We start from the raw sequence: 57,671 nt of genomic DNA, 5'->3' as shown, positions 1-57,671 counted from the left end.
AACAGAGCAGACGATCGAGTTTTTGCCCGGCGGCCCGTCCCACGTGGCCCGCAATGACCCCGCTGAGCAACGAGCCGATGAGATCGCTAGCATCCGCCGGCTCGACGAAATCGAGAAGCATATCGAAGAACGCCAACGCAGCCGGTTCGATCGGCTCCGCCAAGACGAAGCAGGCACAGCCTTGGCAGGCGACCCCAACGCTCCCAATGGGCAGCCAAACGGGCACCCCGAGCATCACCAACTCAAGAGTTTTTCCGAGCGGGTAACCGATGGGCTGACCGCCTTGGTCAGTGGCCAGCAAGCTGAACTCAGTGAACTCGAGCCGTTGACTGGTCGATCGAGCCGCCGACCCAATGAGCTGGTTCCCATCGGCAGCGGGCTGGCGACGCCGGCCACCCCCACGGTCGCCTCAGGGCCCGCCGCAGTCCCTTCGCCGCCGGTCGCTGCGGCTCCCCATGCCGCACCCGCTCAACCGGTCGATGCGGGCCAGGGATCGCGCGTCCTGTCGGCCGAGCCGGGCCCGAATGCCAAGACGGTAGCGGCAACGGCGCACCCAGAATTCCGCTCGAGTGAATCTCAGGTTGCCATCCTGTCCGCACCCCGGATGGTCGCCAGTGCTGACGTCTCGCCCTTGGCAGCTCGCGGCTTTGCCGGGCAACCCCTGCAGCCAGCCAAGCTGCGGACGATCACCGCGGCGCAGCTCGAAGGCGTTCAGCAGTCCGTTGCCGCCGCCACGCCTGAATCGCTACCCACGATTATGTCAAACTTGATGGCGAGGGGAGCATCGGCCCCAGAAATTCGCATCGTCGCGGACGCTGCCCAGCGGTTCTCGATGAGCGACCTCGCCCAGCGTGCTCGAGAGTATGAATCGCTCGCCCGCCGCCGCGATGGGGACACGCTCGTAGCGACGACGTCGCTGCCCCACGCCCCCACCTTCGCAGCGGCGCCGAGGATTCCCAGTCCACCGGCTGCTCAGCCAGCGGTCGCATCGCTCGCCAGCCCGCCGAATAACTCGTTCGTGTCCCGGGCAGGCAGCAATCCGACCGTGGTCGGCCCGGCGTCGATCCTGCCCACATCGCACACCGTCGGTGCGTCGCCAGCCAGCAGTATCGGGCCTCCCTCAGCCATGCCGGCTGACAACACGCCTGCAACCGCTGAGCAATCCGGTGTCCTCGTCGAGGTTTACTCAGCCGACCCGGATCGACCGCCCTTTGCTATCACGGACCAGGGCGGCCGCACCGTGGCTTACGTCACGCCGGCTCCAGGTGTCGAAATCCGAAACCACTTGGGAAGCCGAGTCCGCGTGCAGGGCGAGACCGGATTCTTGCAAGGCCTCGATACACCCCACGTGCTCGCCACCCAAGCTGAACGTTTGATGCGTTAAGCAGCGGGGGCGTAATAAGTGGTTCATCCGACGGAAGCGTGCGCAGAGCACAGCGGAAGTTTTTTTGAGGCATGGCTCTCGTATCCAATGATCGTTCAAAAATGCGTCCCTGACGAACAAACGCGCGCCAGGGACCGACAACACCATTGGCGTACCGCTTTTGCAGGGAAACGCTGGCGACCGAGATATCCCTTGCCAGGCCCGCACCTCTGCAGAGATCGGCTACGTTTCTCCCGGCAGTGCCAGTCTAAAATTGATAATCACATCCCACAAATAAATCCTTCGATACGGGAGCCATGCCTTGAAAACCTCGGGCGCACGCTTCCGCCGGATGTGCCCAAGAAGTGACGTATTGGACGAAGCAACGAGCTGTTCCATACCCAGAAGTATCCCGTCAGGGATGAATAGAAAATTGCCGGTGGTTTGAGCGCAAGCGAACACCACCGAATACGTTGCGAAACGCAATGGCCAACCCCGAATGGGGTAGAAGATCGTTCATGGCGGGGGCTGTAACCCACTTCGGGGGCGACGTTCCACGACCAACGAACAGCGGTGGGTGGCGCTACGGCTATTCTCTAATATCTCTTCCGGGATGCTTGGATTGAGAGGACTCGTCGCCTCATCCACGACAGAAAAGCTTTCGCTCAATTCGCCACTTATTGATCACGCGTTGCTATGCGGTATGTCATGCCGGGCAATCCGCAATGGAGGCGGGATGATCGCTTCCATTGCTGGTCCCCAACCATGGAAACCTGTCAAACCAGCCGACAGGCGGCCCCCGGTTTCGCGGGTGGCTGACAGGAAGAGAGGCTAACCCGCGCGGCGATGATGATATGCGTGGAGGTCGATCGGCTCCGTGGGAAAGCTTATCGTGAACGGCTCCTCAGCTGCGCTCGATGTGGTCGACATGACCTGGTTGAGCGGGCTGGCATTTCGCACAACCCACACTGCCGTGGTCAGCATCATGGCGTATGCAAACACCTCAATACTCTCTTCGGCGAAAACCCACCGCAATCGCTCGAATGACTCCGCCAGCACGAAACAGGCAGCGAAGGGGAAAGCTGGCCAGATGAACGCGGGCGATAACCATAGTTTTCTGTCCTCCGAGTAGGCGATCCAGGCGTAGCCAGCACGCGCGAAGCAGGCCAAGCCGGCAACCGCAACGACCAAGTGCTTCCATTCGCGTGGTGCTGAAAAGACCACGCCTGTCATCGCGTCCATGCTGACTCGGTCGCCTCGAGTCAGCGAATGGAGCGAGGGGACCTCTCGAGCGGCCCCGGCCGCGGCCACGCACACCAACGCAATGGCGATCGTTCGCCAACGCGAGGCCGTCGCTCGTGTTGCGGCGGCCAACCCGACCGCCACGGTTGCCAGCAATATCAGTAACTGGACCATCTCCAAGGCGCCGTTCTCGCCAGTGAGCCATAAGCGGAAACTGCCTCCGGTGCTGCACCAACTGATTCCCCAAAGTCCGCCACAGCAGGCGACTGTCATCAAGACGGAATCCTGCACCACCGACGGGTAGGGCCACCATGAAGATTCGCCGCGCTGCCCGCCGCGGGATGCTTCCCCACGACCGCTGCGGAGTGTTGGTTGCGGAGGTGAACCTTTGTATTGATTCACGTCCATCTTCAACCAAGGCTGCGTGTCACCGAGAGACGCGATTGGTATCTTCCTGCGTTTTTGATTCATGCGAAATCGTCTCCCCCATCCCATCGGCTGGTGAGGGATTCACGATCAACGGGCTGGAAATTTATCATAATCTTAACATCGGCATCGGCTGGGTATAGCCATCAGCGATAACCCGAATCCCCCGTTGCATCGTCGACAACGAATCGGGAAAAGCGTGACGACCGGTTCGCCGGCAGCATTTTTGTGAACACATGTCCCCCTGATTCGCTCTCCTGATTCACTGAGTTTTGCCTTTTCGGTGACGGTGGCCAGCACGGTTTTGCTCGTCGCACGTGGATTGACACTGACGGGCACTTCCGATAGTCTCCAACGACACAGACTTCAGGCAAACGTTGTTGGCCCGGGCCCTAGTTGGTCCGGGCTAATTTTTTTGCCTGGACCGCTGAAATCTAATATTTTTATCCTCCTCTCCATCTCTCGTCGCTATGAACCCGCAAGACATTTTGCGTTACGTCGATTCGCTCCATCGAGAGAGAAATATCGATTCTGAGCTGTTGTTCCAGGCCATTGAGTCGGCTCTCCAGAGCGCCGCCAAACGGCAGTACGGCGAAGAATCGGATGTCGTCGTCTCGATCAATCGCGAAAATGGGAAGATCACGGCAGCCTTGGAAGGCGAGCCCCTCGGTGACGACCAGATCGGCCGTATCGGTGCCCAAACCGCGAAACAAGTCATTATCCAACGTGTTCGGGAGGCCGAACGCGATGCGTTGATGATCGAATACCGGGACCAGATCGGTGAGATCGTCAGCGGCATCATCGGTCGAGCCGATGGTGGCGTGGCAACGGTGAACCTGGGAAACGTTGAAGCGATCTTGCCCCGGAGCGAGCAGATCCCAGGCGAAAGCTTGCACGCCAACGAACGCGTGCGTGCGATCGTCTACGAAGTCCGCCCCCAGGGTGGCAACCGCGTCCGGGTTGTGCTCAGCCGCACACGGCCTCAATTCGTCCAACGGCTCTTCGAGCAGGAAATCCCCGAACTCAACGACGAAGTCATCGCGATCAAGTCGATTTCTCGGGAGCCTGGCTACCGCAGCAAGGTCGCCGTCAGCAGCGACGATAGCCAAGTCGATCCGATTTCGGTCTGCGTGGGCTACCGCGGCAGCCGGATCAAGGCCGTCCGCGAAGAACTCGCTGGCGAGCACATCGATGTCGTGCGTTACGATAGTGACCCCGAGGTTCTGATCCCCAACGCGTTGCAGCCGGCCGAAGTCGACCAGGTATTGCTCTGTGATATGATCGGTCGAGCGATCGTGTTGGTCAAAGAGGATCAGCTCTCTCTCGCCATCGGCCGTCGCGGGCAAAACGTGCGGCTGGCCAGTAAGTTGTGCGGGTGGGATATTGAGATCATGACCGCCAACGAGCTCGAAGACCAAATCGAGCGGGCTGTCGGTGGTTTTGGCCAGATCCCAGGGATTACCGAAGAAATTGCTCAAACTCTCGTTGAACAAGGCTATCTCTCCTATGACGACCTGTCGGTGATCGAGCCGGATCAGTTCGCCGAAATGGCGGGATTGACCGAGGAGCAAGTCGACGAGATCGTCGAGGTAGCCGAAGCGCGGGCGGAGGAAGCGGAGAAGGCAGCGGCCGATGAGCGTCGCGTCCGCCGCGAAACCGAGAAGCTGGATCGCGAGCGAGCCGAGATGGAAGCTCACATGCCTGCTTCGGAGAAAGGCGATCCCGAAACCCCCAAAGCAGAAGAACCTGCGGCAGAAGAGCCTGCAGTTGGGGAAGCCGAGGCTGGGGAGCCCGTCTCGGAAGATTCGGAGCCCGAGCCAGTCACTTCGCAAGCCGAAGTGGAGGAAGGTGTTTCCGCCCCCAGCGAAGACGCGGATGTTTCGGCAACCACGGGTGATTCCGAGCCCGTCACTGAGCCGGCTACTGCGGTGGGGGAACCCGACGCGGAGAGCTCCGCGGAGAAAGATTCTGGAGGAAACGCGTAAGAGCGACGTGGAGACCGTTTTCAAATTTCCGCGTTGTGCGTTATCCTATCCACAACAAGTTCGCGGCGCGACCGTGCCCGCGACCAAATATTCCATTTTTTACCGCTATGAAATTCCCCGGCCCCGTGAAAGTTGCGATCTTCGATGACCCCAGTTGCTGGCTCTTTGAGACCAGTCGATGGGCGAAGATTCCCAACCGTTAGCGAGGTCGATGGAGGTCTTTTTATGCGATTTTGAACAAAACACCATGGAGCCGATCAGTCCTGTGACGGGCGGGCGGACTCCATCTATCGAACTTGACAGGATTCCCACCCAGTGCCAGTACGCATTTACGCGCTTGCCAAAGAACTCAGCCTTGACAGTAAAGATCTCGTTGATCTGGTGAAGAAAGCCGGTATCACCGGCAAAGGCTCTGCGCTCGCAAGTCTCACCGACGACGAAGCCGAACAGGTGCGCAGCAGCATCTCCAGTGCGTCCAAGGCGGCAGCGAAGGCTTCACCATCCGCTCCCGCAGCAAAAGAGTCGCCCGCTCAGCCGGTCGCTCCTGTTCGAGACTTGGACCGCGGCAACACGCGGCGCCCGGCAGCAATTCAGGTAGGCCGACCACAGTCGCGTCAAAGTGCGCCCGCAGAGAAAAGCACGCCGACTGAGAAGACTGCTCCCGCGGAAACGACCGCGCCCAACGACGGCGGTGCCTCCAAGCGGCCTGCCCCGGTCCTGCGAAAGCCTGTTCTCAAGCCCGCCGAAGCCACGCCACCGCCGGCTGAACCGGAGGAACCCGCGTCGCCTAAGCCGGAGGTCCGGCTGCGTGATGTGGTGCCGGCCAAGGAAGAGAAGACGCCCGCTAGCTCAGAATCCAAGCCGCCGCCAGCGGCACCGGCCGCGAAGAAGTCCGATGCGACTTCGGACGCCGATGGTCCGCCGGCACCCCCGGCGGGTGATATGGCTAGTCGCATCGCCGACCGAATGGCGAGCAAGTCCGGTGGCCGAGTCGTGCCCAATCGCCCCGGCGAACCCGTTCGCCGCGAGGGGCTCTCCGGCGGTGGCAAGATGCGATCGCTCGATCGCGCCTCAGCCCGGGGCCCCGGGGCTGGCAAACCCGGCGATGCTTCGAAGGCTAAAAAGCGTGAGCCGCGGATCAAGGTGAACTTGGCCCAGTTGCCCAACGCGCCGGCTCCTAAGGCACCTGTGGCATCAGCAGGCCCTGCGCAGAAACCCGATATCAAGTTGACTCGCGATGTTATCGAAGGTCACAAACAGGGCATGAAAGCCCCGCTGGCTCGTCTGGAAAAAGACGATGCTGAGCGGAAACGCACCAAGAAGGAGAAAGACTCCGGTGTGACGGGCGATTTCGCTGGTCGTAAGAAGATTATCGAGGAAGACGACAAGCCGCGCGGCAAGAAGGGGCTCGCTGGAATGGCCAGCGCCCGCGCCGAACGCGGACGCGGTGGTGGTGGCCGGCGTATGATTGGGGCTGGCGATGACCGACCCTACACTCGCCGCAACCGGCCTCGCATCCGACGCAAAGGCACCAACACGGCCGCGCCGCGAAAAGAACGCGTCCAGCTGGAACTGCCCTGCACCGTGCGTAGCTTCTGCGAGGCCTCCGGCGTCGCGATGTCTGACGTGATGAAAACGCTCATGGGCATGGGCATGATGATCAACATCAACTCCGAAATGGATCTCGAAACCGCCGAGTTGATCGCGACCGAGTTGAACCTCGATATCGAACTGAAGGCCAGCGAATCGCTCGAAGATGAGCTGATCACTGGGCTTGAGGAACAGCAGGACGACGAGGAATCACTCGTCCCACGTGCTCCCATCGTGACCTTCCTCGGCCACGTCGACCACGGGAAAACCAGTCTGTTGGATTCCTTGATTGGGATCGACGTTGTCAAGGGCGAAGCCGGTGGGATCACCCAGCACATCCGTGCCTATCATATCGAGAAGGGCGAACGGGGCGTTACCTTTGTTGACACCCCGGGCCACGAAGCCTTTACCGAGATGCGTGCTCGCGGTGCCAATGTGACCGACATCGCTGTCTTGGTTGTCGCTGCAGACGATGGCATCATGCCGCAGACCGAAGAGGCGATCAGCCACGCCAAAGCAGCCGAGGTGCCGATCGTGGTCGCGCTCAACAAGATTGACTTGGCCGGCGTCGATGCCAACCGCGTCATGACCCAACTCACCGAGCACGGGCTCACCCCGAGTGAATGGGGAGGGGACGTCGAAGTCGTCAAGACCAGTGCGACGTCCGGTGAAGGCATGGACGAGCTACTCGAAACTCTGATGACCGTTGCTGAATTGCACGAGTACAGTGCGAATCCAGATCGCTCCGCTCTCGGAGTTTGCCTCGAGTCCGAGCAACACGGCGACAAGGGTGTTGTCGCGAAGCTCGTCATTCAGAACGGCACGCTCCGTGTCGGAGATATCATCGTGTGTGGCCCGGCTCACGGTCGGGTGCGGTCCCTGCACAATACCCTGACGAACAAACCGATCACCGAAGCAGGGCCGAGCGAACCGGTCAGTCTGACTGGGTTGGATACACCTCCCGGCGCTGGTGATCGATTCCACGTACTCAAAGACATCGCTCAAGCTCGTGAGATTGCCGGTAGCCGAGAAGATGAATCGAGCCGTCAATCTCTCTCCGGGATTACGACCAAGGTCTCGTTCGACTCGTTCCAAGATTTGCTCGCTGGCGGTAACCTCGCCGGAGAGGACCGGGCCAAGTTGAATTTGATCATCCGTGCCGATGCCCGTGGGTCGCTCGAAGCGATCGACAAAGAGCTCAGCAAGTTTGACCATCCCGAGGTGGAAATCCGAGTCCTCCAGCGGGCAGTCGGTGGGATCACCCTCGCCGATGCGACGTTGGCTAGCGCCTCGGATGCTGTCATCCTCGGTTTCAACGTGATCCCAGACGACAAGGCTCGTCAACTCGCCGATCAGCGTAATATCGAGATTCGTCGTTACAGCGTTATTTACAAGCTGACCGACGATATCCGGATGATGATCGAAGGCCGGCTCAAGCCCGAGGAGCGTGTCGTCGAGCTCGGCCGTGCACTCGTCAAGCAGGTCTTCTCGATCAGCCGTGTCGGCACGATCGCAGGTAGTTACGTGATGCAAGGATCGATCCAGCGTGGATGCCGAATTCGAGTCAGTCGCGATCAACGCGTGATCGGAGACTACCAGCTCGACACCCTGCGACGAATTAAAGAGGACGTCAAAGAAGTCCCACGTGGGATGGAGTGCGGTATTCGCTTGGCAGGGTTCAACGACATCAAGCAAGACGATGTTTTGGAAGCCTACCGGATCGAACAAGTCGCTCGCAAATTGGAGTGAGACCAGCTCCAGGTAGCCTGGGCAACGGATGTTGATCGATAGGCGCGGTGGACGAATCAATCAGTTCTCCACACGCTCCTAATCGGATGGATTCTGTGCCTCGTCCACCATTAGAAACGTAAGATTTCAAAGACCATTCGTCGCCCGGTCTTTTTCTCCGCCGCCGCCCTTTTGTCCCCCTCTCAAAATTGTCAACTCGTCGCCAACTCAAAGCCGCTGAAGCGATTCGCGAAGTGGTCGCTACCGCAGTTCTGACCGATATTCGCGACCCGCGGGTCCGCGACGTGACGGTCATTTCGGTCGACGTGTCGCCGGACATGCGCGAGGCGAAGGTTTCGGTGAGCGTGATGGGCGACGATTCCCAAAAAGAACTCTCCATTCGCGGATTACAGAACTCAGCTGGGTTTTTACAGAGTAAGATTGCCAATCGGCTCGATACGCGGTACACCCCTCGCCTCACTTTTGAGCTCAACCGAGGTCAAGAGAATGCGCTGGCGGTCCACGAAATCTTAGCCCGGTTGCAGGCAGAGAAGGAAGGCAATCCGGTTGCCGGGACGACCGATGCCCCCCCGCCCGAGAGTCCGGATCAGACCTCGGACGAACTCTGAACCCCCACCCTGAACACTCCCTCACTCTATTCTCTATGTCCGCATCGAATCGCACAAAACTCATCTCCAAGCTGCACACTGCTCTGAAGAAGCACTACAGCGTGCCGCCGGCCAGCCCTTCACGCCCGCTGTTGGAGCATGCGTTGTATGCCTGTCTGCTCGAAGATTGCCCCAGCGAACTGGCCGACGAAGGGCTGGCGAAACTGGAGCAGGACTATTTTGACTGGAACGAAGTTCGCGTGACGACGGTCTCCGAATTGGCAGGCGTGCTCTCCAATCTGCCCGACCCGAACAAAGCCGCCTCCCGCTTGAAGGCGAATCTGCAGGGGATCTTTGAAGAATTCTATTCCTTTGATCTCGATCATCTTAAAAAAGAGAATCTTGGCAAAGCTGTCGCGAAGTTTGAGAAACTTCCGTCGATGACACCCTTTGTGCTCAGCTATATCATCCAACATGGCTTGGGCGGGCACTCGATCCCAATCGATTATTCCGCCATGGTGATCATGCACGTCAGCGGAATCGCCAACCAGAACGAAGCGTCCGATGGGCGCGTGCCAGGCCTCGAACGAGCGGTCCCCAAGAGCAAAGGAATCGAGTTCGCCAGTCTCTTGCATCAACCTGCAGTGGCACTGTTAGTCGACCCCGACGACCAGTCAGCACGCAAACTCCTTGAAGCGGTCTCGAAAGGTAGTTCCGCTGAACTGGACGAGTGGCTCGTCAGCAAGAAGGCTGCCAAGAAACGCGTGGCCAAACGCAAGGCTGAAGAACGCGAGACCGCTAAAGCCGAAGCCGAGGCGGAGGCCGAAGCCGAAGCGATTGCCGCCGCTCCCACAGGTAAGAAAAAACCTATCCGCTCGGCAGCCAAAGCGACTTCGACGACCAATAAACCCAAAGCGAAGAAGAAACCGACCGCCGCCAAGGCGAGCGATCCTGCGGCAGCCAAGACCCCCGCCGCGAAAGCGGATACTACTCAGTCAAGCGATAAGAAGACGGCGGCGGCCAAAGCTACCACTCCCAAACCATCGACGAAGAAGAAGGCCAGCAAAAAACCAACAGCGGCGAAGCCGGCCGCCAGCTCCGAATCGACGACTAAAAAGAAAACAGCCGCAAAAGAAAAGACCACCACTGCGAAGAGCGATGCGAAATCCAGCAGCGGTAAGAAAACCACCAATCGCAAACTCACCAAACAAAAACCACGCTAGACCGTCGCGTTTGGCAACGACGCCGAAGGAATTACCATCATGGCAGGTCACTCCAAATGGGCCAATATCCAACACCGCAAAGGGCGCGTCGACGCAGCCCGCGGGAAGCAATGGAGCAAGCTGAGTAAAGCGATTATCGTAGCCGCCAAAACCGGTGGCGGTGACCCAGCCGCCAACATCCGCTTGCGCAAAGCAATCGATGATGCCAAGGCGGTCTCGATGCCCAAAGACAATATCGAAAGAGCCATCAAGCGGGGCACCGGCGAACTCGGTGGCGATGCCGTCGAAGAGGTGCTCTACGAGGGCTACGGCCCCGGCGGCGTGGCAGTGATGTGCTTGGCACTAACAGACAACCGCAATCGCACCGCCCCCGAACTGCGAACGATGTTCGGCAAACATGGTGGTGAACTCGGCAAGACCGGATGTGTGTCCTACCTGTTCGAACGCAAAGGCCTGTTCCTGTTTGCACCGGGCACCGACGAGGATCGCGTCACCGAGATTGCTCTGGAGAATGGGGCTGAAGACGTCGAGGCTGATGCTGACGGGCAGATTCAAGTTACCTGCCCTCCCGAGAACTATGACGCCTTGTCCGATGCATTCGACGCAGCAGAATTGGAAGCCGATGTGAGCGAGGTGACTCAGATCGCATCCACCAATGTCGACCTCGACTCGTCGGCATCCGGCCAAGTCATGTCGCTGCTCGAAGCCCTCGACGATCACGACGACATTCAGACCGTCAGTGCGAATGCTAATTTCTCCGAGTGATTCCCCTGACCATCCAGTGACATCAGGGGCTGCCGCAGCTCTCTGATTCGTGACCAGTCTGACTCTCGAAAGCGATCCGGCTCAGTTCCCTTCTGCCGGGATATCTTGGGCGGTGACTTTTGCCAGTTCGGCTTCGTACTCAGCAATCGCTTGCTGATCCACGTCGTCAGTCACGGTCCGGTTTTTCTCGTCGCCACAACCGGCGATCGAAGCGAAGAAGAGAAAAGCGGTAAGGTAGGAGCAAAGTTTCATCGAATGGGGCTCGTTCAAAAAAGGTTATCGGTTGACCAACGAAAACAGGTTTAACCCGAGTCACTGGGTGTGTTGAGAGGCGAAAGGGCGCTCGCATCGATCAGAAATCACCGTCGATCGTTTCGCGACCAGATCGTGTGCCGAGCGCACCCCAAAGCCCGTAGGGGCTCGGGGCTCCAGGGTTGTTGTTGAGCCAAATGGAGTTTGCCGAGGAATTGCCCGACTCAATGGAATCCGTTACGAAGCGAACCGCACCATCCCCCATCAAGACGTGACAGCCGCCTGCGTGGCGACTGGACATGGTGGCAATCAGTGTGGTTCCCAGGGCGTTGTAAGGGCCGCAGACCTCGCGGTTGGGAGCAAGGATGGTCATGCATCCAGAGAACAGCGGTCCATGATCTGCCCAGCGATACCCACGTGCAAAAAGTTTGCGGGAAATCATGTGGTAGTCAGAATGCCAGAATTGCGGTCGCTCCGGGTCGACCAAAGGTTGGCAAACCGAAGGGTTGTTGCGGATCGCTGCTAGCGAGACGCCGGGGGCGCTGCTGTTGGCAGACGATTCCGTCGTGATCGTTCGTTTATCATTGTCTCCGACATCGGAAAGGATTTCGCCCATCGCGATCGTATTGGACAATCCATCAAGGCAATCGCGGAACTTGGTAGTATCGAGCGGTTTGAAAAAGCCGCGGTGGGCTGCGTTGGCTTGATTCGACGCGCCTGTGGTTGTCGCGGTTCGCTGGGCGTTCCAAGGGCCAAAGTAAACTCGCCATGACGAGTCACCGACGCATGCGGCGTAGTTCGTTCGGCCGAGTGCAGGAAGCCCAAACCCAGGGTCGCTCGGGCAGCGATAGGCGGTGACCTCGGTCGCCCAAGGGATGTATTGAATGTTATCTGGGGTCGGCCCCATCGGCGGCCAGGGCGGCGATTGCACCGCACCATCGGTTCGCGTCAGGTTGGGGTTGGATATTTGCTGCCAGAGTGCTTGCTGCTCGATATAAGGCAGCATGGGAACGAGCGTGCTCAACCGATATCGGTTTCCCAAGCTGGAAGCACGAAAATAGCTATCAGGAGTTCCCGGCTGGGTACCGGTGCCGTGGGTGGGTACCTGGTCGAATGCAGAGTGATAGTTGTGAATCGCAAGCCCGATTTGCTTGAAATTATTGCTGCAGCTCATCCGCCGCGCCGCTTCGCGGGCCGCCTGCACGGCCGGCAACAGCAAGCCCACGAGGACTCCGATAATAGCGATGACGACTAACAGCTCCACTAATGTGAAACCGCGGTGTTGCTTCGGATGGTTCATGGCAATTCTCCTCGAAAAGAAGGGCGGAGTGTTGTTCGCCCGGAATGACAAGCAAGGTCGCCTTGGAGGCGTGTAGCGGGATTCTAACACACTTTAGTGGCTAGGATCGTTATCGCTCTGGAAAAAGAGACAGGTTTTTCTCGCCTGTCAAGGGGCGTTGTTTGGGGGGGCTGGGAGTGCGTAATGAGGCGGCCGGCGAGGCCGCCCATTCGTCATCCGCCTCGTCTCTCAGGCTGCAAAACCGCGAGCTGATTGATTCGCTGTCGTCGCCGCAATGTTGATCCGGGTGCCGTAAGGCCCCGGGTAACGCCGCCCACCCGGTCGCTTGCGCGTCTCGGCTCAATGAATCGCCAGCCCGGGTAGGTACCGGCTAGCGCCGCCTACCCGGCCGCCGGCTCGGCTCAATACCTCGACAGCTCGGAAAGGTGAGGGGGGGCGTTGATGGAGGACGTCGAGTGCAGGCGGCGTGACGGGGTTGCTTGCTGCGCCGCTCTGCGTCGCGTTAGAATGTCGGAGGCCATTCAATTTCTCGCGAGGGAGCCAGATGCGATTGTCTGATTCGAATTTGATTTCGCTTGATACGAAACGCCCGTTCGCGGTGCGAGTTGTCACGGTTCTGGTAATGGCGGTTCTCATCTCGCTGTCGATGAACGGGGCTCATGGCTTTGCCGCCGATTTCTCCGAGGCGGAACAACACTTCTTTGCTGGACGATACGAGCAGGCGGAAGCAGCGGCTGCCGCGGAGGTCGATCGCGGCATCTGGAACGAACGCTGGCCCCGATTGCTGATCCAGTGCCAACTCACGACAGGCCAGTACGCCGCCGCGCTGCAGACCTACGACGCGGCGGTCGAGCGTTACCCGACCAGTCTCACGCTGCGAATGTTGGGCGTCGAGGCGATGCGGTACAACCAATTACCCGACCGTGCGGCCGATTCAAAAGCTCGGATCCTGCAGCTCGTTCAGACGATACCGGGCCGTTTCGCTAGCCGTGAGAACTTGGTCGCCGCCGGCCGCTATTTCGCCGACCGTGGTGAGGACGCAAGGCAAATTCTGGCCTTGTTCTACGACCGTGTCCGTGATGCGGACCCCACGTTCATGCCGGCGTACATCGCTACCGCGGAACTGGCTTTGGAAAAGGGGGACTACAAGGTTGCGGCCGAAACACTGCAACAGGCACAGCGGGTCGGGACATCCAATCCACGCGTCGCCTACCTGTTGGCGCGCGCTTGGGAACCGAGTGATTCCGAGAAAGCCACCCAGGCCATCGCGTCGGCCCTGCAACAAAACCCGAAGCACATACCTAGTCTGCTCTTGGTCGCCGACCATGCGATCGACCGTGAAAAGTATGACGAGTCGGAGTCGACTCTCCAGCAGGTATTGTCGATCAACCCGCACGAACCAGAAGCCTGGGCCCTCCGCGCGGTCCTCGCTCACCTGCGTGGTGAGAGCGACATCGAGGTCTTGATGCGCGCTGCTGCCTTGAGCACTTGGGAGAACAATCCGCAGGTCGATCACTTGATCGGCCGCAAGCTGTCACAGAAATACAGGTTTCAAGAGGGCGCGGACTATCAACGACAGTCGCTATCAATGGACGCAGGTTACTCCGCCGCTCGGTTCCAGTTGGCGCAGGACTTATTGCGACTGGGATACGATGACGTGGGCTGGCAAATCGCGCACGAGGTGGCAGACGAGGACGAATACAATGTCGTTGCTCACAACTTGATTCAGCTCCACGACCGACTCAAAAACTTCAGTGTGTTGGAGATGGGCGGGATTCACGTCCGCATGGATCCGCAAGAGGCTGAGGTTTACGGTGATGCGGTGCTCGAACTTTTAACCGAGGCGGAGGCGGTGTTGTGTGAGAAGTATGACATCCAACCCACTGCGCCGATTGTTGTTGAGATCTTTCCCGAGCAGAAGGACTTCGCAATCCGCACCTTTGGGTTGCCCGGCGGCGCGGGGTTCCTGGGCGTCTGTTTCGGTCGCGTGATCACCGCCAACAGTCCCGCCTCGCAAGGGCCGCGCCCGAGCAATTGGCGTAGCGTGCTGTGGCACGAATTTTGTCACGTGGTCACGCTTGAAAAAACCAAGAATCGAATGCCCCGCTGGCTCAGCGAGGGAATTTCCGTCTACGAAGAGCGGCAGCGAAACCCCGCTTGGGGCGAATCGATGACGCCCCAATATCGTCAAATGTTGCTCGACGAGAACCTGACCCGGGTTAGCAACTTGAGTGCCGCGTTCCTGAGCCCTCCCTCAGCGATTCATCTACAGTTCGCCTATTTTGAATCATCGCTCGTGGTCGAGTTCCTGATCGAAAATCACGGAATCGACGCGCTCCAACAAATCTTGAACGACCTCGGCGATGGCTTGGCAATCAACGATGCGCTCGCTCGCTCGGTTGGATCGATCGACAGACTCGATAGTCAATTCGCCGATTACGCACGCGGGCGTGCAGAGTCGTTCGCCCCAGAGGCGGATTGGTCCCAAGACGAGTTACCTGAACAGCGATCGGTGGAAGAACTGCAGGCGTGGGTCGACGAGCACCCAAATAATTATTGGGGGCTCCGAGGGATCGCCGAAGCTCTGGTGGCGGCGCGACAGTACGAAGCGGCCAAGGGCCCGTTGGAACGCTTGCAGGAGCTTGACGCCGTAACGGCCGAACGCGGTGGGCCGCTGGAGATGCTGGCCGCCGCCTACCGGGAGACAGATGAAACCGAGCAGGAGCGTCAGACGCTCGAGAAAATTGTCGAACTTTCCAGCGATGCTTTGCCGGCGCTGCGGCGTTTAATGGAGATGGCCGCCGAACAAGAAAACTGGAGTCAGCTCGCCAACTACGCTCAGCGAGTCCTGTCGATCAATCCGTTGATACCGGTCGGGCACGAGCAATTAGCGCGAGCGGCCGAGCGGCGTGATCGACCCGCCGAGAGCGTGCGGCCCCTGCTCGCCCTCTCCACCATGGACCCGATCGATCCCGCCGCAATCGACTTTCGCATCGCCCAAGCCATGGCAGCGACCGACCAAGTCGAGCAGGCGAAACACCACGTTTTGCGCGCTCTCGTCGAAGCCCCCCGCTACCGCGACGCTCATCGCTTGCTATTACAATTGTCCGAGGAGTCGGCTTCCCCACCCAGCGACGACAAACCCTCCAGCGGCACGGAAGAAGCTAGCGACGAGGAACAACCCGCTAGCGAGCGACCGCCTAGCGGCAGGGGTGAGGAAACGCCAGTTGGCGAAGACATGTCTAGCAACGAGGACGCAATTGGCGACGAGGAACTGTCCGGCGAGGAACAAGCGTCGGCACCGGAGTTGGGTGAGGTGAATCCATGATTGTTCGACTTTCACCACGGAACATGCTGCTCGGGCTGACTACCGTCATTGTCCTCTGTTCCGGTGTCGCCATGGCTCAGCGGGGCTGGTGGCGGGACGGTCCTTCGACGGATCGAAATGGCGTCCCCGATTGGGAAATCGACGAAGAATTTCCAAGCGACATGTTCACGTTCGTGCGCATTAAATACGACTCCTATGGCGGCCGTGGCCGACGTGGCGGCAGCTGGCGCACCGATCACCGTGACAGCGATCTGAACTTTTCACTTCGTCTGCAGCAATTGACCACCTTGAAAGTCAATCCGGAACCGATCGTTTTGGAGCTGACCGACGAAGAACTCTTCGATTACCCGTTCATCTATATCATCGAACCCGGATCGCTGGTCTTCAGCGAAGCGGAAGTGAACGCGCTGCGCCGCTATTGCCTCAATGGAGGTTTTCTGATGGTGGACGATTTCTGGGGCGATTCGCAATACGAGAATCTGCGGTGGGAGTTGCAGCGTGTCTTTCCGGATCGCACACCGAAAGAGGTACCGCTGTCGCACGAGATTTTTCATAACGTGTACGACCTCAAGGAAAAACCCCAAGTCCCTGCGATCAACTCTGCCCGCCGCGGCTACAACGGTAGTATCGGCACATTTGAGCGGACCCGGGACGGCAGCGACACGTCAACGCCCCATTACCGTGCAATCTATGACGATGCCGATCGCATCATGGTTTTTATCTGCCACAACACCGACCTTGGCGACGGATGGGAACGGGAAGGCGAAGACCAATGGTATTTTGAAGAGTTCTCCGTCAAGAAGGCATATCCAATGGGAATCAACATCGTGACCTACGCGATGACCCATTGAAAGCGGCAAACAGGTAAGACTGAGTTCGCATTGCCCCCGCTATCGACACGACGCCGACATTTCCCGTCCACTGATTATCAGCACCTCTTACGGAAAACACCTTGCCGATGCCTATGGAAACCATGTCCCTCGAGGAGGAAGCCCGCGTTGTCGAACAGATCCGTACCGGACGCGAGCAGATCAGCCGAGAGCTTTCGAAAGTCATTGTCGGTCAACAGGACGTCATTGAGCAGCTATTGATTTGTTTGTTCGCCGGTGGCCATTGTTTAATCACGGGAGCGCCAGGGCTCGCCAAAACATTATTAGTCAGCAGCGTTGCGAAGGTCTTTCATCTCAACTTCCAACGTATTCAGTTCACCCCCGATTTGATGCCTGCCGACATCACCGGCACGGAGATCCTCGAACAAACCGAAGACGGACGCCGCCAGCTGCAATTTGTCAAAGGCCCTATTTTTGCCAACGTGATTCTGGCTGACGAAATCAATCGCACGCCGCCGAAGACGCAAGCGGCGCTGCTCGAGGCGATGCAAGAACACCAGGTCACGGCGACCGGTCGACGACACAAATTGGAGGAACCGTTCTTCGTCTTGGCGACGCAGAACCCGATCGAAATGGAGGGAACCTATCCTTTACCGGAAGCTCAACTCGATCGATTCATGTTCAATGTGATCATCGACTACTTGCCCAAAGAAGACGAACTCGCCGTTGTGCTGCGAACCACCTCGTCGCGACCTGAACCGATTGAGCCGCTCTTCAGTGGCGAAGATGTTACGCGGTTTCACGAAGCGGTCCGCAAAGTCCCGATCGCCAACGAAGTGGGAGCCTACGCGGTTCGACTCGCCGCCTCGACACGACCTGGACGTGAGGGCACACCGGACTTCGTTGACAACTGGGTGAGCTGGGGGGCCGGCACGCGAGCCGCTCAAACTTTGGTGCTGGGGGCGAAGGCGAGAGCCCTGCTTAATGGAAACGCCCATGTCAGTATCGAAGACATTCGCGCTCTGGCCAGGCCGACGCTGCGGCATCGTGTGCTGCTGAGTTACAAGGCGGAGGCCGAGGGGGTCACCATCGAAAATGTGATCGACAAATTGATCTCGACCGTTCCTACCTCAGTCTCCTGAACGGATTGCCATGGCCAGTGTAGATCCAACGAGCAAGCGCCCCCACCGCGTCGACGATCGAGCTACCGATCAGCGGGTGTCCGCGTCGGCCCAGATCGATCCGTTGGCGGTGATGCGGATCAAGGATCTGCAGCTGCGTGCCAAGGCCGTCGTCGAAGGCTTCTACAATGGTCTGCACCGCAGTCCGTTTCACGGTTTTTCCGTTGAGTTCAGCGAATACCGCCCTTACACCATTGGCGACGATCTCCGCGGGCTCGACTGGAAGCTCTTCGCACGCAGTGATCGATACTACATCAAAAAGTTTGAGGATGAGACGAATCGTCGCTGCTATCTGGTCCTGGACCAAAGCCAATCGATGGGGTTTGGATCCGGGGATTATGCGAAGATTGAGTACGCGCGGACTTTGGTCGCGACGCTCGCCTACTATCTCACCCTGCAGCGCGACAGCGTTGGGTTGCTGACCTTCGATGAAGCGATCGGCGATTTCATCAGTGCCCGAAACCGCTCGGGACACCTGCGGCAGATCTTCGTCGCCCTCGCGAGAGACATCCGTGGTACTGGGACGAATCTAGAAGTTCCCCTGCGACAGATCGCTTCCTTAATCCAGCGTCGCGGCCTGGTAATTCTCGTTTCCGACCTGCTCGCTCCCCCGGATTCCCTGCGGACCAACCTCGCGTACCTGAGATCCCGGGGGCACGAGGTGATGATTCTGCGGGTCATCGATCCCGCCGAAAGGCAGTTGCAAATCGAGTCACCCAGCATGATTGTTGATATGGAATCGGGGAGAGAGATCTACATCGATCCGGAAGCGGCCCGTGGTGATTACATCGAGCGTTTCGAAGAGCATGAGCGGCAGATGCGAGGAATTTGTGATTCACTCGGTGTCGATTTCTTTCCTGTCGCGACTGACCAACCTGTCGAGCAGGTTCTGTTTCATTTGATCGATTCGCAACAACGCCGCAGTTCCCGTACGGCGCGTAGCGGGATGCTCGCCAGTGCCAAGCGATCCGGAGCCGCCACATGAGCTTGCTGGCACCACTCTATTTTGCCGGAGCACTCGCGATCGGGTTGCCGATTCTGTTCCACATGGTTCGCCGTCGGCCGCGTGGTGAAGTCAAATTCAGTTCGTTGATGTTCTTGCGGCCCACACCGCCGAAGTTGACGCGGCGGAGCAGGCTTGATAATTGGCTACTGCTCCTGATCCGCGCGCTAGCTTTGTTGCTCCTCGCGGCGGCGTTCACACGCCCCTTCTTACGCAGTTCGACGAAGTCGGATGCGGACCTGCCGAGCCGCCGGATGGTGATCGCCGTCGATACGAGCGCCAGCATGCGACGCGATGGACTCTGGGAGCAAGCTCAAGTAAAGATCGAGGAGGTGTTGTCAGACCTTCGCCCCGGTGACGAGATTGCGTTGGTTGCGTTCGACGATACGCCGAGAACTCTACTGCGTTTCGATCGATCCAATCGTTTGTCTCCTCCGCAAGTTAGGACGTCGGTCAAGTCGCTGCTCGCTGACTTGCAACCATCATGGGCGGCGACCGATTTGGGACGGGCACTCGGATTCGCAGCCGATTTGGCGGTCACCTACGAACCCCAGGTCAGTCCCGAGAGCTCGAGCACGTCACAGGATTCCCCCGCCGTCGCAGCGTCTTCGGCGAGCGGGCCGGCGCAGTTGATCTTCGTCACCGACATGCAGACGGGCAGCAAGATTGAAAGCCTCCAAGGCTATGCCTGGCCTAAGCAGCTGAGTCTTGACATTCGCCAGGTCAGTACGGATCGTAAAACCAACGCAGTCGCGCAGTTGCTCCCGCCGCGAAAGAATGCACCAGCAGAGAAGACTGGGGTTCGCGTGCGGGTTTCCAATTCAGCCGATGCGGATCAATCCGCGTTCCTCATCAGCTGGACCGACCGCGACGGTCAGCGCATCGAGGGTTCTGAGATGCCCATTCAGGTGCCCCCGGGGGAGTCACGCGTGATGCGGATGCAGTCACCGGCTCCGGACGCCACGGCGTTGACCCTCCACGGCGATGACCAGGACTTTGATAACTCGTGGTATGTCGTCAGCCCCCAACCTGAGTCGCTTCAACTGCTGCACCTTGGCGATGATGCTGCCGATCCACGCAGCAGCTTGCTCTACTACCTGCAGCGGGTGCCGCTGAGCACACGACAACGGTCAGTGGCGACGCAAACGATGCCGCCTGATGATTTGACACAGGCCCCTGACCCGAATCTCGTGCCCTTGGTTGTGGTGACGGCACCCTGTTCGCCCGATACCGCCGCGCTGCTGCATGAGTACATCACCGCGGGCGGACGGCTCCTGTGCGTGCTCGCTGGCGATCGCGAGATTCCAACGGCGATGGCATCCCTGCAGTCGCTCACCCGAGTGGATGATTTGCGAGTTACCGAAGCAGCCGTGGATGACTATGTGATGCTGTCGCGAATTGATTTTCGTCATCCCATCTTCGCCGCGATGTCGGATCCACAGTTTAACGATTTCACGAAGATTCGATTTTGGTCTCACCGGACGCTTTCCGGCATTCCCGGATCCTGGGATGTGCTGGCACGATTTGACGATGAAGACCCGGCATTGGTCGAGCAGACAATTGGCATGGGCCAGCTATGGGTGCTCGCAGCAGGTTGGCAACCCGAAGCGAGCCAGTTGGCATTGTCAACGAAGTTCATCCCGTTGATCTTCAGTTTGTTCGAATCCAACGCGAGATCTCTCCAGGACAGCAACCAACTGGCGGTTGGGGACAAACCGTCTTTGGAACCATCGCCGACTGCCCGCATCACCCTGCCAGACGGTGCGGAGCTCGCTTATCGGGAGGCCGCCGATCTGCAGACGTTTGCTTGGCCAGGAATCTATGCCGTCGCGGACGATGACTTGTCGCAAACCCTCGCAGTGAATTTGGATAACGCTGAGAGTCAGACGGCAACGATGGGAGCGGACGCACTGGAACGTTTCGGCGTCCGTTTGGGAGCGACGCTTTCAACTGCGGACGAGCTCAGCAATCAACGCCAGCTCCACGACCGCGAGCTCGAGAGCCGCCAGCGTTTGTGGCAGTGGCTGCTCGTAGCAGCCTTGGCATTACTCGGCCTCGAGACCTTCCTTGGAGGTTGGCTCAGCAGACCGCGACCAGCCGCACCGGAGGTATCGCCATCATGACGATTTGGCGTATCCGAAGCGTCCTCGATCCGGGCGTCACTCGCACTCCCACCACGCGGGTAGGAAATATCGTTTTGGCGTATCCGCTGCAACGACCCCTGCAACTTTTCACGATTGTTACGAGGTAGGAACGATGCACGATAAGCTGCTCAACCGAATCGCTCCCGTGACACGCCGAATGCGCGCCGTCCGCCGCTGGCAACTCTGGGCCCTGGTCGCCTTCGCTGCCGCCCTGATCGGCATGGTGATGTTGCAATCTGCCGAGACGTACCAGTGGAGCGGTCCTCAATTGGCGATTGGGTTGCTGATCGTTACGGTGGTCCTATTGATCATCGTGGCTGTGATTGCCGGTTCGAGCTTTCGCAACCCTCGCCAGGTGGCCTCGCAAATTGAACAGCGTTTTCCGAGTTTGGATCAACGATTGCTCACCGCTCTGAGCCAGCCGGATGCTGAGAGACGGCAACTGGGGTACCTGCAGCGACGGGTGATCAAAGAGGTCCATGACCATTCCCGTTCCCATCGCTGGATCGATGTCGTGCCCGCCCGGCGGCTGCAATGGAGCCGGATGTTAGGCATCGCGGCGACGGCGGTCTGGGCCGTTGTGCTCGGTTTGCTCATGTCATCGCATCCTGGGCCGCAATCACACGCGGTCGCTTCGCGACTCGATCCCGTTTGGAAAATCGTTGTCGAACCGGGGGACGCGGCAGTCGAACGCGGCAGCAGTTTCGTTATTTCAGCAAGATTCAGCGGTGTCGATGCCGGCGCCGTGCCCAGTGATGCTGATCTTGTCTGCACGGCGACCGATGGCAGTCAACGACGCATTTCCATGAAGCGGAATCTGGCTGACCCCGTGGTGAGCGGCTTCCTCGCATCGGTAAATGAAGATTTTAGCTACCAAGTCGTTGGCGAAGATTGGACGAGTGAATCGTTTACGATCGATGTGTTCGAGTTCCCGAAGCTGGTTCGCAGCGATGCGGATCTGGCATACCCCGAATACACCGGAATGAAGAACAAACGCGTCGAAGACACCGTCCGTGTTTCTGCGGTCGAGGGGACGAAAGTGAAATGGATCTGTTTCGTTAACAAGCCGGTCGCTGAGGGCGAACTCATCACCAAGGATGGTGAGCGGATTGTTCTTCGTCGTGATCCAGAGAATCGAGGGGCGCTGTCAGCGGAAATCGATCTGCAAGAAACTCAGCGATATACGGTGAGCTTGATCGATGAAGAAGGACGCAAGAACAAGTATCCCCCCGAGCTCGTTACCCGTGTGTTGGCGAACCAACCTCCCCGTTTGAAGCTAGCCGTCGCCAGAGACGTGATCGTTTCACCGCTGGAGGAATTGCCGCTCGCAGCGGAAGTACGAGACGATTATGGTGTTACCGCAGTCGGCTTAACCTACGTCTTTGCGGATCAATCAAGCGAAGACATCCCGTTAGAAAAGTCGATCGCCCGGGGTGAGACGAGACAAGTAGGTCATTTGATCGAGTTGGAAAAGCTCGGCGCCGAACCCGATCAACTTCTGTCCTATCATTTCTGGGCCGACGACGTCGGTCCCGGCGGCCAGCCTCGGCGTACCCACAGCGATCTGTACTTTGCCGAAGTACGCCCTTTCGAAGAGATCTACCGCGAAGGCGAGCCGCCACCAGGTGGACAATCTCAGCAGTCTCAGCAAGCCAACCAGGCTAGCCAGAATGCCGAGCAGGCCCAGGAGCTTGCCGATCTACAAAAGGAGATCATCAGTGCGACCTGGACGGTGATACGTCGCGAAACACGCGATCAGCCCACAGCGAATTTTGCTTCGGACACGCTGTTTTTGATGGAATCACAAGCCGAAGCAATCGAGATGCTCGAGCCGCTTGCCGAGGGAGTCGATGACCCGCAATCGCAGCAGTTTGTCGAAGCTGTCCGCACCCACATGCAGACGGCGATGGCGAAATTGACTGCCGCGGAAGCCGACAATCACGCCGATCCGCTCGACCTGGCACTCAGCGCTGAACAATCCGCCTACGGGGCTCTGTTGAAACTTCGCGCTCGCGAATTCGAGGTCGTCCAGTCTCAGCAGCAACAGCAGCAACAGAGCAGCTCCAGCTCCTCTGCTCAGCAGCGGCAGCAACAGCTCGATGAACTGGAACTCGACCAAGACGAGAACCGCTACGAAACGCAGCAGCAGGCACAGGAAACGCCGGCCCAGGAAGAACAGCGAGAAGTCCGTCAGGTGCTCAATCGGCTCCGTGAGCTGGCGCGCCGCCAAGAGGACCTCAACGAACAACTCGCGCAGTTGCAATCCGCTCTCGAGCAATCCGAGACGGAGGAGCAGCAGGAGGAGATCCAGCGGCAGCTCAAACGACTTCGCGATCAACAACAAGAGTTACTGCGCGAGACCGACGAACTCTCCGAGAGAATGCAGCAACCCGAGAACCAAGAGAGTATGCAGGAGGCGTCCGAGCAGCTCGAGCAGACCCGAGAGAATGTTCGCCGCGCCGCCGAGGCGCTGCAGCAAGACGACGCGGCGGAAGCACTGACTGCGGGGAAACGCGCCGAACGCGAGTTCGAGGAGATGCGGGACGATTTCCGCCAACGTGCCGCCGGCGAGTTCAACGATGCCGTTCGCCAGATGCGAAATGAAGCTCAAGAACTCAATCAACAACAAAAACAGATTGCTCAACAGTTGCAAGGAATCGAACAAGCTGATCAGCCAGGGCTGCGGGCGGGAAATTCGCGTCAGCAAGTGCTCGACACGCTCGAGGATCAACAGGAACGCCTTGGCGAACTGCTCGAACAAATGCAAGACACCGTTGAGCAAGCCGAGACTGCAGAACCCTTACTCGCTCAGAAACTCTACGACTCCTACCGCAAATCAAAACAGCGACAAATCGAAGAGCAATTGCAGAACACGTCGGAACTGTTTAACCGCGGGTTCGATCCGCAAGCTCGTGAGCTCGAACGCCAGGCCAGCGAAGGGGTCGACGAACTGCGTGAAGACCTCGAGGACGCGGCCGAGTCGGTGTTAGGCAGCGAGACAGAAGCATTGCAACGGGCCCTCGGTGAACTCGAACAGCTCTCGGAAAGTTTGGAGGAAGAAATCGAACACTCGGACCCAACGCGCCGCGGCCAGGAGTCTGGTGCAGCCAACAATAGTCCAGCCAACGATCAACCCGCTGGCGACGAGCCACCGCAGGAACCCGGCCCAACCGGTGAGTCGGCGGGCCAAGGTGCAGCCCAACCAACGGATCAATCGACGGGCCAACCAGGTGAACGCGGTGGCGAGACTTCCCAACAGGATCCCAGCACGCGACCGGGCCAGACGCCTGGCAGCGGTCAACCATCATCATCACCGGAGAGCCAAGGGCAAGGTCAGGGTCAGGGTCAAGGTCAAGGTCAAGGTCAAGGTCAAGGGCAAGCTCCCGGCGAGCAGCCGCCCTCGGGACCTAGTGACGCCGCGGAACCGGGTGAGGGGGAGGGTCGCCAAGGTGCAGCGCCTCGCGGGCAGAACGACGGCAGCGGAGAAGGGGGTGGGTTGAGCCAATATGCCGCCAACAACCCCGGTGGCTCGCCGCTTACCGGCGACGGGTTTCAGGAATGGTCCGACCGGCTTCGCGACGTGGAGGAAATGGTTGAGAATCAAGAACTTCGTAATCAGGCGGCAAGGATTCGCGATCGGGCACGGGACGTACGGATCGACTTCCGCCGCCGCGCCAAAGAGCCTCAGTGGGCCCTGATCGAAGAGATGATTGCCGAGCCATTGCGTGAATTGAAACGCGATGTCGCCGAAGAACTCATGCGGCGTTCGGCCGAGAAGCATGAGCCCGTGCCAATCGACCGAGATCCGGTACCCGCCGAGTTTAGCGAAGCGGTCCGTCAGTACTACGAAAGTCTGGGGAGCGGACGTTGATAGAGAACGTAATCCTGATGCTGTCTCCTTCTCTCCTCGCTGTGACGGGTGACCGGGAACCCGGTGAATTGCTGTGGGGCGCTCCGAGCTGGATCGTTCCCGCCGCCGTGATCGTGGCCGTGCTCGCAATTTTGGTGGTATGGAACTATTCCCACCGTGTCACGGTTGGGTCCGTGCGTTTGCTCGCGGGCGTATTGAAAATGGCGGCCATCCTCCTCCTCGCGGTCTGTTTGCTTCAGCCACTCCGTAGCGGCACGCGCCCACGAGCCCATGCCAATGTGCTGCCGGTGTTGATTGACAACAGCCAAAGTATGCGGCTCAAGCCGGCCGGGAGCGATCAGGCACGCGGCGATCGAATCGCGGAGTTGTTCGGCGATGATGAGTCGTGGTGGGTCCGGCTGGCTCAAACCTTCGACGTCCGCAACTACTCATTCGATGCCCGACTCGAAGCCATTGATGATCCCGTTGAGTTGCCTCTCGACGGCTATGTCTCCTCCTTAACCGGCAGCCTTCAGAACCTCGCCGAGAGATTTGTTGAGCGGCCGGTTGGTGGCGTGCTGCTGTTTACTGATGGAAACATGACCGACGCGCCTCCTGCCGACTTCGATTGGAGCCAACTTGGATTTCCGATCTACGCAGTTCTCCCGGAACAGGAGGAGGAGGTTCGTGATCTACGAATCGCAGGCGTCAGTACGACGCAGACTGATTTTGAATCGGCTCCACTGACCGTGCGTGTTGCCGTGGACGCGGTCGCGATGGGGAAAACCGAGGCGGTCGTGCAAATCCGAGATGCAACGAATAACCAGGTCATCGAGGAGAAGTCCATCGCAGTCGATGCCAGTGGCAAGGCAAAAGAGGTTCGCTTTCAGTTTCGCCCCGACTCCAGTGGCGTCCAGTTCTATTCGGTCAACGTGTTTCGCGAATCCGATCGCCAAGCGATGGAGCAGATCAATCGATCGGGCCAGCGACCTGGCGACGCTAGTGGAGAGCAGGGCCGTCAGCGAGGGACTGAGTCGGTACCGAGCGATGCCACAGACTTGTCGAACGATTCCGACGAAGCGACTTTGGTAAACAATCGACGCCTCGTCGCTGTCAATCGAGCCATTGGCCCCTATCGGGTGCTCTACGTGGCAGGCCGTCCCAACTGGGAATTCAAATTCATTCGTCGCGCCTTGCAGGAGGACGCCGAGGTCCAACTCGTCGGGTTGCTACGAATCGCCAACAAGGAACCCAAGTTCAGCTTTCGCGATCGCGGCGTCAATGAAACCAACCCTCTATTTGCAGGCCTCGGAGCTGATGCCGAAGACGCGGCGGCCCAGTACGATGAGCCCGTGATTCTCCGCTTGGGGGTCAAGGAATCGGAGGAGCTGAGCGACGGGTTCCCTGAGTCGGCAGAGGAATTGTTCGGGTACCATGGCGTGATCCTGGACGATATTGATCCCGAGTTTTTCTCGCCCGATCAGCTGCTGTTGCTACGTCAGTTCGTGGCGACTCGCGGCGGTGGATTGTTAATGCTCGGTGGCCAAGAGATGTTTGCTGACAAGCGATTCGCCGATACGCCGCTTGGTGAGTTGGCTCCCTTTTATTCAGCCGCCGGGGCGACCCGAGGGCGCTCGGGCGCCTTTCAGCTCGAATTCACGCGTGAGGGAATGCTGCAGCCCTGGATACGGCTTCGCGACAATGAAGCTGCCGAACGCAACCGGATCGCAGAGATGCCGTCTTTTACAACGCTCAACTCGATCGGTGACGCCAAACCAGGGGCTTCGACCCTCGCGACGGTCCAGACCGACGACGGACAAACGTCGCCGGCACTGGTCGCCCACCGTTTTGGCAAAGGGCGTTCAGCCGCGATTCCCCTGGGTGATCTTTGGCGGTGGTCGATGCATCGCAACGACAGAAATCGCGATGATCCCGCTCAGGCCTGGCGGCAGATCACCCACTGGCTGGTCAATGAGGTTCCCAAGCGCGTCGAGGTCCGAGTCGAGAGCGGCCAAGATCCCAGCCAACCGGTGACCATCATCGCCTCCGCCCGCGATGAGAGCTATCTACCGCTGGACAACGCGAACGTGGAATTGGAGATCACCCCGATCGGTGGCAAGCCGTTTCCGGTCGTGGCGCGGCCGGACGATCGTAACGCTGGAGAGTACCAAGCCACCTATTGGTCGCGCCAGCCAGGTGGTTACCGCGTCACGGCCAAGGTGACCGCCGGTGATGGCAGCCCAGTCGGCACGGCCACGGCAGGCTGGTCGGCCCAGTCCGATGCGGCGGAGTTCCGCGACCTGCAGCTTAACCGAAAATTGCTCGAGACGATGACTAAGCAGTCCGGTGGCGAGATCGTTCGAGAGGATCGCTTGGAGCAATTCGCCAACGACCTTCCCGATAAAAAGGTGCCCGTGACTGAGGCATGGGTCTACCCAATCTGGCACCACCCGTGGGTGATGATGACGGCGATGTTGTTTCTTTGTTGCGAATGGGGACTCCGACGATGGAAAGGATTGGCATGATGTTCAAGCGGAAACTTCCCGTACTGACCGCGATCTGTCTCTTCGCATTGAGCCAGCCAAGTCAAGCGAACGAAAACGAGCCAACCGACCAGACGTCACGAAGCGAAGTGGTGATCGTTGTCGGCGCACCAGGAACCCCCGAGTATGGGGAGCAATTCGCTGACTGGGCGGACGCCTGGAGCGACGTCTCCGAGCAAGCTGCTGCTGCGGCAACGGTGATCGGTCGATCAGAGACCGACGAGTCGAGCGACCGAGATCGGCTCCAAAAGAGGGTCGCGACCTTCGCCGATTCAAAGCAAGAGGTCCCAAACACGCTCTGGTTGGTGCTGATCGGGCATGGCACATTCTCCCAAGACACGGCCAAGTTCAATCTTCGCGGCCCAGATGTTTCCGCTGCCGAACTCGCCCAATGGCTCGACGGTATCCTAAGTCCTGTCGTGATCGTCAACTGCGCTTCGTCGAGCGGGCCGTTTATCAATCGGCTCTCGGGGCCGAACCGCGTCATCGTTACGGCGACCAAGAGTGGCACTGAGCAGAACTACACTCGCTTTGGCAAATTCATGGCGCAGGCGATTTCGTCGCCGGAGTCGGACTTGGACCACGACGACGAAGTCTCCGTCCACGAAGCGTTTCTGAGAGCCAGTGCGGAAGTCCGGCAGTTCTACGAGGACGAAGGCCGCATCAGTACTGAACACGCTTTAATTGACGATAATGCCGACGCCCGCGGCACCCCCGCCGCCATGTTCCGCGGCACGCGGCCGATCGCCGAGGCCAAAGACGGTGCCCAACTGGACGGTCGGGCAGCGTCCCGTTTTACCCTCACCCCTGCCGCAAAACGACTTCCGTTCACCCCAGCTGAGTTGACGCAGAGAAACGAGCTCGAAACCCGTCTCGAAGAACTGCGAGCGAAAAGATCCTCTCTCGACGAAGCCGCGTTCGACGCTGAACTGGAACCGCTACTCGTCAAGCTGGCAAAAATCTACCGAGCCGCTGAGAAACGCCAGCAAGAAACGGAATGACGAAGAGTGAGCACCCCAGTACGTTTGACAAGTTAAGGTCATTGCCTGCAAACTTGTTCCCCCGTGTGCTCGTCACATGGGAAGCTACGTTTTGAAATTAGAGAATCGAGGCATCGACACGCGTTCCCCTGTCAGCTTGTCTGACAGGAGGCTAAGCCGGCAAGCTTTGCTGTCTGGGGGCAAGCCCGCATGGGAGCGGGGTGAACACCTCATCCTTCTAACCACGAAACAGTGATTCCTGGCAGACAACTGACAGGGAATTTTGCGATCACGTGACTTCAAGGAACTTGGATACGGTAGTGGCATGCTTCACGCGGTTGCCCAATGGGGCGCCGCGGCATGCTCAGTTCGGTCACGACAGAAAAACAGGCCGCAAGACTTTTGTCTTGCGACCTGTTCGCTGTCGACAACGGTCCGCCAGAATTACTGGTCGCTATTGCGTTGGCGATTTTGGCGTTGTTGGCGGTCTCTTGCGTTCATCCTGCGCTCGACGCCATAACGCTTATCCAGGTCGGCTCTCCACTGACGATCAGCCATGTCAGGCCAGTTGTCTTCATCGAAGCCCTGTTGCCCGTCAAGCTGTTCCTGAGTGACGTCCAACACCAATGTGTAGTCGTCCTCATCGATGTCATCGTCGCCCACCTCATCGGGATCCACCTGCACTTTCAGTGCAGCGAATGGTACGGCGAAAAGCTTGTTGCCGACACCGAGGAAGCCGCCGTAGGTAACAGCAACGTAGCTGACTCTGCCCGTGCGGGAATTCATCACGATGTCTTGGATCTCGCCGACGCTTTCGCCTTGCGAGTTCTGAATGTTGTAGCCAATCAGTTGGCTTACACGGATGTTTGCGCCACGCGTGACTTCGTCGAGTCTGCCAGCGTCGGCATCGCCTCTTTGGCGGTTATTTCGGTCACGTGTTGTGGAGTCCTGCGCGGACACGGTTCCGATGGTCAAGCACGCGATCGCTACCGTTGCCACGGCGGATTGGAATGTACGGTTCATTTTAGGTCTCCAATTGGGGGAGGGAGAGAAGGAAAGATCGAGTCGCAACGCTGCAGTTCAGCAGTTGCAAGAGCTCTCGAAGGACGACACTTGCTTCTCAGCTTCGTCCTTAGCGATGCCGTATCGCTCCTGAACTTTACCGACGAGCTCTTCACGCTTGCCATCAACGACGTCGAGGTCATCGTTGGTGAGCTTGCCCCACTGTTGTTGGGCTTGACCTTTTGCTTGTTTCCAGTTGCCTTGGATTTTGTCCCAATTCATTTCATATTCCTTGTAGTTGAGTTAATTAGGCTTCCACGTCGAAAGCACACCTCGACGCAGATGCAATTGGCGGGCCAAAGTTCATCGCCAATCAGTGAGTGCGACTAGATTCTCCTCAGGGCTGTCGCCAAAGGATCCCCATAGAATGCCCGTAGTTTCCTTGCCGAGGACCCGCAGTTTCACGGGCAAAGGCAGGTTCTCGAGCCAGCGATACGGTGTGTGCTAGGATGGAAACCGCGAGATTTTCTTGTTCGCCACACTCGGCTCAATGGTCGGCGTTGAGCCAGCCGATCAAGATTCGCTCAATCCACCGGGAGCCGCGGTCATTCCGTTGCCAGGTTGTTTCCTCGCCCGTCATACGTGGTGGCATGTAGTGCAACTTCGAGGTTGCGAGACAGTCACCGTCGCGTTCCCTGTGCTTTTCACGCCACTGCCATGACGATCACTCGCAACCTCACCTTGTTCCTGATTTTGTTTCCCGTCTTGGCAGCCTAGATGCCGACGCACGCGCGCCCCGAAAATTTCACGACTGCGGTGCCTGGCGGTTCCGCGGCGGCGTCGATGTTTGGTGGGAACCCCGTGTTTGCGGGGCGGCTTCCCGCACCAACGAAGTTCATCAATGCGGCCAAGGATGGTGTGACGCTTGAGTCTCTGGCAGATTGACGCGATGAGCTGTGGGGGGCAACATCCAGGCGACGTCTTGATCCAACTTGGCCACAACGACCGAAACAGGTGTGGCGAGGATGTCCGTCGCAGTCGAAACTCAATTGCTCTTGGCGGGCCGATAGTTGTGGGCCCAAGACAGGAATGATTTCACCTGTCGGGTTTGCACCCAGACGCGTCCGGTCCCAGCGAACTGGCACACGAGCCCCTCGCCACCAAAGAAGAATGACTTGATCTTGCCCGCCGTGCGGAGACCAGGTAGCACCGTGACACGGTATTGCAGCGATTCTTCGAAGGCGACGACATAGCCAGTATCGACGATGAACCCGTCCGTCACATCGATGGGGACAATGGCGCCGTAGGAATTGAAGAAGATATCGCCGGTCCCGCTTGCTTTGAGCAGGACGAGTCCCTCACCACTGAAGAAACCCTTGGCACCCTGCCATTTCCCTGAAACCTCGACACCCTCACTATTGAACATGTAGGCACCGCGTTGCAGGTACAGCGAATTGCCTTCGAGCCGGTGGTAGGCGACGTCGCCGGCGGCTCCCCCAGCGAACATGACTTCGCCGGGACCGTCTTGGGCGGTGAACGTGTTGATGATCAGGCTTTCGCCACCAAGCAATCGGCCAAAGGTTTTCCCAATCCCGCCTTTGAATCCCGCCTCCAAGTGCATCGAGGGGGTCATCGAAACCATCGCCGACGGCTCGGCATAGAGTTTACGCCCCTGGGGAATCTCTACCTTCACGATCGAAAAATCGGGACGTTGGCTGATCTCGTATTGCAGGTGATTGGTCGTGCCCCGCAAAATTTGCGAGGCTTCGCCGCGGGACGCCTGCTCACGGTTGGGCTGGTGTGGAGCACCCCCAGGCTGCCCGCCAGGCGATCCAACGCTTGCGAAGTTGTTGTCGGTAGCGGCTCCTTGCGCGGGCGGAACCCCGGCCGCGAGTGGCTCCACCGCAGAGACTGGCGTCGCGGTCGAAGTGGTTTCGGTGATCGGGGCCGCAGTTTCCGCTGGAGGAACTGCCGCCGCGTCATCGGGGGTTGTGTGAGGTTGATTCTGGGCGGGGGGGCCGTTTGCAGCGAGAGGGTCTTGGCTCGGTAGCGTAGCCGTCGAATCGGCGGTTGGCGATGCCTTGATTGACATCACTTGGCCACAGCCTTTGCACTTCGCTTTCTTGCCAGCAAATTTGTCGTCCAAACGGTAGCGTTTTTGGCAATGAGGACATGCGATACTGATCATGGTGCGTTATCTCGCTTTCAGTTTGGGGCCGAGCAACTTGCCGAAACTGGGAGGATTGTGACTCTGGCAATACAGTCTTCCTTGCCCGCTAAATTTGCAAACCAAACCCTCACCGCCGAGGATGCTGCCCACCAAACTCGTGCCCGCTTTGCCAACGCGAAACTGCAACGTGTCGTCGAAAGCAACGATATGGCCTGTGTCGACGACGTACTCTCCGTCGACATCGACCTGATAAATCGAACCAAAACTATTGAGGAACAAGTCGCCACTGCCGCTGCACTTGACCCAGAACATTCCCTCGCCGCTGAACAACGCCTTGCCGAATCCCTGCCAGGTCGCATCGATCTCGATGCCGACCGCAGACGCTAACCAGCTCGACCCTTGCACGATCAACGTGTTGCCCAAGAGCGGGTAGTGCATCACATCACCGAGTAACCCGGGACCGATCATCAGGGTTTGATCCGAGGCGGTCGCGGTGAAGTGATTGAGGAAAAAGTTCTCGCCTGCGAACATGCGTTTGAGCCCCTTGGCGAGACCACCGCTACCGCCTTTGTTGCGAGAGGTGGTTTCCACATTGAAGCCGCTGGTCATGGCGATCATCGCGCCGACTTCACAGGTGACCGATTCACCGGCCTGCATGGTCAATTTTGCGACGGACATCGCCGGTTGGGCGAGCAGTTGATGTTGCATGATGGATTAGTAGAGGTGCGAATTGGTCCACGCCGCTAAACCGTCAAACGATCGCGACTGCATGTAGATGCGACCGGGGCCGGACACGCGTGTGACCAACCCCTCGCCGCTGAAGAAGCTCGAGAACAAACCGCCAGCCATGGCGACACGGATTCCGATGGTCGGTTCGTAAGCGACTAGGTGTCCGGTATCAACGATGTATTCGCTGTCAATTTCGCGCTGAAAGATACCGCCGTAGGCTCCGAACCAGATTCGTCCTTTCCCGCTGACCTTGAGCCGGAACAAGCCTTCGCGGGCGATGAACATTCGCAACCCCGCCCATCCCAGCCCCAGCTTCACGCCGGACTCACAGGCGATGAAAGCCCCGGGTTGCAGGAACATGGTATTGCCGTTGAGTTCCAGGCACTGGATGTCTCCGGGGAAAGCTTGCGTGAGGACAATGTCCCCGCCGCTGGGCGTCGAGAACCGATTGACGAACATCGATTCGCCACCAAAGAGGCGTTTGAGAATGCCGTTGACGAAGCCCCCGCTCCACTGCGTCTTCATCTCGATCGACGAACTCATGCTGGCCATCGCGTCGGCCTCGGCGACGATTTCTTCACCGGGCTCCAAGTGAACGCGGATATTCGCAAAGGAGGGACGATCGTGAATTTCAGCTTGCATCAGTCACCCGGCGGTTGGTTGGCGGGAAGGTCGGAAAGTTGCGTTTGCACAGCAGCCCAATCCACATCGATGGGACGGTAATCGCGTGGTGGCAACTTTTGAATCAATGCCTCCACTTGGGCTATTCTAGACGCGTCGTCAGGGTGAGTGCTGATCCAGGCAAAAATTTCTGGCAGATCCCCCTGCTCCTTATTGATGGCAGCAAAGAGCTGCGTCATCGCGGCGGGATCGATGTCGGCGGCTTGCAGCATCCGCACGCCCTCACGATCCGCCTCGTTCTCGTGTTGCCGTGAGTACTGGTTCGCCGAGGCGGTTTGAAAAAGGTCCACGCCCGCACCCATCAGTCCGCTGACATCGCCGATCAGCAGCGACATCCCAGCCCAAATTCCGAGGGACTGACCGGCCCGCTGCAGCCCGTGCCGCAGGGTGACGTGGGCCATCTCGTGGGCGAGTACCGCGGCCACCTGCTCAGCCGATGTCGCGCTGCGGATCAGGCCCGTGTAGACAACGATATTTCCGCCGGGCAGCGCGAACGCGTTGACCATCGGCGAATCGACCACGTGCACTTTGAATTGAAAACCTTCGACAGCAGCCTGCGGTTCCAAGCGATCGACGATCGACTGCATCGCGTCCACGATGACCGGGTCCTCGACCTGCGGTCCCTCCAATGTCATTGACTGCATCGCCGCGTCACCGATCTTTGCGTCGACGCTCGTCGGGAGTGCCAAAACCGCGGCTTTGGCCCCGCTGCGGACGGCGAAGTATCCGGCGACGACGACCACCAAGGTGGCCGCTACGAATGCGACTGCGTAAAACAAGCTGCGGCGAGACTCACTGCGGCGTTGCCTGTTTCCCATTGCTAACTGTTCGTCGAGCATTCCAGCGGCCGCGAGAGACAGGTCGCGGCGAAACTGGGCATCCTCGCTGTAGATCGTCAAGCTGCGATCCGGGTTGCGGCAAAACAGCATCCGTCCATGGTAGCCCCCCATCTCGACCTGGCATTCGCGATACGGGATCACGAAAAATTCGCCATCGGGGCAACGAATCGCGATCCCTGCGGGCATGAGTTCCACCTCACCACCAGCCCTTCCGTCGGCGAGCGTGTCGCTGAATACGCCGCCTGAATAGGTAGACTGCATCGAGTTCATTTTTGAGAAGCCAACGGGGTGGGGCGACCTGTCGCGAGGGGGCGATAATTTAACGCAAGCGGCTCATGTCGTGTTGCGATTGCACTATAATTGATTCTGGGTGCGGCATGTCGCCCACCCCATCATCACTCGTGAAAGGATGACCAAATGCAGATTCAGACTCACACCGACAACCATATCCAAGGTGGCGAAGCACTTTATGCTCACGTGCAGGAATCGGTCGAACACGCTCTCGAGCGGTACGAACGACGGATCACACGTGTCGAAGTCTTCCTGGCCGAAGAGCATGCTCACGACAAGCACGTGGGCCACAATGAGGATTTTGACAAGCGGTGTGTGATGGAGGCTCGCTTGCGAGGTCTCAAGCCAATTTCCGTGCGGCACCACAGCACGACGGTTCGAGACGCATTTGAAGGTGCGGCCGACAAACTGCGGCACCTGGTCGAGAAGACGATCGGCCGTTTGGAGCAACGGCACGCCAACGGCTCGGTCGAGATCGAACCGATTGTCTGAACGATGAATGGTTCGATCTAAGTTGTTAGATCGCTGAAACGAGACTCCCGGATGACGGACCATCCGGGAGCCTCCGGCATGACCCCCAGAGAAGGTTGCTCGATGAGTTGGGCTGGTGCTTTCGATCCCTCTTCCGCAGTTCTGAGTTCTCCTCCGGCGACAGCGCTCGACGTGGATGTCGCGGCCACCGACGCCAACCGTACCGGTTGGTTGTGGCGGACGAGTCGGGCGATGGTCGTAGCGGCTCGGAACCTATGGTGTCTGAGCTGGCTCGTGGTCCTGCTCGCGGTGGTCACCGCGATCCCGCTGTTGCAGATCCTCGTGCTGGGTTACCTGCTACTGGTCGCTGGCCGATTGGCAAACGGTGAGACCTTTCGGCACAGTCTGCCGGGTTTGGCAGCGGCGGGCAAAATTGGTGTGATCGCGGCCTCGCTTGGGATCGCGTCCTTGCCTATCCGATTGCTCGTCCACTGGGAGTCGGTGGTTGCCATCATCGAACCGAATTCGCAGACGGCGACGCTGCTGCGTCTCGTCACGATCCTGGTTTCGGTGCTGACAACGGTCTATCTCTGGTGGGCGTGGGTGCGGGGCGGGCAACTCCGCCACTTTGTTTGGCCCGAGCCGATTCGGTTTTTTCGAAACGCCTGGCGTCCTTCGCTCTGGACGGATGCCGCGGACTCCTTTTGGCGGTTCCTGGTTTCACTGCGATTGCCGATGCTGTTTTGGCTGGGACTTCGCGGCGCGGTGGGCACATTGATTTGGCTATTGCCCGCCATGTTGATCATGATCGTCACTCGCGATGGTCAGCGTGCCGCCGCGGGACTGGTGGGAGTAGCCGCCTTGATCCTGCTGGGTTTGGTGCTGATGACTTTGCCAATGCTGCAGGCTCATTTTGCAGCTGAGAACTGCCTGCGGGCGATCTTTCAGTGGCGGCGTGTGCGACGGGATTTGGCTTACGCCCCCTGGAGTTATGCCGCGGCGATGCTGCTCACCCTGGTGGTGCTTCCACTTCCGCTATACCTGCTCAAAGTGGAAGCAACCCCGCAAGAGATCACGTGGCTGCCTTGCGTGGTTTTCGTTGCATTCATGCTGCCTGCTCGAATCGCAACGGGATTGGCCCTGAGGCGATGTCGGCGCCTGCGCGTCGAGGCGAGTGAAAGTGGGCAGCCCAGCCGCAGTCGATTGCGGGAAAACTGGGATTTCCTTTCCCGCTGGGGCGTTCGCTTGCTCGTCGTTCCAGCGATCGTGTTGGTCTACCTTGTCGTACTCGGGGCGAGCCAATACACGAGTTGGGACGGTGTCGACACCTGGGTTCGCCAGCACGCACTGCTCGTCCCGGTACCCTTCGTGGGGCTATAGCAGTGGCTGTGTGTGGACTGCGTTTGCAAGACGATCGCCCCGGGCTATGTTGTTGCACGCCGTCATTGGCATGGCAGCATGGCTGGCGGGAACTTCACCGCACCGACTCTTATCCACCCATAGGTACCATCGCATGAACGAGCCCAGCTTTCGTGTCGACTTGACCAAGGAACAGTTCGTCTTCTCGGCGGCACACTTCATCACCTTCGCCGGTGATATTTGCGAGCGGATTCACGGTCACAACTATGCCGTCCGCGTGAGCGTGGAAGGGCCACTCGACGAGAACCGCTACGTGGTCGATTTCATTGCCCTGCGTGACGCCGTGTTGGCTGAGACGCAGGCACTCGACCACCACGTGCTGCTGCCCCGCGATCACAGCGAAATTCTCGTCTCGGAAGACGACAAAGAAACCACGGTGCGATTCCGTGACCGCCGTTGGGTGTTCCCCAACGAAGACGCCGTGATCCTGCCCGTTGTCAACACGACCGCCGAGGAGATTGCCCGCGTCATCGCTGAGCGGGTGCGCAAGCAGACGCATGATAAGTTTGGCGACGTGTTGACGACGATCGAGGTTGGCGTTGATGAAAACTGTGGCCAGTGGGGCGTGTGCCGATTGCCGTGGTGAGACACACCGTCGGTAACGCCGCCCACCCGACCGCTCAGCAACGCACGATCAATGAGTGGCGAATCTAGCGAGAGCTTTTCTGGCGTGTCCGGTGGTGTTCGCTTGCGCTCAAACCACCGGCTATTTTCTATGATCCCTGACGGAATACTTCTGGGTATCGAGCAGCTCGTTGCTTCGTCCAATACGACACTGATTACTCCCCCATTCCCGACGCGTTTCGACTCAATAAAACGACAGCCCAGTCAGCCAACGTATCACGCGAAAAATGTCATCTGCGGTGCCTAACCGATCCACAGAGCGGCGCGGGCCAACTGCAGCCAGGCTTCGCCGGTGGGGTGGCTCATGTCAAAACCTTTGGTCGGGACATATGCCTTGCGGGAATCGACGATCCGAACGGGCACAGAGGCTTTGCGGACGAGTTCTTCGAGCCGGCGTTTATTGGCGTATTGCAGCACGATGAAGCGGTCATTGTGTGCGATCGACTGGATCCCCCAAGCCGCAGCATCGAGCCGCAGTTCACAGAGCTGAGTCATTCGCATCGCCGCATCGGGTAGCGGTCCGAACCGGTCCATCAGTTCCTCACGCAACTGTGTGATTTCCTGAGCATGATTGATCCGGGTCATGCGTCGATACAAATCGATCTTGTGCCGTAGGTCGGGCACGTATTCATCGGGCAGGTAGGCTTCGATGGGCAAGTCGATATCGACGTCGGCGGATAGTTTCGGCGGCAGCTTCTTGGCTTGGCGAACCGCGTCCTCGAGCAGTTGGCAATACAATTCGTAGCCGACCGCAGCGATGTGGCCGCTCTGTTGACTGCCGAGCAGATTGCCGGCGCCGCGAATTTCCAAATCGCGCATCGAGATAGCGAACCCCGCCCCCATTTGCGAATACTCCTCGATCGCCCGCAGTCGCTTGCTCGCTTCGGGCGTGAGATGTCTTGTCGGCGAGACGAGCAAATAGCAGTACGCCTGGTGCTTGTAACGCCCCACTCGGCCGCGGAGTTGGTGCAGGTCACTGAGTCCGTATCGGTTGCCCTCGTCAATGAACATCGTGTTGGCATTGGGAATGTCCAACCCGCTTTCGATGATCGTTGTCGCCAATAGCATGTCGAACCGGTGGTCGATGAAGTCGATCATGATCTGTTCGAGCTCACCCTCGCCCATTTGACCATGACCAATCCCGATCCGGATCTCCGGAACGACTTCATTGATCTTGGCCGCGAGTTCATGCATGTCGCCGATCCGATTATGGACAAAGTACATCTGCCCACCCCGGTTGAGTTCCCGAACGATCGCCGATCGCATCTGTTTGGGGTCCCAGCGGGTGACTTTGGTCTCGACGGGAATGCGTTCGGCAGGCGGTGTTTCCAAGTTGCTGATATCGCGAGCACCGACCAATGCCATATGGAGCGTGCGGGGGATCGGCGTGGCCGACAGCGTGACGACATCGACATTGGTGTGACGCGTCTTGAGCCGCTCCTTGACAGCAACGCCGAATCGTTGCTCTTCGTCGATCACGACCAAGCCAAGGTTGTGAAAGTCCACGTCTTTGCTGGCGACACGGTGCGTGCCGATGACGATATCAACCTTGCCTCTGCGAATGTCTTTGACGGTCTGACGCTGATCGGCGGCTGTGCAGAACCGCGAAAGTTTGCGTATCTCGACGGGGAACTCCGCCATCCGATCACAGAACGAATGGAAATGTTGCTCAGCGAGTACTGTCGTGGGCACCAACACCGCGACCTGGTATCCCGACGTAACCGCTTTGAAGGCCGCCCGCATTGCGACCTCCGTTTTACCGAATCCGACATCGCCACAGATCAGTCGGTCCATCGGCTGATGCGACTCCATGTCCGCTTTGATTGCGTCGATCGCGGTGAGTTGGTCGGGTGTCTCCAGGTAGGGGAAACTCGCGTCGAACTGACGCTGCCATTCGTTGTCGGGATCGAACGAGATGCCGCGCCGGGTGGCTCGCCGGGCTTGCAGTTCGAGCAGTTCCTCCGCCATGTCGGTGACGGCCGATTCAGCAGCTCGGCGTTGATTGCTCCATGAGATACCACCGATTTTGGCCAACCGAGGGCGGTTTTTGGTGCCACCGACGTAGCGTTGGATCAGCTGGATCCGGGTTGCTGGCACATGGATCTTCGTGCCACCGTCAAACTCGATCGTGAGGTGTTCTTGATGTTGACCGTTTTTCTCGATCGAGTTCAGGCCTCGGTACAAGCCGATGCCGTGGGAGAGATGGATGACGAGGTCGCCCGGCGTCAGCTGCAGGAAGCTATCGATGGGTTTGCCACGCACCCGCGAACTGACTCGGCGGACCGGGCTACGATGAAACAGCTCTGCCCCCGTCAACACCAGGACTTCGGCGTCGCTCAGCCGGAACCCACCACTGAGCGGGGCTACAGTCATGTGCAGCCGTCCGGACTTCGCTGCATCGGTATCGGCGAGCAGTTCCGTCAGACGCTGGCCGTCGGCAGGAGTGTCCCCCACCACGATCACCTCATGCCCCGCAGCAACGCTATCAACGCGTGACTTGGTTTCGTCGAGCGAGGCCGCAAAGCTGTCGGCTGCTGCGGTGTGCAGGTCGATATGATCGGCGCCGGAGCCCTCGGCGATCTGGCTGCCGGTGACGACGCGGTGGCCGCGAAGCTCGGTGAGCAATTCCGCCATGGTGACAAAGCGGTCGGTGCGGGCGACCCGGGCCAGCAACGCGCTGCTGGTCGCTTGACATTCGGCTGGATCGACCACCAGCACGACCGTGTCACTGGGCAGGTAATCCACCACGGTCGCTTCGGCGCCCACGGAGTCATCGGGCACGGAAAAGTCGGGGCCGCTGACCGCCGCTTCGGACTCCTCCGGTACGGCGTCCTCGTCGAACTCGGTTCCAGTGAGGTTCTCGAGAATCTCACCGCTGGTTACACCATCGGCACCGATCGCAGCGAGTTCAACGCTATCGAGCGTCTCGCTGCTGCGTTGGGTGGCGGCATCGAAGCGGCGGATGGATTCGATTTCGTCACCAAACCATTCGATCCGAATGGGCGTGGTCTGATCGGGTGAATGAATGTCGAGCAAACCACCGCGGCTGGCAAATTCACCGGGAAGGTGCACCGCCGTGGTCGCTGCGAAGCCGGCTTCGGCCAGCCACCGGCGGATCTCGGCCGGGTCGACCTCGTCTCCCACGCTGAGTTTTCGCGTTGCTCGAGTGAGTCGATCGACCGACGGCACCCGCTGGATCGCCGCGCCGATGTAGGCAGTGACAACGAGTGGTTCGGGAGAGTCATCGTCGCGCGCTCTGAGCGATTGCAGAACCTGCAGTCGGGCGGCGTAGTCAGCGTCTCGGATAGACGATCCCGTTCCGTCGCCGGCGGAAAGCGGAAGTGCGACGACGTCTTCAACCCCGAACGCCCGCACGTCCCCAGCGACAATGTCCGCATCGACCGCTTGGGGCAGCAGTACCAGGACATGCGGCGTGTGCCGCGTCAGTGTGGCGGCCAGCAACCCACGGATGCCCCCCCAAACGCCTGAGAAAGCCAGGGGCGTTCGCCGCGCCGTAGGACCGAGCCCGCTCCCGATCTGGGCCGCCGCGTCAAGGACTGCGGGCACATCGTCGAGAGAACGCAGCTGATTTTTGGCCGCCTTGAGAGACCCCTTTTTGCCTTTCGGGGCGGGTTTCGACGGTTTTTTCGCGGCAGGAGGCACGTCAGGCTGTTTGGAGTAGGGAGCGGCGGTGGCGGTAAGCTAGCTGAAAACGTATCCTGATCGGCAAAATTCGGCTAGTTCAGCTTTTTAACCAATAGGAATGATATGAGTATCGGAATCGGGATTGTCGGCGTGGGCATGATCTCCAACTTTCACGCCAAAGCGATCGCCGATTCGGCTGGCGGGAGACTCGTCGGTTGCTACAACCGCAATCTCGAACGAGCTCAACAGTTTGCAGCCGACCAGGACTGCATAGCCTATGCCACGCTCGACGAGATGTTGGCCAACCCCGACATCGGCGCCGTGGCAATCTGCACACCCAGTGGAGCACATTTGGAACCGGCCGTCGCCGCAGCGAAGGCGGGCAAGCACGTGATCGTCGAAAAACCACTCGAAGTGACCCCCGAACGGTGTGACGAGATCATCGCCGCGTGTGAGCAAGCCAACGTGAAATTGGCAGTTACCTTTCAAAGCCGCTTCCACCGTTCGTCGCAACTGATGAAGTCGGCCGTCGATGCCGGTCGGTTCGGAAAGGTCACCCTGGGGGATACCTATGTTAAATGGTTCCGCAGCCAAGAGTACTACGATAGCGGCGCGTGGCGGGGGACCTGGGATCTTGACGGTGGTGGGGCATTGATGAACCAAGCCATCCACAGCGTGGACTTGCTGTTGTGGTTGATGGGCCCGGTCAAACGCGTCTCGGCGATGATGGGAACCATGACCCATGAGCGGATCGAAGTCGAAGACATTGTCGTGGCCAATCTCCAGTTCCAAAACGGAGCCTTGGGGGTCATCGAAGCCACCACGACCGCCTTCCCCGGGGCGCTCAAGCGAGTCGAGATCGCCGGCAGTAAGGGGAGTGCTGTCCTCGAGGAGGAGGACATCACCCAGTGGACGTTCGCCGACGAGACGGCTGAGGACGAGACGATTCGCGAATCGATGGCCGGTCAAACTCAGACGGGCGGCGGTGCTGCCGATCCGGCCGCCATCGGGCATCACGGCCACACCGAGGTTTTTAACGATTTTCTCGAGTCGATCGAGCAGGATCGCCAGCCCCTGATCGATGGTACCGAGGGCCGCCGGAGCGTCGAGTTGATCTGCGCGATCTACGAAAGTGCTCGCTCAGGGGAAACGGTGAACCTGTAGCGGGCGTTTGCCCTGTCATCCTTGACGCACTGATGCTCAACCGCCACTCTCGTCGCTGCCGCAACTTGCGATTGACCGGGCCGGTTGGAACGCTTCTTCCTTTTTATGTCACCGTCGATGTCTACCACCTCCTACTCCCGTCCGCATCTCGAGCCCATTGGTTGGATGGGGCGGATGCGGACTTGGTCGATGATTTTCAACACGGCGTTTTCGGAGCGTCTGGCCTATCGCGGCGATTTTGCGTTGGGCACCTTGATGCGTTTCCTGCCGATCATCACCCAGATCTTCCTGTGGTGGGCGATCTTCGATTCGATCAAGCACAACGGGGTCGTCAACCCGGGCGATAGCACGGGAGACGCCAGCGAACCGGTGCGGATTGGCGGCTATGGATTTCGAGAAATGGTCGCCTATTATCTGATGACCATGATCGCCCGGGCGTTTTCGAGCATGCCGAACCTGGCGTCGGGGATCGCCCTGCAGATCCGCGAAGGTGAGATCAAGCGATACTTGATCCAACCCATCGATCTGATCGGTTTCCTGTTGATCAACCGCATCGCACACAAAGTCGCATACTACGCGGTCGCAGTCGCCCCTTTTGCGCTCGTGTTCTATCTCTGCCGTGACTACTTCGTCGATGGCTTTCCACCGCTGCACCAGTTCCTTGCCTTTCTCGCTTCGCTCGTGATGGGGTTCCTCATCGGTTTCTTTCTTGAGGCGTCGATCGGGATGATTGGCTTTTGGTTTCTCGAGGTCTCATCGCTGCTGTTTCTGTACATGCTCTTCAGCTTCTTTCTCTCCGGGCACATGTTCCCCTTAACGCTCCTGCCGGATTGGATCGAACCCTTTGTGAGTTTCCTGCCGCTGAAGTATCTGGCGTACTTCCCGGCGGCCGTTTTCTTGGGGAAAATCCCAGCGGACGAACTGCCGATGGAGATGGCGATCCAAGCCGCTTGGTTGGTTTTCTTCATGGTGGTCTGTCGCGTCGCCTACGCTCGAGGCGTGGCGCGGTACAGCGGGTATGGGGGCTAATCGATGCTTGCCGAAGTGAATCGCTATCGACGTGTGTTTCTGACGTTCGCCCAAAACAGCTTGGTGCGGGACATGACGTTTCGCACCAACTTTGTCCTCCAGTGTTTAAGTTCACTCGGATGGACATTGATGAACGTTGGTTTCTATTTGATCATTTTTGAACACACGACATCGATCGGTGCCGATACCGGATGGGACCGTGAGAAGTTCTTTTTGTTCCTAGCGACGACATGGTTTATCAACTCCCTCGTGCAAGCGTTCTTCATGCCCAATGCCGAGGAGTTCAGTGAACTGATTCGAACCGGCGGCCTCGATTTCGCCTTGCTCAAGCCGATCGATACGCAATTTTTGATCTCATTTCGCCGCGTCAATTGGAGTTCGCTGGCCAACTTTGCGGCGGGATTGGTGATCGCTGCAGTCTCACTCTGGAAGCTCGCCCATCGCGAGGTGGACCCGTACGTACCGACAGCGACTTCGGTCGTGCTGTACATCGTGTTCTGCGGCTGTGGCGTCGCGATCATGTACAGCCTGATGATCTGTTTGTCGGCAACGAGTATTTGGCTGGGCCGAAACCAGACGCTCTACAATTTTTGGTTTTACATCACCAACTTCAGCCGTTATCCGATGGAGATCTACAACCGTGGCTGGGGCAAGCCGCTGTACGGTTTCTTCACGTTTGTGATACCGGTGCTGCTCGTCGTCAATGTTCCGGCGCGACTGCTCGCCCAGCCGATCTCACCACGCAGCCCTCAGGAGTGGTGGCTGGTAGCGTGGATGGCTGTGGCCACGGTACTGAGCGTCCTGACCAGTCGTTGGGTATTCCGCACGGCACTTCGAAGCTATCGTAGTGCCAGCTCTTAGTTTCCATTCTCCGCTCTGCACTCGAAAATGTCGCCACGCTTTCTGCTGCCACTGCTGCTCGCCCTCACCGCCGGATGCTCTCCCCTTTCTCGCAGCAGTTCGCCGGGGCCGGAAGACCCCGATGCCCCCAAAGAGTTCACGACAACCGACTCCGGATTGAAGTACCGGATTTTGCGGCGAGGCAGCGGTGACAAGCCGAGCCCACAGAGCTTTGTCACCGTCGACTACGTCGGCTGGCTCGACGACGGTGTGGAATTTGACAGTTCGTACAACCGCAGGGAGTCGACGAGTTTCAATTTGCAGAACGTCGTGCCTGGATGGACCGAGGGGCTGCAATTGGTCAGCGAGGGCGGGATGATCGAGTTGGAGGTACCGTCGGATCTCGGGTACGGACCAATGGGGATGCCCGGCGCGATCCCCCCCAACGCGACGCTGCACTTCAAGGTCGAACTCCACGACGCACGATAACACAGTAGTGGACGAGGCGACGAGTCCATGATTACCCACAACTATCCCGTCAGGGATGAAGGAAAATAGACGTAGGAAAGCGCAGCGCCACCTGCGGTTGTTCCTCGTCCGCTATGAACGCGTCCGCGTCATTATTTCCGTCCGAAGTCGGCCGGGATTTCGCCCCATCTCTTTGTTTCCCATTTCAGGATGGGATTGCGGACCCGGTGTTCAGAGAGCCATTTCTCCGCGCGGCGAACGAGATTGAATAGTCGTTGGTTGTCGGCTGTCGGCGGCAGTTTCGTTTTACAGACGCCCTCGCGGACCCAGCGACGTCCGATTTCGGAATCGGAATAGATGGCCGTTTCGTACTGGTTACCATGGTCGAGCAACGCGAGTGCGTGCACGATGGCCAGGAACTCGCCGATGTTGACGGTGCCTTCCGGGTACGGCCCCATATGAAAGAGGTCGGTGCCTGATTCGATCTCAACGCCCTGGTACTCCAACTTGCCCGGGTTCCCCTGGCAGGCCGCGTCCACCGCCCAAGCGGTCATGTCGACGCCGAGAGCGGCGAGATCCTCGCGGTCAATCTTGGGCGTTGGCGTTTTCTTCGAGCCGCTACCGCCCTTGCCCCAGTACGAATCCGGGCCGTCAGCGAACGCTTGCTCCGCCGCCGCTCGGGTGGAGAAGGACTTGTACTTGGCGTTGGAAAAACCCGAGATTTCCTGCCGGCATCGCTCCCACGTTGGATAGATGCCAGGGTGGAATCCTTCCCAGACGACGTAGGATTTTGGTTTTTTCGCTGACATGGAACCTTTTGGAAGCCCTACTTCACGGTTCCGGTGGCGACGCACTGCGCCGATTTTTCACCTGGGAGGTCGGTCACGATCTCGATTTTTTGAGCGATGCGATCGGGCGAATCACCGGCGGTGAACTTCATCTGCACGAAATGGAGTTTCTTCTTTCCTTCCGGCGTTTCGAATGAGAACCGCGGATCGGCACAGCGGACTTCGCTGATGGCAAATGGCTCATCGGCCCGTACGAGCAATCGTTTGCTCATCGATTGGCCTGAGGATGTCGTCCCCAAACTGACGGCGGCCGGTGATACGCTGACGGTGGGCCGAACGCGTCCGGCCACGGACATTTCGATCGTCGGGAACTGCGAATCGTTGCTCACGAGTGTCAATTGTTCGTGGATGTCCCCTTCGACCATCGATTCTTTCATTCGCACCTGCATCTCGTACTCAACTCGTCCTGGCTGGACGCTCGGCGAACTGAGTTTGACTGCCAAGTCGCTGCAGTGACTGCGAACGTCTTGAATTCGCCATCCTGGATTGCCGCGATGAGAGATGGTGATGGTCCGCGTTTTAGTTTCGCCTGATTTGGCTTCGCCAAAGTCGATCTCGGCGGGATCAAAGGTAATATCCGTACGGATGTTACCCTTCACCTGCAGTTGCACTTCGGCATAAAACGGCTGGTCGAAGACCACGGTGATCGTGGCCGCTTTGGATCCAATGAACGTGCTCGTGTTGAATTTGGCGACGATCGAAGCGGTTTCATGCGTGTCGAGCGTGTCCTTGCTAGCCGTTGGGGTGGTGCAGCCACAACTGCTCCGCACGGCGGCGACGTGGACGGTTTCCTCGTAGAGATTCTGGAATTCGAAATAATGTTCGGCGGTCGTCCCGCGGCCCACCGTTCGGAAGTCGTGCTCGGTTTCGGAAAACATCTTCTTTGCCCAGTTCTCTTCCGCCGACACGCTCTTGGGCGATAACAGACCGCTAGCGAAGACTAGAGTCGAGCACACGAGGCTGCCGAGGAGCAATCGTCCGAAAGGGAGAAAATTCATGCTTTGAGTTCCCAGCTCTGATTTGTCTTGAAAGAAATGTTGGATGCTTTGCTGAAAGCGAGAATCCACTCCGCATAACCGTCAACGGACCGACTTGTATACCTTGTCGGCCAGCGAGTCGAATTTTTCCAGTAATTCTGCTAACCGCTCCATCGGTAGCCCGACAATATTGCTTTCGCTATCGTTCTCGACAACGTGGATCCAATCGTTCCCGTCCTGGTAGCCGAATCCTCCGGCCTTGCCTTCCCAGCGACCACCGGCGAGATACTGCTCGATCGTTTCCTCGCTGAGCGAATCCATTTTCAACCGCGAGCGGACGACATCGAGGTAGCACCGATCGGTGCCTGTCGACCACAAGCAGACGCCGGTATAGACGTCATGTTCGCTGCCCGAGAGCAGCCGCAGCATGTCCTCAGCGTGTTGGCGATCGGTCGGTTTACCGAGAATTTTTCCTTGGCAGTCCGCCAGAGTATCGGCCGCGAGCAGGAAGCATCCTTTACGGCGTCGAGCGACCTCGACGGCTTTCTGAAAAGCCAGACGCGCGACCATTTCGGAGGCGGTTTCAGGGAAATCGACCGGGCATTCAGCGAAATCTGCCGCAGGACAGACCTCGAATTCGTAGCCTGCCTGACGCAGCAGTTCGGCCCGGCGCGGTGACCCGCTCGCCAGAACAAACGGCTCCCCGGTAGGGATCTTGGCCCGTGGAAGGTCTTTCATGAGGGGTAAGGGATCACTCATTTTCGGCGAAGGCAGGCTGTTGAGCGGAAGTCTCGAACGCTCGCGGGTCGACTGGGCGGCCAGCTCGATGCTCGCGATCGGTGGGCAGCTGTGGGCCTGGGATCTCCGGGCCGGTGTGGCTGATTTGATTCTTCTCGTTGACAAAAATCAACTTGGGTTGGTGCGAGCGGGTCTCCGGCTCAGGCACCAACGTGTATGCGGCCAAAATCACGTGATCACCGGGACGGATCAGGTGAGCGGCCGCGCCATTGGCGCAGATGTCACTCGATCCCGGTAAGCCCTCGATCGCATACGTCTCCAGCCGCGAGCCACGGGTCACATTCCAAACATGCAAAGACTCGTAGGCCACGATTCCCGCGGCCGTCAATAATTCAGGTGGCACCGTCAGGCTGCCCTCATAGTTGACGTCGGCCGCAGTCACGGTCGCCCGGTGGATCTTGGCAGCGAGCAGTTTTCGATATCGTGGGAGGTCGTCCAAGACGCTTAGCTCTTCAGAAAGGGTTCTAGTTTTTCGAGCGTTTCGGGGTTGCCGATCTCCAATTTCCCGAATCCGTAGGTCGCACCTTCGGCAACGGCTGTCTGTTGGTGTTCGTCGTAGTTGGTAACCAACATCATCGGCACATTGCAGAGCTCAGGATCCGATTTGATCTTTTTAATGATCTCGAGCCCATCGGTGTAGTCACGATCGAGTTTGCGGTTGACCGTCACGAGATCGACGTGACGTTTGCGAAGTAATTCCACCGTGTCTTCAGCGCCATGCGTTTGCAGCACGGTCGCGTCGAAGTGAGACGAAACCATTTTTCGGATCGAGTTAAAGTCAGGGCCGCAATTGCCGCAATCGACAAGCGTTTTCACCATTGCAAGTGCCTAGTGGCGTCAGAGGAATCATTTCAGTAAGGAGCGATATAATTTACCATCCACCCTCGAAAAAGTCACGGCGTCCGGAAGCGACAGTGAGAAAACGGGGCGTTCTGCGGGGCCTGTCGATTGCCGGCCGTGTCGATCCTGATCTGGACCCCGTTCTGGACCCCGTCCCCGGCTGCATCGGTCGATAGCGTCTGGCGGGACTTCATCGCGGCGGATCGCCCCCGGTGGCGTACGAAGTGGAATGTCGTTCTCATTGCCTGGCGAGATCCGAGAAAGTATGCCCGACTGAGATCGCCCAGCACGCCAGCGATACGAGAGCGTTGGGCTTCAGGAGGTGTGTCAGGGCTCTCGCTTTTTGAGTTTCCCGTGGCTTGGGCTGTCGCGAATGTGGCGAGTTGAGTGATGCCGAAAGAAAACCCCCTACCCGCTTGTCTGCCATGAGTTCCCGTGCTCACGATCCGCCTGATCTTTCCCGGGGAGGCGTTCCTCACGACGTGGAGGTCTGGCATGCGCCAGCCGCCTTGGACGAACCGGGGCCGACAGAGCAGTTTTGCGAGCGGTTGTTGTTGCCTGATGAAAGAGTCCGGGCCGATCGGTTTCGCGTCGCTTCGGCTCGTCATCAACACGTTGTGGGACGCGGGATGGCTCGGGTGTTGCTCTCGGCGGGACTCTGCCAAACCCACGAGATCGGGTTTCGCGTGCTCGATCATGGCAAACCCGTCGTGGCGACACCGCCGACGGCGTGCCGGTCATTCAACATCGCCCACACACGGGGGCTGGTACTGTGTGCTCTCGGGGCTCCCCAGGCCATTGGGGCACCTCAGCCCTGGCTTGGTGTGGATGTTGAGTGGATCGACCGCCGCACCGATCCGGAATTAGCACGCCGATATTTCGCTCCTGAAGAAATTCGCCAGCTCGATGCGGCGGGTAGCGAAGACGAGCATCGGGAATTGTTTCTGCGGCTGTGGACACTCAAAGAGGCGTTTATCAAAGCGATCGGGACGGGCATGTACACGCCCCTGGACCAGTTCGCTTTTGAAAACGCTGCCACCGACCAGCCGCACCTTGTCGTGCGTGACCCCGAACTGATGCGAGGAAGGAGATGGCGTTTTGAGACCTTTTCGCCGCGAGCTGGATTCGTCGCCGCCATCGCCGTCGGCGCAGCTGCCGACGGACAGGCTGCCGACGGACAGGTTACCGGCGGACTGACTGCTGGCGGACTGATTGCTGGCGGCCGAGACGCTCAGCGGCCAAACAACGAGCGGCCGCCATTCAAACTCTCTGATTTTCAAACCTACGTTCGCTGAGCGAGCAGCCATGGTCGGACCTCGGCGGCCAAGAAGAACGAGCCGCAGATCACCACGACCCCGTCTTGCCCCGCCTCGTCGATTGCGGCTTGGCAGGCCGCCACTGGGTCTTCGCAGGTCGTGACTGCCGCCGCGCCTGCTGCACCGCCTGCGCGTGTTTTGCCCGCCATTTCCGCGAGTTGGTCGACAGGGACGAAGCGGGGGTTGCCGTGGTAGCGGGTGAGAACGATCCCGTCGAGGCACGGCCCGAGCAGTTCCAGCATCGCGGATGCGTCTTTGTCGACACTCGTGCCAAACACTCCCACGATTCTTCGGCCGGTGAATCGGGACTCCAGCGTCTCGGCGAGCGCCGTGATCGAATCCGCATTATGAGCGGCGTCGAGAACAACCGTGGGGCCGGCCGGCGAAGTGAACCGCTCGAGTCTCGCTTCGATCTGCACACCCGCGAGCGCCCGCAGGACCTCCGGCGAGGTCGCAGCGCCGAGTCGTTGCAGTCCTTGCAAGGCGACGGCGGCGTTGCCGATCTGATGACGACCTTCGATCTGCAAGCTGACGCGAGCGGTTGCGGGTGTTTCGCCATCTGCGGTCGCGCTGACCCAATCGAACGAACTGCCCCACGGGCACGGCCCCGCTATCTGAGCCGATGCGTTCTCGACAATATTTTCTGCGTGGAAATCTCGGCCCAGTTCCAATAGTGGGGCACCGACCTCGTTGGCCGCTTGGCGAATCGTCTCGCGGGCGGGCGATTTCGTCACGCCGCTGACGGCCGGGACACCTGGTTTGAGAATGCCAGCCTTCTCGCGGGCGATTAACTCGAGCGTGTCACCGAGGACGTGCTGGTGATCCAGCCCGATGCTGGTCAGCAGGGTCACATCGCTCTGGAAAACATTGGTGCTGTCGAGTCGACCGCCTAGCCCGGTTTCGAGCACCCAGTAATCGCAGCGGCAGCGGTGAAAATGTTCAATCGCGATAGCCGTGGTCAGCTCAAAGAATGAGGGGCCACCGATGCTCGCGCGCGACATCGCTTCGACGATCGGCCGCATCGAATCAATCAGGTCGGTCATCTGCCGCCGCGTCGCCGGCCGCCCGTTGACGCGAAACCGCTCCTCCAGATCGACGAGGTGTGGCGAAGTGTACAGTCCGACCTGATGTCCGGCTGCTGCCAGCATCGCGGCCGTCATGGTGGCGACGGACCCCTTTCCTTTCGTGCCAGCGATATGCACAATTTTCGTTGTCGCAGCGGCGTCGCCTGTCGCGCGGCCAGGCCCGGGCGGGTGCGATGGCTGCCCAGCACCTTGGCTGGGCTGGGCGAGAGAGTTGGCATGCCCCAAGCGGCTGACGAGGTCTCGCATCCGGTCGAGGGTGAAGCGATAGCGTGAACCCGACCGCGCCAATCGTTCGTAGTCAATCCGGTCATACAACCATGTCGTCGCTGCCTCGTAGGCATCGCGGTCATATGCGGTCGGGTCATCCGCGGCCGAGTCACAGGCGGCCGTGTGGGTGGGCGGCATAATAGGAAACGTCGCAAGAGTGATGGATGCGAAGGCCGTGCGAGCAGCCGAGATCGCATTGTAGCGTGCCCCGTTGGCTTGCCATCCGCCCGAAGGATGGGAAGGTGAACAAAATTGTGAACCGTTTTCGGGCCGCCGCCGTAGCGATCGGACCTCCTTTGTCAAGTTTTTCCTCCCCATCCATCGGGATCAATATTACGTGGATACCGATACCAGCACGGCCGTTGTCCAGCCGTCCGCCGAAACCGCACCCAATGCTTCCCGCTCCGCTGATAATGTGGTCATCGAGACCCGCAACCTCAGTAAAATCTATCGCGATTTCTGGGGGCGGAAAAAAGTCCACGCTCTGAAGTCACTCGATATCGAGGTCCGCCCCGGAGAGATCTTTGGGCTCTTAGGGCCTAACGGGAGTGGCAAATCCACCACGATCAAACTGATCCTGGGGCTTTTGTTTCCCACCAGCGGTCGGGTGCTCGTGTTCGATCAGGACGCCAGCGAAACCAGTAAGAACGAAAGAATCGGATATCTGCCCGAAGAATCTTATCTGTACAAATTCTTGACGGCTGAAGAAACACTCGATTTCTACGGCCGCCTGTTCGATCTATCGGCAGCGGTCCGTCGTGAACGTGTTCAGCAGTTGATCGAGATGGTCGGCCTGCAGGGTGCCAAGCACCGGCAGCTGAAAGAATACTCCAAGGGGATGACACGCCGGGTGGGGCTGGCACAGGCATTGATCAACGACCCCGACTTGATTCTGCTCGACGAACCCACCACCGGGCTCGACCCGATCGGGACTCGCGAGATGAAAGATCTCATTCTCGGCCTGCGTGACCGTGGGAAGACAGTGTTGCTGTGTTCTCACCAACTCGCCGACGTTCAAGACGTCTGCGATCGCGTTGCGATTCTGCACCAAGGTGAGCTGAAGGAACTCGGCCGCGTCTCGGATCTGTTGAAGGTTCAAGACGTGACGGAGGTTCATGCCACCGGGCTCGACGAGTCCGCCAAACAGGAGATCGCCGAAGTCATCGCTCGACATGGCGGCAAGGTGGAGTCGATCGATAACCCGACGGCGACCATGGAAGACCTGTTCCTGAATATCGTTCGTGAGAGCGAAGCACGCCCGGGAGCTCGACGGGTTTCCCAGGCGAATGATGCCCAAGACACATCGGCAAGCTCGACGACCGACGGGGAGCAAGAATGAATTTGCAGCGTGAGGATTTTTGGTCCTTCTACGAATGGTTCTTGCGACCGGACGCTTTCCTCGAAAGCGCCGCGATGAAGGGGATCGTCTTGGCGGTGCTCGGCATCGTTCTCGGATTGATCGCCGGTTACGTCATCTCCGCTTCCCGCTACGGGTCCGGCGAAGGTTTCTTTGCAGTGGCACGGGCGGTTCGGGATCTGTTTCGTTTCGATCTCCCCGGGACGCGCCCACGCCGGATCCTGGCTCTCGCCGGACTGGCCTTTCGCGAAGCGGTCCGCCGCAAGGTGCTCTACGTCGTCGGTTTGTTCGTCGTGTTGCTGTTGTTGGCGGGTTGGTATCTGAACCCCCAGAGCGACGATCCCGCTCGGCTCTACATTAGCTTTGTGCTGACAGCAACGAACTATCTCGTGTTGGCCTTGGCTCTGTTCATCAGCGCGTTTTCACTACCTGAAGACATCAAGAACAAAACGCTTTTTACCATCGTGACCAAACCGGTCCGGGCCACCGAGCTGGTGCTCGGGCGGATGCTCGGCTTTGTTGCCATGGGCACCGTGATTTTGATCCCGATGGGACTGCTCAGTTATCTCTTTGTGACCCGTGGTCTCGACCACACCCACGCGAGTGTTGCCGACGTGCGAGAACTTGATTCCGGTGGGTTCGAGGGGGAGACCGAGCATACCCAGTTCCACTCCCACCCCTTCACGCTTGACCAAGACGGCATTGGTGCAACTGAAATGGTGCGCGGCCACCGGCACTTGGTCACTCGCAATCCGGACGGCAGTTTCGAGATCGGCGAGGCCACCGGCGCCCTGCGAGCTCGTGTGCCCTCCTACGGCAGCCTGGTCTTTCGCGATCGGTCTGGACACCTCCAGGAGCAAGGCATCGACGTCGGGAACGAACAGAGATCCGGCGGCTACGGCAGTGCGGGTATCTCCCGTTTGATTGGTGTGGCCTCAGGCAGCCGCAAGATCGAGCACGGCTACGTCGAGGGTGGCGGGCTCGGTACTGCGGAGTACACGTTCTCCAATGTCACGCCTGACCAGTATCCGGAAATGATTCCGATCGATTTGTCCCTGCGTGCCTACCGGTCCTACAAAGGGAATATCGAAAAGGGGATCCGCGGATCGCTGACGATGAAGCATCCGACGAAGCCGATCGAGAGCAATCCGATCGGTTTCACCGTCAGTGAGTATGAAGTCGACCAAAAGACCCTGCCGCTCGAGATCGAAGGCAGTGACGGGAACAGCACACGCATGCTCAACGTGTTCGAGGATTTGGTCGATGAGAACGGGCAAATGACCGTTGTCGTCCGTTGCCTCGACGACGCCCAGTACCTCGGTATGACTCCCGCGAGCGTTTACCTGCGTCCGACGGACCATTCATTCGCGTGGAACCTCACCAAAGCCTACCTGTCGATTTGGTTCCAAATGGTGATGGTGACTGCTTTCGGTGTAATGTTCAGTACGTTCTTGACGGGCCCGGTGGCGATGGTAGCCACGGCCGCCTGTGTACTGCTGGGTTTCTCCGCTGAGCAGATTTATAACACGCGTTACCACATCGACATCGGCCAGAACGCTGGTGGTGGACCGATTGAGTCCATTGTGCGATTGGCGAAACAGGACGCAATGACCACCCAGCTCGACGTCGACAGCGTCACTGCGAACGTGATTAAAACCGTCGATGCCGGGATCGTCTACACACTCGATGCGCTGGCGACATCGCTGCCGAACCTGCCCAAGATGGTGAATACGGCGGAGTATGCGGCATCGGGTTTCGATATTTTCGGCGCCCTGCTCGCTCGCCATGGAGTAGCGACGCTCGGTTACGTTCTGCTCGCTTTTCTAATCAGTTATTTTACCTTGAAAGCTCGTGAGATCGCGGCATGAATCGCAAGACTCAATTTCGTCGAAAACTCATCTATCTCGCTGTCCTAGTCGTGATGTTGATCCCCCTTTATATGCTCGGCCAACCGGCCGGCGGGGGCGGTGATGGCGGCGGACGCCTCGCACAGATGCGAGATTCCTTCGATATCTCCGAGAGCGATCTGGGAGAGATTAGCCCCGCCAGCGAGACGATGAAGCTCGCGTCGCTGGGCATGCGCGGCGTGGCCGCAGCGATGTTGTGGAAGAAATCCCATGAGTACCACGTGTTGCACGAGTGGGACCGCCTCAAGGCAACCCTCAACAATATCCTGTTGCTTCAGCCTCACTTTGACAAAGTTTGGGAGTTCCAAGCCCATAACTTGGCCTACAACGTCTCGACCGAGTTCGATGACTACCGCCAACGCTACGAAATGGTGCGGGAAGGCACTGAGTTCTTGACCAAGGGCGTGCGCCAGAACACCAAGGCGCCTCGGCTGATCTGGTATACCGGATGGTTCTATGGATCAAAGCTCGGTACTGCGGATGAGAAAGAACAGTTCCGACGACTCTTCGCCGACGATGATGTGCTGCACAAGAGCCTGCTCGAACAGGGAATTCCGATCGATGGGCCCGAAGCGCTCGGCCCGTATCGAAAACCCGACAACTGGTTGGTCGGTCGATTGTGGCTCAATTCCGGATACGACCTCGTCGAAGCCGGAATTCCGATCCGGCGTCAAACTCCGATTAATTTCTACGAGACCGGTCCTAAGTGGCGGATTCGGTTCGCCGAAGCGATTGAGAAGGAGGGCGTGCTCAATGACCAAGCTCAAGAAGCATGGCAGCGGGCAGCAGAGGATTGGCAGGGTCTGGGGAACCGCTCCGTACCCACGACCGAGTCGTTTACGATCAAACTCGGACAGCTCGATGAACTTCTCCGGCGACGAGCGGAAGCAATTGCTGAGATTCGTGAACTCTCCGGCGAAGCTTACGTCAAAGCCGAGCGAAAGCTGATTGACTCGTTCGGACCCGTTATCAAAGACGCGTTACTGACGCCGCCCGAGCAACGCTCCAAATCGCAACAGTCCATTGCTGAGAAGAACCAAAGCGAGATCGTTCCGAATCTCGCCGAGGTCTCCCGCCAAGCCGACCCCAGCGTCCGGTTGAGAGTCATGCAACTCGTCGAAGTCGTCGATGACCTCGATGAACGGCTGATCAAAGTGGAAGGACACCGCAAACAGATCAACTATCCGTACTGGGAAACCCTCACACTTGCCGAGCAAGAAGAACGTACCGTCAACGCACGACGGTTGATCTATGAGGCCAAGCAAGCTCTTAGCCAAGAAGGTGAGCTCGAACGCGCCATCGACTTGTACGAGCAGTCTTTCGAGCAGTGGGCTGAGATCTTTGACGACTACCCCATTCTCGTCATCGATACCAGTGCTGAAGATCTCTACGACTCTGTTCGCGACTACATGAGAGCCATCGATTCCGATGAACTCCCCGAAGGCTTCCCGCTGAGAACGTTTGTCGAAATGATGGGCGAATACGGCAACGTCGACGCCCAGGTCTATGAACAAGTTCGAAACAGCCAGCGTGAGAAACTCGAAGCACGCAAGCAAGAGCTCGCTGACGAGGAACGCCAACGCGAAGCGGACCTCATGAAGGCCGAAGAGGAAGAGAAATCTGCAGCAGCAGAGGAAGACTCAGCCGACAGTGAGATGGAAGCCGAAACGGCGGAAGAACCCACCGAAACGGAATCTACCGACGAGAAGTCGACAGCAGCAGAGTCTGCCGAGGCAGAACCCACCGAGGCGGGAGAAGGAGAATCTGCCGAGCCGGAGTCCATGGACGAAGAATCATCCGAGGAAGAACCTGCGGAGGAAGAACCTGCGGACGAAGAACCTGCGGACGAAGAACCTGCGGACGAAGAACCTGCGGACGAAGAACCCGCGGACGAAGAATCCACGGACGAAGAATCCACGGACGAAGAATCCACCGACGAAGAATCCACGGACGAAGAATCCACCGACGCGGAAACGGCTCAATCGGAACCCAATGAGGACGAGCCCGTTGTCGAGGAATTGATAGACGAGGAATCGACGGTTCAGGACGATAGCGAAGACAGTCCCACAGAGGATTAGAGTGGGCTGCCAAGAACGTTGGTGATGTCTGGTTTCAAGTTTGCGTAACTGTTGTTCTCCGCATGAGTGATCGTCACACGCTGTCGATTTAATCGACGTTGGCCCCGCAATGTTGATTTGATAACCCGACGCGTTCCGGTGTGTTGATTTAGTCGGCGCTCACTAAATCAACACGCCGGTTAGGAACGGGGGAGGAATAAGTGTCGTATCGGACGAACCAACGAGCTGCTCAATATTCGGAAGTATCCCGTCAGGGATGATAGAGAATAGCCGTACGTCAGCGCAGCGCCACCAACGATTGTTCATGGAAGATGGAACGCCGACCCCGAATTGGGTCGCAGAATTCGTCGTGCATGACCTTCAACCCCATTCGGGTTTGACCCTTGCGTTTCGCGTCGAATCCGGTGGTGTTCGCTTGCGCTCAAACCACCGGCTATTTTCTTCAACGCCTTCGGCGTAGGTAACCTTGTGGGTAACTGGCAGCTTGATCCTTCTCCCCGAGCCTTGCATCCTACTGTCCAGTCCTTGCCCAACTCCGTCGGGCGAGGCTGAGGTCTTGCAAACGCGTGCCGGTGAGTTAAGCAGCCTCGCCGACCCAACTTTGGAGAACGTTCGCCGCCAGCCTGGGGTTTTGCTCGACCAGCTCGGCGAGCTCGCTTGTCAATGCGCTATTGCCCCCAGGGGCGGGATGTTGAAACCGCGGCTCGCTCGGCTCAATCGTATCGGCCGGAGAGGACGATGCGTCCAACGCGGCGTTTTGAGAGCGGTTGTTCGGGTCGCCGGCATGTCCTCGCGACTGGATTGCGCCGCGAGCGATCAACAACGCCATCGTTGCGAGAGAGATCACAGCAATCATCTGCCACGATCCTGCCAACCAGGTCAGTAACGCGTCGCGGTTCGTCGCCGCTGGTGCGAGTTGCTCAGGAAGATCAGGATAGTCCCATACTTTGACGAGGGATGCCGAGTCGCTACCTGGGGCGACGTCAGGCAGCAGCGGCAGAACCGCGGACTCGATCGCGAGCTTGGTGCAGTCACGGAGCTCTTGTAGCTTCGTGCTGGTGAGTGAATCGATGTCGTCAAGGTTCGTACCAGGATTGTTCTGTAGGAAGTTCTGGCAATGAACTTTGCGGTAGTAGCTCGATGGTAGCCCGATGGAAACACGGATGCGTTTGACCGCGAGTGCTGCAGTTCGCGTGGCCTCGTATTCCTGCCCAGCGATGTGGTCGGTGGATGTTTCGTCGAGCTGCGTCGTTGAGGTATGTTCGACTGAATCGAGTTTGACCGAACGATTGCTGGTGATCAGGGCGCTGATTTGAGCACCGAGCCCACCACCGCTGCGCGGGCGCGTCGAGCCAGTCTCTACCTTACGCCGCGTCTTGGTCAGCGTGGTCGGTTGGCTGTCATATTTGATTCTGGCTTTTTCCACGCCCATTGAGGGATCGATATCAGCAAAGGTTTTGACGTGGATCTGTCCGTAGCCTGCGAGTTGTGAGCGAATTTTTTGTTCGTAGTAGGCTTCTTCTTCTCGGCGTTTTCTTGATAGTGGATCGTCGCTCTCGTATCCATGAGCCATCGCCGAGGCGTTGGCATCGGTCACTTCGACATCCTCGATGGACATCCCGGCGAACGAGGCTCGGATCATCTTCCGGATCATTTCCACGCGAGCTTGCGATAGTGGTTCGCCACCTTCGGGCTGCACAAACACACTCGCGGATTGTTTTCGGCCCCTTCCCAACCCGATCCGTTCGCCTTCGTCGTAGGTAACGTTGGCCGACCGTACATCAGGGAACTTCGCGATATCGTCGCTCAGGTCACGTTCCTTCGCGTGGCTGACCCTCGCCGATCGCTGCTCACTCGATTCAAAGGGGGTCGACGAATCAATCGCTTCTTGAATATGCGAGCGGAGCGACGTGGGCAGTGCGGCCGATGATTCGAGTGCCGCCAAGAATTCACTGCGCTGGGCGGTCGGAATCAGCATCCGCCGTCCGTCGCGTTTCCAGCCAGTCAAATGGGCGCTGCCGAACGCCATTTCAGCAGCGTCGAGGTCGTTTTCGTCGAGCAGTTTGCCACCGAGTAAATACTCCGTGTCCGGCGAACCGCTGCCGCGAATGAGAAAGCCAAACGCCATCACCATGGCCGCGACGAGCAACACGGCGATAACCCGTGACTGCACGGGCATCGCTGAGAAGACGTCGCGAAACTGTTCGAGAGATTTGGGGAGCATGGAAATCGATTGAAATGGATTCGAATGGACTTCGCTGCTCAGGCGGCACGCCGTTGCGATTGACGGTATCTCGGCAATCGCGCCGTCACGGCACCACCGCCTTGGGGACAGTTCTGCCAAACCAATTCAGCTGCCATCGCGGCGGCGACCATGGGTAGCTTGCAAGCCCGCGTTTCCACGTCGCTGCCCGTGTCGGCGATCTCCAGTTCCACATCCGTGGGGGTTTCGCATGCCGTGATTGTCAGCTCGCCGCCGTCGGGC

At 58.8% G+C, this 57,671-nt stretch carries 44 protein-coding genes (2 of these 44 cut by a window edge); 26 read left to right on the top strand and 18 right to left on the bottom strand.

Translation table 11 applies throughout. The features are described from left to right. A protein-coding gene (locus CA85_RS03315; RefSeq protein ID WP_186774713.1) for an SH3 domain-containing protein crosses the window boundary here: on the top strand, nt 1-1,384 show its 3' portion. 668 nt of this gene lie to the left of the window's left edge; the window shows 1,384 of its 2,052 coding nt (coding positions 669-2,052); its start codon lies beyond the left edge, outside the window; the stop codon is at nt 1,382-1,384. 810 nt (nt 1,385-2,194) lie between these two features. On the opposite strand, the gene CA85_RS03310 is transcribed toward CA85_RS03315, so the two are convergent. Beyond that, nucleotides 2,195-3,076, bottom strand: a complete 882-nt coding sequence (locus CA85_RS03310) for a hypothetical protein (RefSeq protein ID WP_146389822.1) — start codon at nt 3,074-3,076, stop codon at nt 2,195-2,197. A gap of 425 nt (nt 3,077-3,501) precedes the next feature. On the opposite strand from CA85_RS03310, the gene nusA reads away from it, so the two are divergent. The 5 genes from nusA to CA85_RS03285 all read left to right on the top strand — a co-directional run bounded on the left by nusA (nt 3,502) and on the right by CA85_RS03285 (nt 10,930). Further along, complete coding sequence (nusA, locus tag CA85_RS03305; RefSeq protein ID WP_146389821.1) at nt 3,502-5,016, top strand: transcription termination factor NusA; 1,515 nt, start codon at nt 3,502-3,504, stop codon at nt 5,014-5,016. A gap of 315 nt (nt 5,017-5,331) precedes the next feature. After that, the gene (gene infB, locus CA85_RS03300) at nt 5,332-8,355 is read left to right on the top strand and encodes a translation initiation factor IF-2 (protein ID WP_146389820.1); all 3,024 of its coding nucleotides are present in this window, start codon (nt 5,332-5,334) and stop codon (nt 8,353-8,355) included. Between the two features lie 188 nt (nt 8,356-8,543). Further along, nucleotides 8,544-8,963, top strand: coding sequence for a 30S ribosome-binding factor RbfA (gene rbfA, locus CA85_RS03295; RefSeq protein ID WP_146389819.1), 420 nt, complete (start codon nt 8,544-8,546; stop codon nt 8,961-8,963). Nucleotides 8,964-8,998: 35 nt separating this feature from the next. Next, nucleotides 8,999-10,165: a hypothetical protein gene (locus CA85_RS03290; RefSeq protein WP_146389818.1), complete on the top strand. Its 1,167-nt coding sequence runs from the start codon at nt 8,999-9,001 to the stop codon at nt 10,163-10,165. A 39-nt stretch (nt 10,166-10,204) separates the two neighbouring features. Continuing rightward, complete coding sequence (locus CA85_RS03285) at nt 10,205-10,930, top strand: YebC/PmpR family DNA-binding transcriptional regulator (protein WP_146389817.1); 726 nt, start codon at nt 10,205-10,207, stop codon at nt 10,928-10,930. Nucleotides 10,931-11,011: 81 nt separating this feature from the next. On the opposite strand, the gene CA85_RS24705 is transcribed toward CA85_RS03285, so the two are convergent. Both CA85_RS24705 and CA85_RS03280 read right to left on the bottom strand, forming a co-directional pair. Continuing rightward, nucleotides 11,012-11,182 carry a hypothetical protein gene (locus CA85_RS24705; protein ID WP_186774712.1) on the bottom strand — a complete coding sequence of 57 codons (171 nt, stop codon included), beginning with the start codon at nt 11,180-11,182 and terminating at the stop codon, nt 11,012-11,014. Nucleotides 11,183-11,282: 100 nt separating this feature from the next. Further along, entirely contained in the window at nt 11,283-12,482 is a 1,200-nt protein-coding gene (locus tag CA85_RS03280) for a DUF1559 domain-containing protein (protein ID WP_146389816.1), read from the bottom strand. A gap of 544 nt (nt 12,483-13,026) precedes the next feature. Here CA85_RS03280 and CA85_RS03275 point away from each other — a divergent pair. The 8 genes from CA85_RS03275 (at nt 13,027) to CA85_RS03240 (ending at nt 28,362) form a co-directional block, all read left to right on the top strand. Further along, entirely contained in the window at nt 13,027-15,810 is a 2,784-nt protein-coding gene (locus tag CA85_RS03275; RefSeq protein WP_246112449.1) for a tetratricopeptide repeat protein, read from the top strand. Continuing rightward, nucleotides 15,807-16,661, top strand: a complete 855-nt coding sequence (locus CA85_RS03270) for a DUF4159 domain-containing protein (RefSeq protein ID WP_146389815.1) — start codon at nt 15,807-15,809, stop codon at nt 16,659-16,661. Before CA85_RS03275 ends, CA85_RS03270 begins: the two co-directional genes overlap by 4 nt. A gap of 122 nt (nt 16,662-16,783) precedes the next feature. Then, nucleotides 16,784-17,782, top strand: a complete 999-nt coding sequence (locus CA85_RS03265) for an AAA family ATPase (RefSeq protein WP_146389941.1) — start codon at nt 16,784-16,786, stop codon at nt 17,780-17,782. A gap of 10 nt (nt 17,783-17,792) precedes the next feature. Next, complete coding sequence (locus tag CA85_RS03260) at nt 17,793-18,806, top strand: DUF58 domain-containing protein (protein WP_186774711.1); 1,014 nt, start codon at nt 17,793-17,795, stop codon at nt 18,804-18,806. Then, nucleotides 18,803-20,947, top strand: coding sequence for a vWA domain-containing protein (locus CA85_RS03255; protein WP_146389814.1), 2,145 nt, complete (start codon nt 18,803-18,805; stop codon nt 20,945-20,947). Before CA85_RS03260 ends, CA85_RS03255 begins: the two co-directional genes overlap by 4 nt. Before the next feature lie 133 nt (nt 20,948-21,080). Then, the gene (locus CA85_RS03250; RefSeq protein WP_146389813.1) at nt 21,081-24,839 is read left to right on the top strand and encodes a hypothetical protein; all 3,759 of its coding nucleotides are present in this window, start codon (nt 21,081-21,083) and stop codon (nt 24,837-24,839) included. A 17-nt stretch (nt 24,840-24,856) separates the two neighbouring features. After that, the gene (locus CA85_RS03245; protein ID WP_146389812.1) at nt 24,857-27,343 is read left to right on the top strand and encodes a glutamine amidotransferase; all 2,487 of its coding nucleotides are present in this window, start codon (nt 24,857-24,859) and stop codon (nt 27,341-27,343) included. Then, nucleotides 27,340-28,362: a hypothetical protein gene (locus CA85_RS03240; protein ID WP_246112448.1), complete on the top strand. Its 1,023-nt coding sequence runs from the start codon at nt 27,340-27,342 to the stop codon at nt 28,360-28,362. Before CA85_RS03245 ends, CA85_RS03240 begins: the two co-directional genes overlap by 4 nt. Nucleotides 28,363-28,785: 423 nt before the next feature. Here CA85_RS03240 and CA85_RS03235 read toward each other — a convergent pair whose 3' ends face one another. Both CA85_RS03235 and CA85_RS03230 read right to left on the bottom strand, forming a co-directional pair. Next, nucleotides 28,786-29,364, bottom strand: coding sequence for a PRC-barrel domain-containing protein (locus CA85_RS03235; protein WP_146389811.1), 579 nt, complete (start codon nt 29,362-29,364; stop codon nt 28,786-28,788). A 57-nt stretch (nt 29,365-29,421) separates the two neighbouring features. Then, on the bottom strand, nt 29,422-29,625 hold the full coding sequence (locus CA85_RS03230) for a CsbD family protein (protein ID WP_146389810.1): 204 nt from the start codon (nt 29,623-29,625) through the stop codon (nt 29,422-29,424). A 495-nt stretch (nt 29,626-30,120) separates the two neighbouring features. Between CA85_RS03230 and CA85_RS24700 the strand changes: the two genes are divergently transcribed. Beyond that, nucleotides 30,121-30,288 carry a hypothetical protein gene (locus CA85_RS24700; protein ID WP_186774710.1) on the top strand — a complete coding sequence of 56 codons (168 nt, stop codon included), beginning with the start codon at nt 30,121-30,123 and terminating at the stop codon, nt 30,286-30,288. Between the two features lie 100 nt (nt 30,289-30,388). On the opposite strand, the gene CA85_RS03225 is transcribed toward CA85_RS24700, so the two are convergent. The 4 genes from CA85_RS03225 to CA85_RS03210 are packed head-to-tail and all read right to left on the bottom strand — an operon-like array spanning nt 30,389 to nt 34,023. After that, entirely contained in the window at nt 30,389-31,531 is a 1,143-nt protein-coding gene (locus CA85_RS03225; RefSeq protein WP_146389809.1) for a TIGR00266 family protein, read from the bottom strand. Nucleotides 31,532-31,537: 6 nt separating this feature from the next. After that, nucleotides 31,538-32,221 (bottom strand): TIGR00266 family protein, encoded by a 684-nt coding sequence (locus CA85_RS03220; protein ID WP_146389808.1) that lies wholly within the window; start codon nt 32,219-32,221, stop codon nt 31,538-31,540. 6 nt (nt 32,222-32,227) lie between these two features. After that, nucleotides 32,228-32,884, bottom strand: coding sequence for a TIGR00266 family protein (locus CA85_RS03215; protein ID WP_146389807.1), 657 nt, complete (start codon nt 32,882-32,884; stop codon nt 32,228-32,230). Continuing rightward, nucleotides 32,884-34,023 carry a M48 family metallopeptidase gene (locus CA85_RS03210; RefSeq protein ID WP_146389806.1) on the bottom strand — a complete coding sequence of 380 codons (1,140 nt, stop codon included), beginning with the start codon at nt 34,021-34,023 and terminating at the stop codon, nt 32,884-32,886. Before CA85_RS03210 ends, CA85_RS03215 begins: the two co-directional genes overlap by 1 nt. A gap of 156 nt (nt 34,024-34,179) precedes the next feature. Here CA85_RS03210 and CA85_RS03205 point away from each other — a divergent pair, with 156 nt between their 5' ends. From CA85_RS03205 to CA85_RS03195, 3 genes are all read left to right on the top strand, one after another. Beyond that, a complete protein-coding gene (locus CA85_RS03205) occupies nt 34,180-34,545 on the top strand; it encodes an HPF/RaiA family ribosome-associated protein (RefSeq protein WP_146389805.1) in 366 nt (121 codons plus the stop codon). 231 nt (nt 34,546-34,776) lie between these two features. Further along, nucleotides 34,777-35,904, top strand: coding sequence for a DUF4013 domain-containing protein (locus CA85_RS03200; RefSeq protein ID WP_146389938.1), 1,128 nt, complete (start codon nt 34,777-34,779; stop codon nt 35,902-35,904). Nucleotides 35,905-36,037: 133 nt separating this feature from the next. Next, the gene (locus CA85_RS03195; RefSeq protein WP_146389804.1) at nt 36,038-36,529 is read left to right on the top strand and encodes a 6-pyruvoyl trahydropterin synthase family protein; all 492 of its coding nucleotides are present in this window, start codon (nt 36,038-36,040) and stop codon (nt 36,527-36,529) included. Nucleotides 36,530-36,810: 281 nt separating this feature from the next. On the opposite strand, the gene mfd is transcribed toward CA85_RS03195, so the two are convergent. Then, on the bottom strand, nt 36,811-40,134 hold the full coding sequence (mfd, locus tag CA85_RS03190; protein WP_246112446.1) for a transcription-repair coupling factor: 3,324 nt from the start codon (nt 40,132-40,134) through the stop codon (nt 36,811-36,813). A gap of 201 nt (nt 40,135-40,335) precedes the next feature. Here mfd and CA85_RS03185 point away from each other — a divergent pair, with 201 nt between their 5' ends. The 4 genes from CA85_RS03185 to CA85_RS03170 all read left to right on the top strand — a co-directional run bounded on the left by CA85_RS03185 (nt 40,336) and on the right by CA85_RS03170 (nt 43,734). Next, nucleotides 40,336-41,376: a Gfo/Idh/MocA family protein gene (locus CA85_RS03185; RefSeq protein WP_146389802.1), complete on the top strand. Its 1,041-nt coding sequence runs from the start codon at nt 40,336-40,338 to the stop codon at nt 41,374-41,376. Nucleotides 41,377-41,493: 117 nt separating this feature from the next. After that, nucleotides 41,494-42,405, top strand: coding sequence for an ABC transporter permease (locus tag CA85_RS03180; protein WP_146389801.1), 912 nt, complete (start codon nt 41,494-41,496; stop codon nt 42,403-42,405). Between the two features lie 3 nt (nt 42,406-42,408). Continuing rightward, nucleotides 42,409-43,266, top strand: coding sequence for an ABC transporter permease (locus CA85_RS03175; protein ID WP_146389800.1), 858 nt, complete (start codon nt 42,409-42,411; stop codon nt 43,264-43,266). Between the two features lie 27 nt (nt 43,267-43,293). Next, nucleotides 43,294-43,734: an FKBP-type peptidyl-prolyl cis-trans isomerase gene (locus CA85_RS03170; RefSeq protein WP_186774709.1), complete on the top strand. Its 441-nt coding sequence runs from the start codon at nt 43,294-43,296 to the stop codon at nt 43,732-43,734. A gap of 131 nt (nt 43,735-43,865) precedes the next feature. Here CA85_RS03170 and CA85_RS03165 read toward each other — a convergent pair whose 3' ends face one another. The 5 genes from CA85_RS03165 to CA85_RS03145 all read right to left on the bottom strand — a co-directional run bounded on the left by CA85_RS03165 (nt 43,866) and on the right by CA85_RS03145 (nt 47,095). Next, nucleotides 43,866-44,522, bottom strand: a complete 657-nt coding sequence (locus CA85_RS03165; protein WP_146389799.1) for a ribonuclease H1 domain-containing protein — start codon at nt 44,520-44,522, stop codon at nt 43,866-43,868. 17 nt (nt 44,523-44,539) lie between these two features. After that, complete coding sequence (locus CA85_RS03160) at nt 44,540-45,559, bottom strand: DUF1573 domain-containing protein (RefSeq protein WP_246112445.1); 1,020 nt, start codon at nt 45,557-45,559, stop codon at nt 44,540-44,542. A gap of 81 nt (nt 45,560-45,640) precedes the next feature. Next, on the bottom strand, nt 45,641-46,276 hold the full coding sequence (locus CA85_RS03155; RefSeq protein WP_146389798.1) for a Maf family protein: 636 nt from the start codon (nt 46,274-46,276) through the stop codon (nt 45,641-45,643). Nucleotides 46,277-46,289: 13 nt separating this feature from the next. Beyond that, entirely contained in the window at nt 46,290-46,775 is a 486-nt protein-coding gene (gene panD / locus CA85_RS03150; protein ID WP_146389797.1) for an aspartate 1-decarboxylase, read from the bottom strand. 5 nt (nt 46,776-46,780) lie between these two features. After that, nucleotides 46,781-47,095 carry a response regulator gene (locus tag CA85_RS03145; RefSeq protein ID WP_246112444.1) on the bottom strand — a complete coding sequence of 105 codons (315 nt, stop codon included), beginning with the start codon at nt 47,093-47,095 and terminating at the stop codon, nt 46,781-46,783. A 506-nt stretch (nt 47,096-47,601) separates the two neighbouring features. Here CA85_RS03145 and CA85_RS03140 point away from each other — a divergent pair. Continuing rightward, nucleotides 47,602-48,471 (top strand): 4'-phosphopantetheinyl transferase family protein, encoded by an 870-nt coding sequence (locus CA85_RS03140; RefSeq protein WP_146389795.1) that lies wholly within the window; start codon nt 47,602-47,604, stop codon nt 48,469-48,471. On the opposite strand, the gene CA85_RS03135 is transcribed toward CA85_RS03140, so the two are convergent. Beyond that, nucleotides 48,459-49,982, bottom strand: coding sequence for a bifunctional folylpolyglutamate synthase/dihydrofolate synthase (locus tag CA85_RS03135; RefSeq protein ID WP_146389794.1), 1,524 nt, complete (start codon nt 49,980-49,982; stop codon nt 48,459-48,461). The genes CA85_RS03140 and CA85_RS03135 overlap by 13 nt on opposite strands. A gap of 199 nt (nt 49,983-50,181) precedes the next feature. Here CA85_RS03135 and CA85_RS03130 point away from each other — a divergent pair, with 199 nt between their 5' ends. Genes CA85_RS03130 through CA85_RS03120 form a run of 3 tightly spaced genes read left to right on the top strand, consistent with a single transcriptional unit; the run spans nt 50,182 to nt 55,186 of the window. Then, complete coding sequence (locus CA85_RS03130) at nt 50,182-51,183, top strand: ABC transporter ATP-binding protein (RefSeq protein WP_146389793.1); 1,002 nt, start codon at nt 50,182-50,184, stop codon at nt 51,181-51,183. Continuing rightward, nucleotides 51,180-53,069 carry an ABC transporter permease gene (locus tag CA85_RS03125; protein WP_146389792.1) on the top strand — a complete coding sequence of 630 codons (1,890 nt, stop codon included), beginning with the start codon at nt 51,180-51,182 and terminating at the stop codon, nt 53,067-53,069. Before CA85_RS03130 ends, CA85_RS03125 begins: the two co-directional genes overlap by 4 nt. Continuing rightward, nucleotides 53,066-55,186 (top strand): IRE (iron responsive element), encoded by a 2,121-nt coding sequence (locus CA85_RS03120; RefSeq protein WP_246112443.1) that lies wholly within the window; start codon nt 53,066-53,068, stop codon nt 55,184-55,186. Before CA85_RS03125 ends, CA85_RS03120 begins: the two co-directional genes overlap by 4 nt. Nucleotides 55,187-55,763: 577 nt before the next feature. Here the strand turns inward: CA85_RS03120 and CA85_RS03115 are convergent. Then, nucleotides 55,764-57,410, bottom strand: a complete 1,647-nt coding sequence (locus CA85_RS03115) for a beta-cystathionase (protein ID WP_146389791.1) — start codon at nt 57,408-57,410, stop codon at nt 55,764-55,766. Between the two features lie 38 nt (nt 57,411-57,448). After that, nucleotides 57,449-57,671: the 3' portion of a histidine kinase gene (locus CA85_RS03110; protein ID WP_146389790.1), read on the bottom strand. 200 nt of this gene lie beyond the right edge of the window; 223 of the gene's 423 nt are visible here — the last part of the coding sequence; the start codon falls outside the window, past its right edge — the gene reads right to left on this strand; the stop codon is at nt 57,449-57,451.

The sequence above is a fragment of the Allorhodopirellula solitaria genome (assembly GCF_007859855.1).
In the GTDB taxonomy this organism is placed as follows: domain Bacteria; phylum Planctomycetota; class Planctomycetia; order Pirellulales; family Pirellulaceae; genus Rhodopirellula; species Rhodopirellula solitaria.
The sequence above is the reverse complement of the archived record's forward strand: the minus strand, read 5'-3'. Positions and strand labels throughout refer to the sequence as shown.

Excerpts from the sequence above, each read along its gene's own strand:
- CA85_RS03235 (WP_146389811.1), bottom strand. The coding sequence starts at position 29,364 with ATGAACCGTACATTCCAATCCGCCGTGGCAACGGTAGCGATCGCGTGC.
- CA85_RS03175 (WP_146389800.1), top strand. The coding sequence starts at position 42,409 with ATGCTTGCCGAAGTGAATCGCTATCGACGTGTGTTTCTGACGTTCGCC.
- CA85_RS03120 (WP_246112443.1), top strand. The coding sequence starts at position 53,066 with ATGAATCGCAAGACTCAATTTCGTCGAAAACTCATCTATCTCGCTGTC.
- CA85_RS03135 (WP_146389794.1), bottom strand. The coding sequence starts at position 49,982 with ATGCCGCCCACCCACACGGCCGCCTGTGACTCGGCCGCGGATGACCCG.
- CA85_RS03280 (WP_146389816.1), bottom strand. The coding sequence starts at position 12,482 with ATGAACCATCCGAAGCAACACCGCGGTTTCACATTAGTGGAGCTGTTA.
- CA85_RS03245 (WP_146389812.1), top strand. The coding sequence starts at position 24,857 with ATGCTGTCTCCTTCTCTCCTCGCTGTGACGGGTGACCGGGAACCCGGT.
- CA85_RS03230 (WP_146389810.1), bottom strand. The coding sequence starts at position 29,625 with ATGAATTGGGACAAAATCCAAGGCAACTGGAAACAAGCAAAAGGTCAA.
- CA85_RS03240 (WP_246112448.1), top strand. The coding sequence starts at position 27,340 with ATGATGTTCAAGCGGAAACTTCCCGTACTGACCGCGATCTGTCTCTTC.
- CA85_RS03225 (WP_146389809.1), bottom strand. The coding sequence starts at position 31,531 with ATGATCAGTATCGCATGTCCTCATTGCCAAAAACGCTACCGTTTGGAC.
- CA85_RS03170 (WP_186774709.1), top strand. The coding sequence starts at position 43,294 with ATGTCGCCACGCTTTCTGCTGCCACTGCTGCTCGCCCTCACCGCCGGA.
- CA85_RS03250 (WP_146389813.1), top strand. The coding sequence starts at position 21,081 with ATGCACGATAAGCTGCTCAACCGAATCGCTCCCGTGACACGCCGAATG.
- CA85_RS03265 (WP_146389941.1), top strand. The coding sequence starts at position 16,784 with ATGTCCCTCGAGGAGGAAGCCCGCGTTGTCGAACAGATCCGTACCGGA.
- CA85_RS03260 (WP_186774711.1), top strand. The coding sequence starts at position 17,793 with ATGGCCAGTGTAGATCCAACGAGCAAGCGCCCCCACCGCGTCGACGAT.
- CA85_RS03205 (WP_146389805.1), top strand. The coding sequence starts at position 34,180 with ATGCAGATTCAGACTCACACCGACAACCATATCCAAGGTGGCGAAGCA.
- CA85_RS03195 (WP_146389804.1), top strand. The coding sequence starts at position 36,038 with ATGAACGAGCCCAGCTTTCGTGTCGACTTGACCAAGGAACAGTTCGTC.
- CA85_RS03210 (WP_146389806.1), bottom strand. The coding sequence starts at position 34,023 with ATGCAGTCTACCTATTCAGGCGGCGTATTCAGCGACACGCTCGCCGAC.
- CA85_RS03160 (WP_246112445.1), bottom strand. The coding sequence starts at position 45,559 with ATGAATTTTCTCCCTTTCGGACGATTGCTCCTCGGCAGCCTCGTGTGC.
- CA85_RS03140 (WP_146389795.1), top strand. The coding sequence starts at position 47,602 with ATGAGTTCCCGTGCTCACGATCCGCCTGATCTTTCCCGGGGAGGCGTT.
- CA85_RS03220 (WP_146389808.1), bottom strand. The coding sequence starts at position 32,221 with ATGCAACATCAACTGCTCGCCCAACCGGCGATGTCCGTCGCAAAATTG.
- CA85_RS03165 (WP_146389799.1), bottom strand. The coding sequence starts at position 44,522 with ATGTCAGCGAAAAAACCAAAATCCTACGTCGTCTGGGAAGGATTCCAC.
- CA85_RS03185 (WP_146389802.1), top strand. The coding sequence starts at position 40,336 with ATGAGTATCGGAATCGGGATTGTCGGCGTGGGCATGATCTCCAACTTT.
- CA85_RS03145 (WP_246112444.1), bottom strand. The coding sequence starts at position 47,095 with ATGGTTTCGTCTCACTTCGACGCGACCGTGCTGCAAACGCATGGCGCT.
- CA85_RS03200 (WP_146389938.1), top strand. The coding sequence starts at position 34,777 with ATGGTCGTAGCGGCTCGGAACCTATGGTGTCTGAGCTGGCTCGTGGTC.
- CA85_RS03180 (WP_146389801.1), top strand. The coding sequence starts at position 41,494 with ATGTCTACCACCTCCTACTCCCGTCCGCATCTCGAGCCCATTGGTTGG.
- CA85_RS03115 (WP_146389791.1), bottom strand. The coding sequence starts at position 57,410 with ATGCTCCCCAAATCTCTCGAACAGTTTCGCGACGTCTTCTCAGCGATG.
- CA85_RS03310 (WP_146389822.1), bottom strand. The coding sequence starts at position 3,076 with ATGAATCAAAAACGCAGGAAGATACCAATCGCGTCTCTCGGTGACACG.
- CA85_RS03290 (WP_146389818.1), top strand. The coding sequence starts at position 8,999 with ATGTCCGCATCGAATCGCACAAAACTCATCTCCAAGCTGCACACTGCT.
- CA85_RS03125 (WP_146389792.1), top strand. The coding sequence starts at position 51,180 with ATGAATTTGCAGCGTGAGGATTTTTGGTCCTTCTACGAATGGTTCTTG.
- CA85_RS03155 (WP_146389798.1), bottom strand. The coding sequence starts at position 46,276 with ATGAAAGACCTTCCACGGGCCAAGATCCCTACCGGGGAGCCGTTTGTT.
- CA85_RS24705 (WP_186774712.1), bottom strand. The coding sequence starts at position 11,182 with ATGAAACTTTGCTCCTACCTTACCGCTTTTCTCTTCTTCGCTTCGATC.
- CA85_RS03215 (WP_146389807.1), bottom strand. The coding sequence starts at position 32,884 with ATGCAAGCTGAAATTCACGATCGTCCCTCCTTTGCGAATATCCGCGTT.
- CA85_RS03275 (WP_246112449.1), top strand. The coding sequence starts at position 13,027 with ATGCGATTGTCTGATTCGAATTTGATTTCGCTTGATACGAAACGCCCG.
- CA85_RS03270 (WP_146389815.1), top strand. The coding sequence starts at position 15,807 with ATGATTGTTCGACTTTCACCACGGAACATGCTGCTCGGGCTGACTACC.
- nusA (WP_146389821.1), top strand. The coding sequence starts at position 3,502 with ATGAACCCGCAAGACATTTTGCGTTACGTCGATTCGCTCCATCGAGAG.
- CA85_RS24700 (WP_186774710.1), top strand. The coding sequence starts at position 30,121 with ATGCCGACGCACGCGCGCCCCGAAAATTTCACGACTGCGGTGCCTGGC.
- CA85_RS03285 (WP_146389817.1), top strand. The coding sequence starts at position 10,205 with ATGGCAGGTCACTCCAAATGGGCCAATATCCAACACCGCAAAGGGCGC.
- CA85_RS03255 (WP_146389814.1), top strand. The coding sequence starts at position 18,803 with ATGAGCTTGCTGGCACCACTCTATTTTGCCGGAGCACTCGCGATCGGG.